This window comes from Streptomyces sp. NPDC007901, from assembly GCF_042959465.1.
Classification (GTDB): domain Bacteria; phylum Actinomycetota; class Actinomycetes; order Streptomycetales; family Streptomycetaceae; genus Streptomyces.
The window spans coordinates 114567-172237 of sequence record NZ_JBIBKW010000020.1 but is presented as its reverse complement, the minus strand read 5'-3'; the positions used below and the strand labels follow the sequence as shown (position 1 = coordinate 172237).

Below are 57671 nucleotides of genomic sequence, written 5' to 3'. Positions count from 1 at the left end.
CCTCGACGCCGCCACCACCCCCTTCGAGGACGCCCTCGGCCCCCACCTCGCCGCCTGCGACCGCGCCCTACGCCGCCTCCCCACCCGGGAGCCCGCATGACCACCACCCCACCGGACCCCTCCGGGGGGCCGGACGTTCCGGGCCGGCGGCCTGCCGCGGAGGGTTCCGGAGGGCCGGGGCTCTCGGGTCGGGCGTCCGTGGCGGAGGGCTCTGGGGGAGCGGGTTTTCCGGGCCGGGTTCCCGCGGTGGAGGGTTCCGGAGGGTCGGGGCTTTCGGGTCGGGTGTCCGTGGCGGAGGGCTCTGGGGGAGCGGGTTTTCCGGGCCGGGTTCCCGCGGTGGAGGGTTCCGGAGGGTCGGGGCTTTCGGGTCGGGCGTCCGTGGCGGAGGGCTCTGGCGGAGCAGGGCTCCCGGGCCCGGCATCCGCCGCGGGGAATTCCGGCGCATCGGAGTTTCAGCCCCAGGGGTCTCTCGTGGAGGCCACCGGGCAGCCGAATCTCCAAGGTCGGCGGTCCGTTGGCGAGGAGACCGGGGAAAGGGCGCGGGCCGTCGCGGCGGCCACCGTCGGCCCGGACGTCCAGGGCCGGGCGCCTGCCGTGGGGGTGGGCGATGCGTCGGAGCTGCCCGGACGGCGGAACGGCAGCGAGGGGGCCGCCATGGGGGTCGCCGCAGGGGCGGAGCCGGCCGGCTGGCAGGACGTCGTGGTGGCGTCGGCCGAGGCTGACCGGGTGCTGGCCGGGCTGGGGCGGCCGGCGGGGCGGGGTGTTGCCGCGCGTGAGGCCGCCGAGGCGGTGAAGGAGGCGGCGCGGGGCGCGCGGGCGCGGTTCCTTGATGTGCATGCCGATGCCGTCTACGACCGGTTGACCGACGGCCGTACCCGGTGGCTCCGCCTCGACGAGCTGGTCGAGGCGGCGGCCGTCGCCTTTCCCGGTCTGGTCCCCGGTGCGGAGCGGATCGCGGAGGAGCGGGCCCGGCCGCAGGCCGACAAGGAGGGCCACGAGATCGACCAGGGCATCCTGCTGCGGGCCGTGCTGCGTTCGCCGCTCGCGGGCCCGCACCTGCTCGACGCGATGCTCCGGCCCACCGCCCGCGCGATCGCGCTGCTGCCGGAGTTCCGGCGCACGGGTGTGCTGGAGACGGAGTCCGTACGGCTCGAACGCCGGGACGGCGTCGCCCGGCTGACGCTCTGCCGCGGCGACCGGCTCAACGCCGAGGACGAGCAGCAGGTCGACGACATGGAGACCGCCGTCGACCTCGCCCTGCTCGACCCCGGCGTCCGGGTCGGCCTGGTGCGCGGCGGCGAGATGACCCACCCCCGCTACCGGGGCCGGCGGATCTTCAGCGCCGGGATCAACCTCAAGAGCCTCAGCTCCGGCGGCATCCCGCTGGTCGGCTTCCTGCTCCGCCGCGAGCTCGGCTACCTCCGCAAACTCGCCCGCGGCCTGTCCCTCGGCGATGCCGCGAGCTGGCACACCCGGTACGCCGACAAGCCGTGGCTGGCCGCGGTCGACGGCTTCGCCATCGGCGGCGGCATGCAGATGCTGTTCGTCTTCGACCACGTGGTGGCCGCCTCGGACGCGTACTTCAGCCTGCCCGCCGCCAAGGAGGGCATCGTCCCGGGCGCCGGCAACTTCCGCCTCGGCCGTTTCACCGGGCCCCGGCTCGCCCGGCAGGTCATCCTCGGCGGCCGCCGGATCAGGGCGGCGGAGCCGGCGGCCCGGCTGCTGGTCGACGAGGTCGCCGAGCCAGAGGAGATGGACGCCGCCGTCGAACGCGGACTGGACCGCCTCGACGGCGAGGCCGTGCTCGCCAACCGCCGGATGCTCAACCTCGCCGACGAACCCGAGGACGCGTTCCGCGCCTACATGGCCGAGTTCGCCCTCCAGCAGGCCCTGCGGATCTACGGCGAGGACGTCATCGGCAAGGTAGGCCGCTTCGCGGCGGGGAGCGGGTGACGGGTGCCGTACGCACGGATCGACGGCAGGGACCTCGCCTACGAGGAGTACGGCGCCGCCGGCGCCCCGGCCGTGATGCTGGTCGCCGGCACCGGCGCCCCCGGCCGGGTGTGGCGTGCCCACCAGGTGCCGGCGCTGCGCCGGGCCGGCCTCCGGGTCGTCACCTTCGACAACCGGGGGCTGGGCCCGGAGCCGCCCGGCTCCTTCACCCTCGCCGACCTGGCCGCCGACGCCGCCGCGCTGATCGAGCACCTCGGCGCGGCGCCGTGCCGGCTGGTCGGGCACTCGCTGGGCGCGATCATCGTGCAGGAGGTCGTCCTGGCCCGGCCCGAACTCGTCGACCGGGCCGTCCTGCTGGCGGGCGGCGGCCGTACGGACGCGCTGATCGCCGCCGCCTCCGCGGCCGACCTCGCGCTCGCCGACAGCGGGATCCGGCTCCCGCCCGCGGTCGCGGCCCACCGGCACGCCCTGCAGAACCTCTCGCCCCGCACCCTCGACGACGACGCGCGGCTCACCGACTGGCTGAGCCTGTTCGAGCTCACCCTCCCCGATCCGGCCGCCGTCCGCGCCCAGCTGGGCCTGGAGCTGATCCCGAACCGGCTGGCCGCCTACCGCCGTATCACCCGGCCCTGCCTGGCCGTCGCCTTCGCCGACGACGTGGTGGTCCGCCCCCGCCTCACCCGCGAACTCGCCGACGCCATCCCCGGCTGCCGGTACACGGAGATCCCCGGCTGCGGCCACTTCGGCTATCTGGAGCGGCCCGACGAGGTGAACGCGGAACTCCTCGGCCATCTCGCCGGCACCCGGGTGTGACGCCGTGCCACGTGACCCGCTACTTTCCGACCAGTCGGTCGGTCGCTCAGGCTGAGGGCTCCGTCAGGGTGCGCTCGCCGCGCCGGAGGATGACCAGGGCCGCCCACGCCATGGCCACCAGCGGGATGACACCCGAGACGATCACCTGGCCCCGGCTGGAGACCAGGCTGTTGGGGGTGCCCAGCAGATAACCGAGGCCGATGCAGGTGCGCGACAGTGCCTGGAAGCAGGCCCAGGCGCTGCCGTGCACCTCGGCCGGCACATGGACGTGCACCGCGTTGCGCAGACCGACGTTGCAGGCGCCGTTGCCGAACCCGGCCAGCAGGAACAGCGGGAAGATCACCCAGACGACCGGGAGCAGACCGGCGAGGATCAGCCCCAGCGAGATGGCGAGGACCCCGCCGATGATCAGCAGGGTGTGCCGGTTCTCCCAGCCCGGGCGGCCCGCGAGCAGCGCGCCGGGGATGGACCCCAGGGCCCAGGTGGCCAGGAAGAGACCGAAGACGGTGTCGTTGCCGTCGGCGACGCCCCGCAGGTAGAAGACGCCCGCGACGCTCTCGATGCTGGTGGCCAGCATCGCCGCCGCCAGCGCCGGCATCAGCGCGCCCACGACCGGCGCGTCCCTGAGCGCCCGGTAGCCGTCCGCGAGCCGGGTCGCGGGACGGCGGCCGATCGCCACGTCCACGGTGCTCGGCACCGCCAGCATGGTGCAGCCCGCGAGGACGAGGAAGGAGACCGCGTCGGTGGCGAGCAGCACGCCGGTGCCCCACAGCGAGTTCAGGAAACCGGCCAGCGGCGGCCCGATCAGCCCGGCCACCGACAGGCCCGCGGTCAGCAGGCTGTTCGCCCGTCCGGTGTGGCTCTCGCCCGCCACGGCGGGCAGCATCTTGAACCCGGCGGCCACCGAGGCCACGCCGGCCAGCGCCGCCAGCGCGATCAGCGCCACCTTCACATGGAATCCGCCGACCGCGGTGGCCGCACCGAGGGACAGCGCCTGGAGCAGCAGGGCCCACAGACACACCACGCGGGCACTGAACCGGTCCACCACCGAACCGATCAGCGGTGCCGCGACCACCGTGGGGACGAGCTGGGCCAGCATCACCTCGGTCACCCCGAAGCGGATGTCGTGGTCCGCCGCGTGCAGCACCAGTCCCAGCGAGGCGAGAGTGTCGCCGAGACTGGAGAAGAGCGTTCCCGCGATGAGGATCTGCGCGGCGACCGGCATGGCGGTGCCCCGGCGCAGCGCGGCGAACGGCGCCCTCCGCGACTTTTGCGTGTCCAATCCTGTCCAATCCGTCCGCTTGCCGGGCCCATTCGACCTGCTCGCGCATCAGATTAGGCCTGCTCGTGAAGTGCTAGAGCGTCCACCGGCCACCGGGAGGAACCGCTTCCCGTCCTTTGCGCGGCCCGCCGGAACCCCGGGCGGGATCCCAATTTCTCAGCCACACGGAGTGCTTCACCGAAAATCCACACATGTTCCACACCAACTCCGGCCGGACCGTTACCGGAAGGGCCGCTTCGCACGGCACTCCGGGAAGATGTGCATCCGGGGCGTTCCGGGCGTCCTTTCCCGAACCCGCGCCGCCGGTGCGGCTGATGGGCGCACGGATGTCCCGCTGGGAGCCGTAAAGCGTGTTTTTCGGCCAATCGCTGGAGTTGCGGCGGTCTCGGCCGGCGAACCGCCCCGGCCCGGCGCGCCGATCCGGAATGAACCTTCCGGGCCGAAGGGGTTATCGGTGCCGGCCGGATGAATGACCGGAAAAGGCCGGGACAACGGCTCGTCCCATTCCCCGACGGGCGGAGAAAAGGGAACGAACCGGTATCTCCGGGAAGTTCGGCCGCCCCGCCCGGCCGAAAACCAAGTGCCCAGCTCCGCGACCCTGCCTACACTCACCGGGTATCACGCACCGTAGCCGCAGAACGCGGTCGCCGTGCTTTGCCGTGACGGGTTCCGACGAATGAGAGGGAGAGGGCCATGCGTGACCGCACCGCTGCCGTCTCTCCCCGTTGCCGCTACGAGGTGATCCTCGTGTCCCCGTTCCTCCGGTGCCCGCTGCGCGGCCGGCACCGGACGCCGTGACACGCGACCGATCCGAGCAACCACCGGCATATACCTAATGTTTGACGTGCCGTCAGTCATGGCTCGGCGACTTCGCCGCACGGGAAATTGCGCTGCCCCTTCCGGGAGTCATTCCGGGAACCCGCATTCGAAAGGCACCGGGTCATGCGCACCGAACTCCACCCGAACTCCGTCAGCCCCCTTGCCGCCGTTCGCAACCTGGGCATCCTCGCCCACGTCGACGCCGGAAAGACCACCGTCACCGAACGCATCCTCTTCGCCACCGGAACCATCCACAAACGCGGCGAGGTCCACGACGGCACCACCGTCACCGATTTCGACCCCCAGGAACGCGATCGCGGCATCACCATCTTCGCCGCGGCCGTCAGCTGCGCCTGGGACGGCCACCGCGTCAACCTCATCGACACCCCCGGCCATGTCGACTTCGCCGACGAGGTCGAACGCTCCCTGCGCGTCCTCGACGGCGCGATCGCCGTCTTCGACGCGGTCGCCGGCGTGGAGCCGCAGAGCGAGTCGGTGTGGCGGCAGGCCGACCGGCACGGCGTCCCCAGGATCGCCTTCGTCAACAAGCTGGACCGCGCGGGCGCCGACCTCGACCGGGCCGTCGCGTCGATCCGCGCCCGGCTGCACCCGGCCCCGCTCGTCGTCCAGCTGCCCATCGGCACCGAGGACGGCTTCACGGGCGTGGTCGACCTCGTCCACATGCGGGCGCTGGTCTGGGCGGACGACGGCGGTACGGCGACGGAGGGGCCCGTCCCCGAGGAACTGCGGGAGACGGCGGCCCGGCGGCGGCGCGCGCTGGAGGAGACGGTGGCCGAACTGCACCCGGCCGCGCTGGAGGAGTTCTGCGCGCCTCCCGGCCGGCTGTCCACCGGCACGCTGGTCACCGCCCTGCGCGAGCTCACCCTGAGCGGCGAGGGCGTCGTCGTCCTGTGCGGCTCGGCCTACCGCAACCGGGGCGTCGAACCGCTCCTGGACGCGGTCGTGGCCTATCTGCCCTCGCCGCTCGACGTCCCGGCGGTACGCGGTACCCACCAGGGTGCCGAGCGGGAACGGCCCGCCGACCCCGAAGGGCCGTTCGCGGCGCTCGCGTTCAAGGTGACCGCGACCGCCACCGGACGCCTCACCCATGTCCGCGTCTACTCCGGCACGATCGAGAAGGGAGACACCGTGATGGACCCGGCCACCCGCCGCACCGAACGCGTCGCCCGCATCCTCCGTGTCATGGCCGACCGGCACCAGCCCCTCGACCGGGCGGTGGCCGGTGACATCGTCGCCGTCGTCGGCCTGAGGTCGGCCCGGCCCGGCGCCACCCTGTGCGACCCGGACGCCCCGCTGCTCCTGGAACCGCCCGGCACCGCGGAACCGGTGGTCTCGGTCGCCGTCGAGGCCCGCCGCCGTACCGACACCGGCCGGCTGGCCCAGGCGCTGGCCCGGCTCGCCGAGGAGGACCCTTCCCTGGCGGTGCGGACCGACGCCGAGACCGGGCAGACCGTGCTGTCCGGGATGGGCGAACTGCACCTGGAGGTCGCGGTGGAGAAGATCCGCCGCGACGGAGGTACCGAGGTCACGGTCGGCCGGCCGCGCGTGGCCCACCGGGAGACCGTGGCCCGCGGGGTCACCGGCCTGGTCCACCGGCACGTCCACCAGACCGGCGGGGCCGGGCAGTTCGCCCATGTCGTCCTGGACGTCGAGCCCCTCGGGCCCGAGGGCGGCTTCGCGTTCCGGTCGACGGTCACCGGCGGCCGGGTGCCGCAGGAGTACGTCCGCGCGGTCGAGGCCGGCTGCCGGGACGCGCTCGCCGAGGGCCCCCTCGGCGGGCACCCGGTGACCGGGCTGCGGGTCACCCTCACCGACGGCTCGACGCATGTGAAGGACTCCTCCGACACGGCGTTCCGCACGGCGGGCCGGCTCGGCCTGAGGGAGGCCCTGCGGGCCTGCGCGATGGTGCTCCTGGAGCCGGTCGCCGAGGTCACGGTCACCGTGCCCGAGGACGCGGTGGGCGGCGTGCTCGGCGACCTGGCCGTCCGGCGCGGCCGGGTCACCGGCTCGGAGACCCGGGCCGGGGCGGCGGTCCTGACGGCCACGGTGCCGCTTGCCGAACTGTTCGGCTACGCGACCCGGCTCCGCAGCCGCACCCAGGGCCGCGGCACCTTCACCACCCGCCCCACCGGCTACGCACCGGCCCCGGCCCCGGCCCCGGCTGCGACGCCCGTCCGGTGAGGTGACCCCAGGTGGGGGTGACCCCAGGTGGGGGTCGGGGACAGGCTCCCGACCCCCACCGCCGCGGGCAACGACCCGTCGAAACACAACCGTTGTGGAACGGCGCCCGGCCCCTCTTCGGCCAGGTCGCGCGGCTTCGGCCCAGGTCACACAGGCGGACGCGGGCGCGCCACCGTCCCGGAACCGGCCGCTCCCCGGCCTGCCTGCGCGGATACCCGTGCCGGATCCCTTGACGAGCCAGCCTTCCGAGGATTAACTCACGTCCTAAATTAAGCCATGAGGGGCTTCGGGAGCCGAACGCGCGAAGCCCTCTCGGGGTTCTCGACTCCCGGAAAGGCACAGCTGGAGCCATGCGCAGCATCCGAGCCGCGGCCGTAGGCGCCGTCACCATGTCTCTCGCCCTCGCGGCCACGGCCTGCGGTGGCGGTTCGTCCACCGGCGGCGGGTCCGACGACTCCCCGAAGACGCTCACCTACTGGGCCTCCAACCAGGGTGCCAGCATCGAGATCGACAAGAAGGTGCTCCAGCCCGAGCTCGACAAGTTCCAGAAGCAGACCGGCATCAAGGTCAAGCTGGAGGTCGTGCCCTGGTCGGACCTGCTCAACCGGATCCTGACCGCCACCACCTCCGGCCAGGGCCCCGACGTGCTGAACATCGGCAACACCTGGAGCGCCTCGCTGCAGGCGACCGGCGCGCTGCTGCCCTGGGACGCCAAGAACTTCGACAAGATCGGCGGCAAGGACCGCTTCGTCGACTCGGCGCTCGGCTCCACCGGCGCCGAGGGCAAGGACCCGGCGGCCGTACCGCTGTACTCGATGGCGTACGCGCTCTACTACAACAAGAAGATCTTCGCCGAGGCCGGCATCTCCCAGCCCCCGGCCACCTGGGCCGAGCTGATCGCCGACGGCAAGAAGATATCCGCCAAGGGCAAGTCGGTGCTCGGCGCCGAGGGCGGCAACGTCTCGGAGAACATCCACCACACCTTCGTCTTCGCCAGGCAGAACGGCGGCGACTTCTTCACCGCCGACGGCAAGCCGGACTTCACCAACGACAAGGTCGTCGCCGGGGTCAAGCAGTACGTCGACCTGATGGCCAAGGACAAGGTCATCCCGACCGGCGACGCCGAGTACGCACAGAACCAGTCGGTCAGCGACTTCGCCAAGGGCAAGCAGGCCATGCTGCTGTGGCAGTCGGCCTCCGCCAACCTCAAGTCGCAGGGCATGAGCGACAGCGACTACGGCATCGCGCCCGTCCCGGTCCAGTCCGGCACCCCCGGCACCGGCGCCCAGGTCAACTCGATGGTGGCCGGCATCAACCTGGCCGTCTTCAAGAACACCAAGAACCTCGACGGCGCCACCAAGTTCGTGAAGTTCATGACCAGTGACGACGAGCAGAAGATCCTCAACACCGCCTACAGCTCCATCCCGCCGGTCAAGGCGGCCCAGGAGGACGCGGCCTTCAACACCCCGGCCAACTCCGTCCTGAAGAACACCCTGGCCACCAGCGCCGCGGCGCTGCCCCAGGTGGCCTCGGAGTCGCAGTTCGAGACGACCGTCGGTACGGCCGTGAAGAACCTGTTCGCCGACGCGGCCGCCGGCCGCACCATCACCACCGACTCCGTCAAGGCCGAGCTGGAGAAGGCCCAGCAGCAGATGCCGGCGGCCTGAACGCGATGACGACCACCACCACCGCTGTGCAAGAACCGGCGCGGGTGAACTCCCCCGGGGCGGCGGGCGGCTCGGGCCGCCGCCCCGGGCGGATCCGCCGCATCGGACTGCCCTACCTGCTGCTCCTGCCCGCCCTGCTCCTCGAACTCCTCGTCCATCTCGTCCCGATGGTCATCGGCGTCGTGATGAGCTTCAAGGAGCTCACCCAGTTCTACATCCGGGACTGGACCACCGCCCCCTGGGCCGGCTTCGGCAACTACAAGATGTCGGTCGACTTCGACGCCCCGGTCGGCAAGGCCCTGCTGCACTCCTTCTTCGTCACCGTCGGCTTCACCCTCCTGTCGGTCGGCCTGTGCTGGCTGATCGGCACCGCCGCCGCGGTGTTCATGCAGGACACCTTCAAGGGCCGGGGCCTGCTGCGGGCCCTGTTCCTGGTGCCGTACGCGCTGCCGGTCTACGCGGCCGTCATCACCTGGGTGTTCATGTTCCAGCACGACAACGGCCTGGTGAACCACGTCCTGCACGACCAGCTGCACCTCACCGACCAGCCGTCCTTCTGGCTGATCGGCGACAACAGCTTCTGGGCGCTGCTCATCGTGTCGGTGTGGAAGGGCTGGCCGTTCGCCTTCCTGATCGTGATGGCCGGACTCCAGAACATCCCGCGCGAGCTGTACGAGGCGGCCGCCCTGGACGGCGCCGGCCTGTGGCAGCAGATCCGCCGGATCACCCTGCCGTCGCTGCGCCCGGTCAACCAGGTGCTGATCCTGGTCCTGTTCCTGTGGACGTTCAACGACTTCAACACACCGTACGTGCTGTTCGGCAAGTCCGCCCCGGAGGCCGCCGACCTCATCTCGGTCCACATCTACCAGGCCTCCTTCGTCACCTGGAACTTCGGCACCGGTTCGGCCATGTCCGTGCTCCTGCTGCTCTTCCTGCTGGTGGTGACCGGCGTGTACCTGGTGTTCACCTCGCGCGGACGGAGGACCTCGGATGTCTAGCTCGCCCATGGCCCCGCCGCGCTCCTTCCTCTGGTCCCGGCGGATCTTCCTCACGCTGCTCACCGGGTTCGTGCTGATCCCTGTGTACGTGATGATCTCCAGCTCCCTGAAGCCCCTCGCGGACGTCACCGGCAAGTTCCGCTGGCTGCCGAGCGGGCTGACCATCCGCCCGTACATCGACATCTGGTCGACGGTCCCGCTGGCCAAGTACTTCGTGAACTCGCTGATCGTGTCGATCGCGGCGACCCTCTGCTCGGTCGTGGTCGCGGTGTTCGCCGCCTACGCGGTCAGCCGCTACGAGTTCCGCGGCAAGCGCGTCTTCACCGTCACCGTGCTGTCCACGCAGATGTTCCCGGGCATCCTCTTCCTGCTCCCGCTGTTCCTCCTGTATGTCAACATCGGCAACGCCACCGGCATCGCCCTGTTCGGCTCGCGGGGCGGCCTGATCCTCACCTACCTGACGTTCTCGCTGCCGTTCTCGATCTGGATGCTGATCGGGTACTTCGACTCGGTCCCGCGGGACCTGGACGAGGCCGCGCTGGTGGACGGCTGCGGACCGCTCGGCGCGCTCTTCCGGATCGTGGTCCCGGCCGCGATCCCCGGCATCGTCGCGGTCGCCGTCTACGCCTTCATGACGGCCTGGGGCGAGGTCCTCTTCGCCTCCGTCATGACCAACGACACCACCCGCACCCTCGCCGTCGGTCTCCAGGGCTACTCCACGCTCAACGACGTGTACTGGAACCAGATCATGGCCGCCTCGCTCGTGGTGAGCGTCCCCGTCGTGGCCGGCTTCCTGCTGCTCCAGCGCTATCTCGTCGCCGGGCTGACCGCCGGCGCCGTCAAGTGAACCCTCCCGGTTCCGAAAGGACTTACGTGACCATCGACCTCGCCGCCCTCCCACACGACTTCCTGTGGGGCACGGCAACCGCGGCGTACCAGATCGAGGGGGCCGTCGCCGAGGACGGCCGCGCACCCTCCATCTGGGACACCTTCTCGCACACCCCGGGGAAGATCGCGGGCGACGACAACGGCGACGTCGCCTGCGACCACTACCACCGCTGGCGCGAGGACATCGGTCTGATGCGGCAACTCGGCGCCAACGCCTACCGGTTGTCGGTCGCCTGGCCGCGGGTGCGGCCCGGTGGCGACGGACCGGTCAACGCCAAGGGCCTGGACTTCTACGACGGGTTGATCGACGCCCTGCTGGACGCCGGCATCACCCCGTCGGTCACCCTGTACCACTGGGACCTGCCGCAGGCGCTCCAGGACCGGGGCGGCTGGCCCGAGCGGGCGACCGCCGAGCGCTTCGCCGCGTACGCCTCCGTCGTCGCCGACCGTCTCGGCGACCGCGTCCACCACTGGACCACCCTCAACGAGCCTTCCTGCTCGGCCTGGATCGGCCACCTGGAGGGCACGATGGCCCCCGGCTGGACCGACCTCACGGCCGCCGTCCGCGCCTCGTACCACCTGCTCCTCGGGCACGGTCTGGCCGCCCAGGCGATCCGCGCCGCCGCGCCCCGCGCCCAGGTCGGCATCGTCAACAACCTCTCCACCGTCTTCGCCGCGACAGACCGCCCGCAGGACGTGGCCGCCGCCCGCCGCCACGACGGACACGTCAATCGCTGGTGGCTGGACCCGGTGCACGGCCGCGGCTTCCCGGCCGACATGGTCGAGACGTACGGCGTCGAACTCCCCGAGCGCCCGGGCGACCTGGAGACCATCGCCACCCCGCTGGACTGGCTCGGCCTGAACTACTACTTCCCGGCGTACATCGAGGACGACCCGAACGGCCCGGCGCCCTACGCCCGTTCGGTCCACCGCCCCGGCGTCCCGCGCACCGGCATGGACTGGGAGATCGACGCGAGCGGCATCGAGACGCTGCTGCTGCGCCTCACGGACGAGTACGGGGCCCGCAAGCTGTACGTCACCGAGAACGGCTCCGCCTACCCGGACGTGGTCCGTCCCGACGGTACGGTCGACGACCCCGAGCGCCAGGAGTACCTGGCCGGCCACCTCGCCGCCTGCGCCTCGGCGGCCCGCAAGGGCGCCCCGCTGGCCGGCTACTTCGCCTGGTCGCTGCTGGACAACTTCGAGTGGGCGTACGGCTACGACAAGCGCTTCGGCCTCGTCCACGTCGACTACGACACCCAGGTCCGCACGATCAAGGGCAGTGGCCGCCGGTACGCGGACATCATCCGCGACCACCGGGGACAGGCCCGCAAGGCGGCCTGACGCCCACCGGGCCGGGCGTACGTCCGGCCCGGTGCGAGCGCCCCGGCACTTCGGGAAGGTCGGCAACGAGTGTCGGCGGGGCCCGCCATGATGAGCGCATGCAAAAGCTCGAAGCGCATGAGATGCCCCTGCACAAGGTCTTCAGCAGCGACTACGACTTCCGCATACCGGACTACCAGCGCCCGTACGCCTGGCAGGAGGAGCAGGCCGTCCAACTGCTGACGGACTTGGCGGAGGCGCTGGAGCGGGGGACCGACGAGCCGTACTTCCTGGGTTCGCTGGTCCTGGTCAAAACGAGCGGAGAACCGAGGTCCGACGTCATCGACGGTCAGCAGCGTCTCACCACGCTGACCATCCTGCTCTCGGTCCTCCGGGACCTGACGACCACTCCCGAGTTGTGTGATGCCCTGCACAAGCTGGTCAACCAGCCCGGCGACCCGATCCTCGGGCTCATGCCCAAGCCAAGACTCAGACCCCGCCCACGTGACGCCGAGTTCTTCCGTAAACACGTCCAGACCAGCGGAGCCATCGAGACGCTCCTCGGCATCGACAGGAACACGCTGCCGACGGACGCGCAGAAAGCGGTGCGGGACAACGCGCTCGCCCTGTACCGAGAACTGGCCCGCTGGTCGGAGGAACGCCGTCTCGGTCTGGTCCGCATGCTCGGCGAACGGACCTTCTTGGTCGTGGTCGCCACCCCCGACCTGGAGAGTGCGCACCGGATCTTCAGCGTGATGAATTCCAGGGGGCTGGACCTGTCGCCCACCGACATCTTCAAGTCGCAGATCATCGGGGCCCTGGAAGACGCGCAGGAGTCGGAGGACTGCGCACGCAGGTGGGAGGATGCCGAAGAGACCCTGGGCCGGGACGACTTCGCGGATCTGTTCCTTCACCTGCGCATGATCTACGAGAAGAAGCGCGCGGAACGGGAACTGCTCAAGGAGTTTCCCACGCAGGTTCTCAACCAGTACCTGCCCGGCAAGGCCGAGGTCTTCGTCAACGACGTGGTCGTACCGTACGCCGAGGCATACGCCCAGATCCGCGACGCGCGGTACGAGGCGTCATTCGGCTCGGAGAAGGTCAACGCCTGGTTCAAGCGCCTCCAGCAGACCGACAACAACGACTGGCGGCCCGCCGCACTGTGGGCCCTGCGCAACCACGAACACGACCCGGTCTGGCTCGACCGCTTCCTCAAGGCCCTGGAGCGCCTGTCCGCGAGCATGTTCATCCGGCGCGTCTACACCACGCCACGCGTGACACGCTATGCCGAGCTCCTCCGCCAACTCGACCAGGGCCAGGGCCTGGACTCTCCCGCGTTCGAGTTGACCGAAACCGAGAAGTCGCAGACGCGCTCCCGACTCGAGGGCGAGCTGTACCTCGTCGCCAAGACCCGCAAGTTCGTCCTGCTCCGTGTGGACGAACTGCTCTCGGAGGCCCATGGCGTGAAGTACGACCTGCCGCTCATCACCGTCGAGCACGTACTGCCGCAGAATCCGAGTGCCGACTCCCGGTGGGTGGATCTGTTCGACAGGGCACAGCGAGAGCACTGGACCCACCGGCTCGGCAACCTGGTTCTGCTCAACCGGGCGAAGAACTCCGCCGCCCAGAACTACGACTTCGCCGCCAAGAAGGCCAGGTACTTCACGGGCCGCGGCGGCTCCGTTCCGTTCGCCCTGACCAGTCAGGTACTTCAGCACGACGACTGGACGCCGGAAGCACTCGCGGCGCAGCAGCGGAGACTTGTCGACCTGCTGGCCACGGAATGGGCTCTGTGACCGCCCTGGAGGCGCGTCCGTCGGGACCGACAGGGATCCAGGTACGCGGTGCGTACGCTGCGTCAGCGTACGAGGGCAATCCGTAGACGGTACGTGGATCTTTCCGTCACTCTGGGTGAGTTGATCGCGGGGAGCGGAGCGCGCACGTACCTGGAGGTGGCCGCGTATGACGAACGGCGTGGACGAGAGCGACGGCGACGATCCGACGGGCTGTGAGGTGGAGCGGGAGCCGGACCCCTCCGACAGCCTGCGGACCTTCGGGGCCGTCGTCCAGGCGCTGCGGGAGCATGCCGGGTACGGCAGGGCCGACTTCGGCGAACCGGTGCGGTTCTCCAAACACACGGTCGCGTCGGTGGAGTTGGGGAGGCGGATGCCGGACCGGGCGTTCGTGGAGCGGGCCGAGGAGGCGCTGGGGAACACCGGGCGTCAAGGAAGGCGGCCCAGTTTCTGACGCGCGGGGAGAGAGGGCTGGCGGTCTGGTTCCGGCAGTGGGCCCGGCTGGAGCGGATCGCGGTGATCCTGTGTACGTACGAGTGCAGGCTGGTGCCGGGGCTGTTGCAGTCGGACCGATACGCGCGGGCCGTGTTCGACGGCACCATCCCGGTGGTCACGGACGAGGGGCTGGAGAACCTGCTCGACGTACGGATGAAGCGGCAGCGCGTGTTGTACGAGCGGCCGACGGTGCCGTTCAGCTTCATCGTCGAGGAGCATGTGTTCCGGCGGCGGTTCGGGGACGCGGAGCAGATGCGCGAGATGTACGACCATGTGCTGGAGCGGGCCGCCCTGTGCAACGTGACGCTTCAGATCGTGCCGTTGGAGGCGGGGCCGCACGCGTGTCTGGACGGGCCGGTCCGGCTTCTGGAGACGCCGGAGGGGCGGCGGTTCGCGTACTCGGAAGGGCAGCAGAACGGGCGGCTGATCAGTGACGTGAAAGAGGTGAGCCTGCTCCAGCAGCGCTATGACACACTGCGCTCGCAGGCCCTCAACCCCAAAGGATCGCAGGGCTTGTTGGAGCGACTGCGAGGAGAACTATGAGCACGACGGAACTCGCCTGGTTCAAGTCGAGCTACAGCGGAAGCCAGGGGGACGACTGCATCGAGGTCGCTGTCACCGAACAGGCCGTCCGCATACGGGACTCCAAGGACGTGTCCCGCCCGCACTTCGCATCAGGGCGGCGACCCCCGACGACCTCGGCGGCGCCCGCGCCGTCATGCTCGACACCGTCTACCGGGACTTCGGTACCGGGTACGTGCCGCGCTGGCACGGGGACATAGTCGACCCCGGCGCGGCCTATCTCGCCTCCCGCCGGCACGCCCTGCTGGTCGCCGTCGACGCGGGTGGGCGGGTCGTCGGGACCGGGGCGCTCGACTCGCGGGGGCCCGCGCATCCGCCCAATCCCCGGGAGCTGGCCCAGCGGTATCCCTCGGGGGAGACCGCCCAGGTGCGGCGGCTGTATGTGCGGCCGGAGTGCCGTCGGCGGGGGATGGCCCGGCAACTGGTGGCCCGGCTGGTCGACTTCGCCGTCGCGGACGGCGGGTACCGGGCCGTGTATCTGCACACCGACCCCGCCGTGCCCGGCGCCGAGGCGTTCTGGCGGTCGCTCGGGAAGGGCGTGCTCGACGAGCGCGAGGAACCGGGCGCAGGGCAGGGGGTCGTGCACTTCGAGCTTCCGCTGGGGCGGGCGGCGACCCGGGCTTGATGATACGCACCGCACGGTCGCCCTCGGCCTCGGCGGTCAGGCTGACGCCGGTCAGGGCGGCCGGGGCGGGCTCGGCCGCGCGGTGCTGCCCCGGCCGACGTCCGGGCCCGTGTCCGCACAGCGGTCTGCTACGGCCGCACGGGAAATCCCCAGCCGTGAGTGAACGGGGCGTCCACACCTCGCGTACCACCCGACCGTGGGAGGATCGCTCACCATGAGTGCGTCACCGGCGGTACGGAGCCTGCGTGCCGCGGTGTTCGCCGCGGTGTGCGTGCTCCTGGCTGCCGCCGGCCACGGCCTGGCGATGGGCGACCTGCCGCCGCTCTGGGCCGACGCGGCCGGGTTCCTGGCCGTGTTCGCCGCGGGGCGGGCCCTCGCGGGACGGGAGCGCGGACTCCCGGAGATCGGCGCGGGCATGCTCCTGACCCAGGCCGGCCTGCACTTCGGCTTCGACGCGGCCCGCCCGGCCGCCCCCGCGCACAGCATGGCGATGGCCGGTATGCACGATGACGCCATGGCCGGCATGGCGCAGCAGCCGCACCTCCTCACCGCGCACGCCACCGCCGCCCATGTCGCCGCCGCGCTCGTCGCCTCCTGGTGGCTGCGGTGCGGCGAGGCCGCGCTCTGGTCGCTGCTGCGCCGCGCGGTCGCGCTCGTGCCGGGCCTGGCGGCCTGGTGGCACGACGCCCCGCTGCCCGCCCCGGCCGACCACCGTCTCCCCGCCCTCGCCCACCCGGTCCGGCCCCGGCTGCTGGCGCTGCGGCACGCCGTGAGCCGACGTGGCCCCCCGATCCCGTATACGGCCTAACAGCAGTAACAGCCTCTAACACACTTCAGCCGTACGGAGATCCGTTCACCCATGTCCACAACCCGCCTTGTCCTGCGCCGCGCCGCCACCGTCACCGCGCTGACCGCCACGTCGGTCCTCGTCGCCGCCGGAGTCGCCGCCGCGCATGTCACCGTCCACCCCGAGAGCTACGCCAAGGGCGCCACCGACGGCGTGCTGACCTTCCGCGTGCCCAACGAGGAGGACACCGCCACCACCACCAAGGTCGAGGTCTACCTGCCCACCGACCACCCGGTCCTGGGCGTGCTCGTCAGCCCGCGGGACGGCTGGACCGCCAAGGTCACCACCAGCAAGCTCAAGACGCCCGTGAAGACCGACGACGGCACCATCACCGACGCCGTCTCCGAGATCACCTGGACCGGCGGCAAGATCGGCGCCGGCCAGTTCGAGGACTTCGACGTCGCCTTCGGCCAGCTGCCCGAGGACACCGACGAACTCGCCTTCAAGACCCTGCAGACGTACTCCGACGGCAAGGTCGTCCGCTGGATCGAGGAGGCCCAGAGCGGTGACGAGGAACCGGAGAACCCGGCGCCGACGCTCAAGCTGACGGCGGCGGGGGACGAGGCCGCCGCGTCCACGGCACCGGCGGCCAAGAGCAGCGCCAAGCCGGCCACCGCGTCCGCCGACTCCAGCGACTCCACCGCCCGGGGCCTCGGCATCGCGGGCCTGATCGTCGGCGCCCTGGGCCTGGCGGCGGCCGCGTTCACCTTCGTACGGACGCGGAGCGCACGGTCGTAGCCCAACCCCTGTAGGCGCATGCCTGTAGGCAAACGACATGGGCAAACGAGAAGGGGCCCGGACCATCCCCCGGTCCGGGCCCCTTCTCGTGCTGTCCTCGGCTACCGGACCGCGAGTTCCAGCAGCTCCCGCTCCAGCGCCGCCACGGACGCGTCGACCTCCTCGGCCTCCTCGGCCGTCACCGTGATCTCGGCCGCCGCCTCCCGCACCGCGACCCGCCCGTTGCGCCACAGCCACACCACGTCCCGCCCGAAGGACCACAGCAGCGAGCCCAGCGCCAGGAGCACCACGCCCAGGTTGGCCGCGTAGGGCAGCAGGTCCGCGCCCGCCAGCAGCAGGCAGATGCCCTGCATCGCGGCGACCGTCTTGCGGGCCATGGAGTGCGGCAGCGGGGCGTTCAACCAGGGCGCGACCCTGGCCGCTGCCACGAACGCGTAGCGCATGCCGCCGATCAGGAGCACCCACGGCCCGAGTTGCGTCGACACGTACACGCTGAGCACCAGGATCAGGAACGCGTCGACCTCCATGTCGAAGCGGGCGCCCAGCGCGGTCGACGTACCGGTCTTGCGGGCCACCTTGCCGTCGACGCCGTCGAGGATGAGGGCGACCGCGGTGAGACCCACCAGCAGGGTGACCGGCGGGGAGCTCTCGAAGGAGTCGGCGACCAGCGCGGTCACCCCGCCGACCAGGATCGCGCGGCCCAGGGTCACCCGGTTGGCGGGGCCGAAGGAGCGCGGCCGGGTGCGGTGCAGGGCCCGGGAGAGTACCGCCCAGGTGGCTATCGCGAACGCGAGACCCGTCAACCAGCCGGCCGGCCCCATGCCGATCGCCGAGCCGAGCAACGCCAGCAACAGGATCTGTACTCCCGCTCCCACAGCGGTCTCCTGCTGGACCAGCCTGGCTTCGTAAGTGTTGTTCAGGGCCACCGCACGTCCTCCGGCCGAGTGACAGAGTCGATCAACGCCGCGTACTGTGCGCGGCCTGTGCACTTCTCGCTGTGCACATCTCCGTACGTGAACCACTTCCCGATCGTTCAGGAGGATGCCGATGAACTCCTCGGCCCGCGCGTTCTGGCTCCGCTCCCCGGGCCACGGAGAGCTGCGTGACGTCACCCTCACGGGGCCCGGCGAGGGCGAGGTGCTGGTGCGTTCGCTGTACTCGGGAGTCAGCCGGGGCACCGAGACACTGGTGTTCCGGGGCGGGGTGCCGGAGAGCCAACACGCCGTGATGCGGGCGCCGTTCCAGGAGGGCGAGTTCCCCGGGCCGGTGAAGTACGGCTACCTCAACGTCGGCGTCGTGGAGCAGGGCCCCGATGGGCTGATCGGCCGTACGGTCTTCTGCCTGTACCCGCATCAGACGCGTTACGTCGTTCCGGTGAGCGCGGTGACGGTGGTACCGGAGCAGGTACCCCCGGCGCGCGCGGTACTCGCGGGCACCGTGGAGACCGCCGTGAACGCCCTCTGGGACGCCGCGCCCCTCGTCGGCGACCGGATCGCGGTGATCGGCGGCGGCATGGTCGGCTGCTCGGTCGCCGCCCTGCTGGCCCGCTTCCCCGGCGTACGGCTCCAGCTGGTCGACGCCGACCCCGCCCGGGCCAGGACCGCCGAGGCCCTCGGCGTGGACTTCGCGGCCCCCGAGGACGCCCTGGACGGCTGTGACCTGGTCGTGCACGCCAGCGCCACCGAACAGGGCCTCACCCGCGCGCTGGAACTCCTCGCGCCGGAGGGCACGGTCCTCGAACTCAGCTGGTACGGCGACCGGCGGATCGCCCTCCCGCTCGGCGAGGCGTTCCACTCCCGGCGGCTCACCGTACGCAGCAGCCAGGTCGGCACCGTCTCCCCGCGCCGGTCCGGCCGCAGCTACGCCGACCGGCTCGCCCTCTCCCTGGACCTGCTGGCCGACCCGGCGCTGGACGCCCTCATCACGGGCGAGAGCGCCTTCGAGGAGCTCCCGGAGCTGCTCCCGAAGCTCGCCTCCGGGGAGATCCCGGCCCTCTGCCACCGGGTGCGCTACGGGGACAACCGCTGACGGAACGTCCGATTGGCCCGCCAAGCGCGCCTGACCTGAGAAAAGAGTGAGAGTGGACTGAACACGGGGAAGCCAAGAGCCGTATTAAGGGCATCCCCCGGCAGGGATCAGCCGGGGGACCAGACGCGCCGCACCTGGAGGGTCGTCCGTTGTTCAGCATCACCGTCCGCGATCACATCATGATCGCCCACAGTTTCCGCGGCGAGGTGTTCGGACCCGCGCAGCGACTGCACGGCGCCACGTTCCTGGTGGACGCCACCTTCCGCCGCGAGCAGCTGGACGACGACAACATCGTCGTCGACATCGGTCTTGCCACCCAGGAACTCGGGGCCGTGGTCAGCGAGCTGAACTACAGAAACCTCGACAACGAGCCGGACTTCGCCGGGATCAACACCTCCACGGAGTTCCTCGCGAAGGTCATCGCGGACCGGCTCGCCGAGCGGATCGAGAAGGGCGCCCTGGGCGAGGGCGCCAGGGGCCTCGCCGGACTGACCGTGACGCTCCACGAGTCGCACGTCGCCTGGGCGAGTTACGAGCGTGCCCTGTGACCGACATGGCCGTCGGCCGCGCCCCGGCCCTCACCTACGTGCCCGCGCCGCGCGCGGCCACCGCCGACATCCAAGCCCCGGCGAACCTCGGGATCCTGCCCATGTCCCTGCGCACCGTGCACTTCGTCATGCCGGGCGGCGTCGACGACCCGGCCCAGCCGAGCGGCGGCAACGCCTACGACCGGCGGGTCTGCCTGGACCTGCCCGGCTTCGGCTGGCAGGTCACCCGGCACGTGGCGGACGGATCCTGGCCGCGCCCCGAGCAGGCCGCCCGGGACGGCCTCGCCCGCACCCTGCGGGAACTGCCCGACGGTGCGGCCGTCCTGCTTGACGGCCTGGTCGCCTGCGGCGTCCCGGAGATCGTCGTCCCCGAGGCGGAACGGCTGCGGCTCGCCGTCCTCGTCCACCTGCCGCTCGGCGACGAGACCGGCCTGGACCGGGCCGTCGCCGCCGACCTGGACGCCCGTGAGCGCGCGGTGCTGCGCGCCGTCCCGGCCGTGATCGCGACCAGCGACTGGGCGGTACGACGGCTGGTCTCGCACCACGGCCTGGCACCCGAACGGGTGCATGTCGCCGCCCCGGGCGCGGACATCGCCCCGCTGGCCGGCGGCACCGACGGGGTCTCGCACCTGGTGTGCGTCGCCGCCGTCACCCCGCGCAAGGGCCAGCACCGGCTGGTCGAGGCCCTCGCCGCGGTCCGCGACCTGCCGTGGACCTGCACCTGCGTCGGCGGGCTCGGCCAGGACCCCGAGTACGTCGCCCACCTGCGGTCGCTGATCGCCGAGCACGGGCTGACCGACCGGCTGCACCTCGCCGGCCCCCGCTCCGGCGCCGCGCTCGACGCCAGCTACGCGGCCGCCGACCTGATGGTCCTCACCTCCTACGCCGAGACCTACGGCATGGCGGTCACCGAGGCCCTCGCCCGGGGCATCCCGGTGCTCGCCACCGACGTCGGCGGACTGCCCGAGGCGGTCGGCCGCGCCCCCGACGGCGGGGTGCCCGGCATCCTGGTCCCGCCGGAGGACCCCGCCGCGCTCGCCGCCGAACTGCGCGGCTGGTTCGGCGAGGCGGACGTACGCCGCCGTCTCAAGGCCGCCGCGCGCGGCCGGCGGGCGGCGCTCGACGGCTGGGCGGCCACCGCCCGCAGCCTGGCCGGAGTCCTGCTGCGACTCCCCGACGAACCCAGGAGGGCGGCATGACCAGCGAGACCACGACCACTACTCCGGTCGGCGCGATCCCCGCGCAGCCGGGGCCGAGGGATGTTACGGATGCAGGAGTGGGACGAGAGAGCGAACAGGTGTCTTCCGAGGTGATCGCCGGGGCCGGTCCCGTCGTGCGTCCGGGCGAGCGGGCCACCGTACGGCTGCGCGAGGCCGGGCCCGAGGAGCCGCCGCGGTACGCGCCCGAGTGGCTGGAGCTGCGGGAGAGCGCGGACGCGGTCGCCCGGGCGCACGACCTGCTGGACCCGCTGCGGATCCGGCTGGCCAACCTGCCCGGCAAGGCGGGCGGTGTCGTCGTGCACGACCTGGGCTGTGGAACGGGCTCGATGGGCCGCTGGCTGGCGCCCCGGCTCGACGGCGCCCAGCACTGGATCCTGCACGACCGCGACCCCTACCTGCTGCACTTCGCCGCCGTCGCCTCGCCCCGGGCCGCCGCCGACGGCAGCCGGGTCACGGTGGAGACCCGGCGCGGTGACGTCGCCCGGCTCACCCCCGACGCGCTCATAGGCGCCTCGCTGGTGACCGCCTCCGCTCTCCTCGACGTCCTCACCCGGGAGGAGGTCGACGTACTCGCCGAGGCCTGTGCCGGGGCCGGCTGCCCCGCGCTGCTGACCCTGTCGGTGGCCGGGCGGGTCGACCTCACCCCGTCCCACCCGCTGGACGCCGAGATCACCGAGGCGTTCAACGCCCACCAGCGGCGCGGCGGAATGCTCGGCCCGGACGCGGTCACGGCCGCCTGCGAGGCGTTCGCCGACCGGGGCGCCACCGTGAAGGTGCACCCCAGCCCCTGGCGGCTCGGCCCCGACGAGAAGGCGCTCACCGAGCAGTGGCTGCGCGGCTGGGTCGGCGCCGCCGTCGAGCAGCGCCCCGAACTGGCCGAGCGCGCCGAGGCCTACCTGGCCGAGCGGCTCGCCGCCAACGCGGCCGGTGAACTGCGGGTCCTCCTGCACCACAGCGACCTGCTGGCGCTGGCCCGGCCGACCGGAGGCACCTCGTGAGCACCCCCACCCTGGTCCGGGAGAGCGCGCCTGTCGCCCCGGTGAGCGTGGGCCGGCGCCTCACCTTCCGTGCCGTCCGACCCCACCTGGGCACGGTCGCCGGCGCCGCCATCATCGGCGTGCTGCTGTGGCGGCTCGGCACCGGCGTCTTCCTCGACGGACTGCGCCGGATCGACACGCCGACGCTGCTGATCGGCCTGGTGATCGGCGCGGTCACCACCGTACTGAGCGCCTGGCGCTGGCAGTTGGTGGCCCGCAGCCTCGGTCTTCGGCTGCCGCTCGGGCCCGCCGTCGGCGACTACTACCGGGCGCTGTTCCTCAACGCGGCCCTGCCCGGCGGGGTGCTCGGCGATGTGCACCGGGCGGTGCGGCACGGGCAGAGCGAGGGCGACATCGGGCGCGGGGTCCGCGCGGTCGTCCTCGAACGGACCGCCGGGCAGATCGCGTTGACGGTGTTCGGGGCGGGCGCGCTGCTGATCCTGCCCTCGCCGGTCCGCGCCGACGTGCGCAGCTTCGCCCCGCTGGCGGCGGCCGGGGTCGCGGGCGCGATCGCGATCGTGGTCGCCCTCCGGATGAACAAGGCCCCGGGCAGGCGCGGCGGCGCCCTGCGCTCGACGCTCGCCGAGGCCCGCCGGGCGCTGCTGTCCCGGCAGAACGGTCCGGGCGTCGCGCTGTCCTCGGTGGTCGTCCTCGCCGGGCACGTCGGGATGTTCGTGGTGTCCGCGCGGGTCGCCGGTTCCGCCGCCTCGGTGGCGGCGGTGACGCCGATCGCGGTGCTGGCGCTGGTCGCCATGGGCGTGCCGCTGAACGTCGGCGGCTGGGGGCCTCGGGAGGGCGTCACCGCCTGGGCGTTCGCCGCGGCGGGCCTCGGCGCCAACACCGGGCTCGCCACCGCCGTCGTCTACGGCGTGCTCAGCTTCGTGGCGGCGCTGCCCGGTCTGGTGGTCCTGGTCGTCCGCTGGTACGCCGGGCTGCGCTACTCCCGCCCGGCGGTGAGCAGTTCGAAAACCGCCCCGAAGGAATCCGCCAGGCTCGCCAGCAGTTCCTTCCCCTTTTCCGCCGACCCCAGGGAAGGACGGCCGATCACGCCCGAGTCGGTATAGGCGGACATTCCCAGGGTGAGGAGATGACGACGGTCGTCAGCGGTGAAATCGACGGACTCGTAACCAGGGCGGACCATTTCGGGATGAGCGTGCAGCAGAATGGAGGTCTCGATTTCCCCGGCATGCATGTCGGTGAGCGCCGAGGTCTCCACCCCGGCCTTTTCCAGCGCCGTCGCCCAGTCCTCCGCGGCCGGGTACAGCGCCATCCGCTCGCCCCGCGCGGACGCCTCCTGCACGACGTTGCCCAGCACGTAGTTGCCGCCGTGGCCGTTGACCACGACCAGTGCCTCGACGCCGGAGCGGCGCAGCGAGGCGGCGATGTCGTTCACCACCGCGTGCAGGGTCACCGCGGAGATGCTGACGGTCCCCGGCCAGGCGGCGTGCTCGTGCGAGCAGGAGACCGTCACCGGAGGAAGGAGGTGCACCGGGAACGTGGCGGCGATCTCCCGGGCGACGGCACAGGCGACGAGGGTGTCGGTGGCCAGCGGAAGGTACGGGCCGTGCTGTTCGAAGCTCCCCACGGGAAGGACGGCGACCTGTGTTGAAACGCCCGCCCCCCTGGTCCGTACCTCTTCCGTAGTGTCCGCCGGCAACAGACCGTATGCCGCCGTACGCGCGCCCGAACCACTCATCTTTCACGGCCTTTCGTCTCTGCTTAGGAATCAGATCATGACAGAAAACATCGGCGTACTCGGCAAGAAGTCCCCACGGCGTTCGGGCGTGGAACGCGTCGTGAATGCACCGCTGCCCACCGTCTACGGGAAATTCCAGGCGATCGGCTACCTGGACCACGACCGCGGTGACGAGCAAGTCGCCCTGGTCTACGGGGACATCGACAGCGACCGAGTGCTGACCCGGCTGCACTCGGAATGCCTGACCGGGGACGCGTTCGGCTCCCAGCACTGCGAGTGCGGCGACCAGCTGGCCGCGGCGCTGCGCGCGGTCGTCGCCGAAGGCAGCGGCATCGTCGTCTACTTGCGGGGGCACGAGGGCCGCGGCATCGGTCTGCTGGCCAAGCTGCGCGCGATGGCCCTGCAGGCGGAGGGCCTGGACACCGTCGAGGCCAACCTCGCGCTCGGCCTGCCCGTCGACGCCCGCGACTACGGTGTCGCCGCCGGCATCCTGAGCGACCTCGGGGTGCGTTCGGTACGCCTGATGTCCAACAACCCGCGCAAGCGCGAGTCCCTGGAACGGCACGGCGTCGAGGTAGCCGAAACGGTCCCGCTGCTGATCGAGCCGTGCGAGAACAACATCACGTACCTGCGCACCAAGCGGGAGCGCCTGGACCATGTGCTGCCCCACCTGGACGCGGTCGCGCACTGGTCCTGAGGTACCCGGTGGCCTCCCGGGGAAGGATCGGGGGAGACCGACAGGAGGTACACGCGTGAATCTTCGGGCCCAGGCAGTGATCGTCGGCGGCGGGGTGATGGGCACCAGCATCGCCTACCACCTCGCGAGCGCGGGCGTCCGTGACGTCGTCCTCGTCGAACGCGACGAGCTGGCCGCCGGATCCACCTCGAAGGCCGCGGGCGGAGTGCGCGCCCAGTTCTCCGACGAGCTCAACGTCCAGCTGGGCGCGCGCAGCTTAGAGGCCTTCGCCCGCTTCGGGGAGGAGATCGGGTACGACATCGGGCTGCGCCGGGTCGGCTACCTCTTCCTCCTCTCCACCCCCGAGGAGGTCGCCTCCTTCGAGGCGAGCGTCCGGCTCCAGAACCACCTCGGCGTGCCCAGCCGGATGCTCACCCCGAAGGAGGCGGCCCGGCTCTCCCCGCTGATCAGCACGGACGGGCTGCTGGCCGCCGCGTACTCCCCGGACGACGGCCACTGCACTCCCGAGTCCGTCGTGCACGGCTACGCGGCCGCGGCCCGTGCCCACGGCGCCCGCGTGCTGCGCCACACCGAGGTCACCGGCATCGAACGGGACGGCAACTATGTCACCGCCGTCCACACCACCCTCGGCCGGATCGCCACCGACACGGTGGTCTGCGCGGCCGGGCCCTGGTCGAGGGCGGTCGGCGCGATGGCCGGCGTCGACTTACCGGTGCAGCCCCTGCGCCGCCAGATCGCGGTCACCGAACCGGTCCCGGGACTGCCGCCGACGCTCCCGATGACGATCGACTTCAGCACCAGCCTGTACTTCCACGCCGAGGGCCCCGGACTGCTGCTCGGCATGTCCGACCCCGACGAGCGGCCGGGCTTCGCCACCGACGCCCACGACCGCTGGATCCCGCGCCTGTACGAGACGATGCGGCGGCGCGCCCCGGCCCTGCTCGACCTGCGCCGCACCGGCGGCTGGGCGGGCCTGTACGAGAACACCCCGGACCACAACGCCCTGATCGGCGAGGCCCCTTCGGTCTCCCGGTTCCTGTACGCCACCGGGTTCTCCGGTCACGGCTTCCTCCAGGGCCCGGCGGTCGGCGAGGTGATCCGCGACCTGTATCTGGGCCGGGCACCCTTCCTGGACGTCCGCCCGCTCAGCGCCGACCGGTTCGCGGCCGACGCCCCCCGCCCGGAGGCCAACCTGGTCTGACCCGGGCTCGCTCAGTCCTGGATCGTCTCGTGGACGAGCCGGCGCAGCTCCGGGAAGATCTTCAGGCTCCTGGGGCGCACCTGGGTGTGGAACTGCACGGTCAGGTCGTGGGCGGGATCGACCCAGAAGGCGGTGGTGGCGGCCCCGGTCCAGCCGTAGGCGCCGGGGCTGCTGGGCGAGAGGGTGCGGGCGGGGTCGATCACCACCGAGACGCCCAGGCCGAAACCGAGGCCGTCGTTGCCGGGCTCCTGGTGGACGGGGGCGCCGAAGGCACGCAGGTCGGCGCCGCCGGGCAGGTGGTTGCCGGAGAGCAGGCCGACCGAGGCGGGGGAGAGGAGGCGGACGCCGTCCAGCTCGCCGCCCCGGCGCAGCATCTCCATGAACCGGTGGTAGTCGTACGCGGTCGCCGCCAGGCCGCCGCTGCCGGACAGGAAGCGGGGGCGGCCCCGCAGCGGCAGCCCGGGGATGGCCTCGATGCCGCCGCCGTCCGTCTCGCCGTACAACTCGGAGAGCCGGTCGGCCTGCTCGGGCACGATGTGCAGGCCCGCGTCCGGCATGCCGAGCGGGCGGAAGATCCGGTCCGCGAAGAACTCGTCGAGCCTCTGCCCGGAGACCACCTCGACGACCCGGCTGAGCACGTTGAAGCCCACCGAGTAGTTCCACTGGGTGCCCGGCTCGAACTGGAGCGGCATCCGGGCGTACACCGCCATCGTCTCCGCGAGGTTCGCGCCCGCCGGTACCGAGAACTCCAGGCCCGCCTCGCGGTAGAGGGCGTCCACGGGGTGCGTGTGGTAGAAGGCGAAGGTCAACCCGGCGGTGTGGGTGAGGAGATGGCGGATCAGGATCGGTCCGTCGGCCGGCCGGGTCACCGTGCCCTCGCCCGAACCCGACACGTACACCCGGGGTTCGGCGAACTCGGGAAGGAAGCGGTCGACCGGATCGTCCAGCGACAGCAGGCCCTCCTCCCTCAGCAGCAGGATCGCGACCGCCGTGACCGGCTTGGTCATGGAGTAGACCCGCCAGATGGTGTCCGGTTCGACCGGCAGTCCCGCCGCGCGGTCGCGGTGGCCCTGCGTGGTGAGGTGGGCGACCCGGCCGCCGCGCGCCACGGCCACCAGGTAGCCGGGCAGGCGTCCTTCGTCGACGAAGTGGGCGAAGTGCTGGTCGAGGCGGTCCAGCGCCTTCACGTCCAGCCCGACCTCACTGGGGTCGACTTCCTGTCGCAGCTGTGCCATCGCTCTCCTCCGGTCGCGTCGTCCGCGGTGCGGTCCGACCTCGGATCTCATCGTTGCGCAGGAAGGGGGGAATGGTCCCGCTCATCCGCGTGTGGTGTGACGGACGCTATAGGAGATGCGCCGGGGAGCGGACGGACGACCGCCACGCCGAGCGCGGCCAGGAACCCCAGGACGAGCAGCGGTTCCGTGGCTCCGGAGGGCAGCAGGGCGCCCGCCACGGCCACCCCGAGCACCGGCCCGATGTTGAGCGCGGTCTGCTGCGACCCGCCCGCCACCCCGGCCGCCCCGGCGTCCGCCTGCCGTACGACGACCTGGGTCGCCGCCACCATCACCGTGCCGAACCCGGCGCCCAGCGCCGCGAAACCGCCGTACAGCGCGGGCGCGGCCGAGGGCCGGGTCAGCAGCAGGACACCGAGGACGAGCAGGGCCATGGCCGTCGCGGTGGTGCGCCGCGCGCCGTACCGGCGCAGGAGTACGGGGCACAGGGCGGCGGACGCCACCATCAGCACCGCCAGCGGCAGACTGCGCAGGGCGCTGGCGAACGGGTCGAGACCGAGGGTGCGCTGGAGGGCGTAGACGGCGACGAACAGCGTGCCGAACAGCGCCGCCGACGCGGTGACCAGGACGCCGAGGGCCGCCCCGACCGCCGGGGCGCCGATCACCCCGGGCGGCAGCAGCGGGCTCGCCGTCCGCCGCTCGTGCCGGACGAACACGGCCCCGGTGACCACGGCCACCCCGAGACTCGCCGCCGTACCGGTGACCAGTCCGTGCACCAGAGCGGCCAGGGTCACCGCGAGCAGCAGCGCGCCCGGCCCGTCCAGCGGGGTCCGCACCGCCGGTCGTGGCTCCCGCCCGGCCAGCGCGAGCATCCCGAAGGCCGCCGTCGGCAGCACATGGAGGAAGAACACCGCCCGCCAGCCCAGCCCCGTCACCAGCGCCCCGCCGACCAACGGCCCCGCGGCGGCGGCCAGTCCGACGGCGGCCGTGCGCACTGCGAGGGGCCTGGCCAGCCGGTCCGGTGGATATGCGGTGCGCAGCATGCCGAGCGTCGCGGGCTGCAGCAGCGCCCCGAACACGCCCTGGGCCACCCGCAGTCCGATCACCCAGCCGATCCCCGGCGCACAGCCGATACCGGCCGAGGCGGCGCCGAAGCCGAGCATGCCGAGCCCGAACATCCGCCGCTGCCCGTACCGGTCGGCGAGCCGCCCGGCGAAGACCAGCAGGCTCGCCACCGCGATGAGATAGGCGGTGCTGGTCCACTGCACCTCGGCGAAGGAGGCGTGCAACTCCCGTTGCAGCGTGGGCTGTGCGACCGTGAGCACGGTGCCGTCCAGCGCGACCACCACGGCGCCGGCGACACTGCTCGCCAGCGTCAGCCGCCGGTTCACCGGCCGGCCTCCGGCCCGAGGTGCGCGTCCAGCGCGGAGCGCAGCAGGGGCCCGAAGTCGTCTGCGCCGGTGGCGAGTTGCAGGCTGCCCCAACTCCACAGCTGGGCGATGCCGTGCAGGTTCGCCCACAGGGCGCCCGCGACGAGCCGTGCGTCCGCGCCGGGCCGGGCCCGGCCGACCAGGTCGGCGAGCAGCCCGAACAGCGGCAGGCTGGTCTCCCGCAGCCCTAGGTGGCCGCTCTCCAGCAGGTCGTGACGGAACATCAGCTCGTACATGCCCGGACTGTCCCGCGCGAACTCCAGGTACACCCGGGCCAGCGCGGCGACTTGTGCGCCTGGTGCCGACGCACCGTCGCCCAGCGCCGCCTCTCCGCGCGCGGCCAGTTCGGTGAAGCCCCGGCGTGCGATGGCCGAGAGCAGTCCGAGATGCGTGGGGAAGTAGCGGCGGGGTGCCCCGTGCGAGACCCCGGCCCGGCGGGCGATCTCCCGCAGGGTCAGCGCCTGGGCGCCCTCGGCGGCCACCAACTCCACGCCGACGTCGACCAGCCGGTCGCGCAGGCTCGTGTCGGACTCTGTCATAGACACTGTCTACCAGGCCACCGTAGACAGTGTCTACCGCCTCGGTCCGGAAGGGCAGGAAGGGAATGCCGGACGGCAGCGGCGGGGTTGTCCCCTGTATGACCCAGGACGCTCTTCTGAAGCTGCTCTCCGAAGGCCACGCCGGGGTGCTGGTCACCCTCAAGAGCGACGGCCGCCCCCAGCTGTCCAATGTCAGCCACGCGTACTACCCCGACGAACGGACCGTGCGGGTCTCGATCACGGACGACCGCGCGAAGACCCGCAACCTGCGCCGCGACCCCCGCGCCTCCTACCACGTCACCAGTCCCGACCGCTGGGCCTACACGGTCGCCGAGGGCACCGCCGAGCTGTCACCGGTCGCCCGGGACCCGTACGACGAGACCGTCGAGGAACTCGTCCGCCTCTACCGTGACGTCCAGGGCGAGCACCCCGACTGGGACGACTACCGCGCCGCGATGGTCCGCGACCGCCGGCTCGTGCTGCGGCTGCGCGTGGACCGGGCGTACGGCATTCCGCGCGCGTAGGCCCGAGGCGTCGGGGTGCGCGGGGGCGGCGTCAGTAGATGCTCCACTTCTGGTTGCCCCCGCCGGAGCAGCCCCACAGCTGCAGCCGCGCGCCGTTGTCGCTCCGCACGTCGGTGACGTCGACGCATTTGTCGGCCTGGACGTTGACCAGGTCGTTCGCCGCGGTGAGCCGGAACCGCTGGGCCCCGGAGCCGTCGCAGCCGGCGAGGCGGATCGCCGCGCCGTCGTCCCGCGAGCCCCCGGCGACGGTCATGCACGTGCCGAGGCTGCGGACGGTGCCGTCGGCGAAGAACGTCCACTTCTGCCAGTCGACCCCGCCGCAGTCCCAGATCTGCAGGGGGGTCTGGTCCGCGGTGCTGCCGTCCGTCACGTCGATGCAGCGGCCGGATCCCGCGCCGCGGAGCCGGACGTTCGCGACGGTGACCGAGGGGGTGTCGGGCGCGGCGGATGCGGTGGGCGTGGCCGTGGTGCCCTTCTTGCCGCCGCTCTTCTTGGTGCCGCCGGACTTCCTGGAGGGCGTCGGCGACGGGACGGGCGAGGGCGTCCGCTCCTGGGGCACGCCCTTCACGGACGCCTGCGGGGTCGCTCCGCCGGAGGAGTCGGGGGCGTGACCGTTCTTCCCGTCGCCGAGGAGGGAGCCCGCCGCGGATCCCGACGCGTCGGTGTGGTCCGTGCCGCCGTCGCCGCCGTTGAGGAGGAACGGGGTGCCGATCAGCAGGGCGGCCACGAGGCCGGCACCGGCCAGTACCGCCGGACGGGGACGCCGGGAGCGACGCGGAGGCGTGGCGGTGGTGACCACCGGGTCGTCCGGACGCCCCGGACCGGGACGCGGGCCGGCGCTGCCCGCGCTGTTCGCCATGTCCGCCGGGTCCGGTGCCTCGGTGGTGAGGGCCGCGAACTCCGCCGCGGCGGCGGACATGGGCGGTATGGACGCGTACTCGGGACCGGGTTCGGGGGCGGCTCCGTCGGGGGCCGCCCCCGGTCTCGGCGCGGGGGACGAGGCGCCCGCCTCGGCGATCGCCGACGGGCCTCTTTCACGGCGGGGCAGGGGTCTGCGCGGAGATGTGGTGGCGGGCGGCTCCGGCGAGGCGGCGACGTCTTTCGCTGTCGGATCGTCGGGGGAGGCGGTCATGTCATCCTCGCGGTGAGAAGTCGGGGGGAGCGTAACCGGTTTCTGTCGGTGGACGTGACTCCGCACGACGACGGTTCCCGGCCCCTGCGCGGTGCACGGCAAGCGCTCCCGCGTCCGGATCTCCCCCGGTGAATTTCGCCATTGAACGGGGCGGGGCGGGGCGGTGGCAACGCGGCGCACCGCGAAGCCCGTTGCCCGGCACCGCCGCTGTGCGGAGGCGACCTAGGCCCTGCGGTCCAGGGCGATCGGCCGATGGCCGAGGGAGGTGCGGATACCTAGGCTGCTGAGGAGGAAACGGCAGCTCAGGAAGAGGTCACGATGCCCGTCAACGGCCGTAGTCACATCCGGATCGCCCGCCCGTCCCGGGACCTCGCGGCGGCCGAGCGCTTCTGGGTGGAGGGCCTCGGGCTGGGTGTGGTGTGGCGGGCCGAGGGCGGGCCGGAACCCGGGGAGCACGACCTGCTGATGGTGGGCTGGCCGGACGCCGGCTGGCATCTGGAGCTGGTCCACGAGCCCGCCCGGCCCGTCGACCCCCGGCCCACCGAGGAGGACCTGCTGGTCGTCTACGTCGACGAACCGGTGCCGGAGGAACTGGTCGCCCGGCTGGAGGAGCACGGCGGCAAGCGGGTGCCCTCGCCCAACCCGTACTGGAACCAGTGGGGTGTCACGGTCGAGGACCCCGACGGGTACCGGCTGGTGCTCTGCGAGCGGGGCTGGTCCAACGCGTGACGGCGGGTGACGGCGGGTGCTTGCCGACGGCCCGCTCCGCGACTAGCCTCCGCGCGTGATCAATGGGGCACATGTGGTGATCTACACGCGCGACGCCGAGGCGGACCGCGCCTTCCTCCGGGACGTCCTGGGCTGGCCGCACGTCGACGTGGGGCACGGCTGGCTGATCTTCCGGCTGCCGCCGGCCGAGGTGGCCTGCCATCCGGCCGACGGCGGACCGTCCCACGAACTGATGCTGATGTGCGACGACCTGGACTCCACGGTCACCGAACTCACGGCCAAGGGCGTGGAGTTCAGCCGACCCGTCCAGGTCGCGGCCTGGGGCCGGGTGACGGCCTTCCGGTTGCCGGGCGGAGGCGAGGTCGCCTTGTACGAGCCCCGTCACGAGCGCGCCTAGTACCGGCCTCCTCCCGCACCCAGGTCTCCAGGCAGTGCGTGAACTCGGCTGCCTTGTCCGGCCAGTTGAAGTGGGTGAGAGCCGCCTCGCGGCCGCGCTGGGCCGCGGTGTGACGCAGGATCGCGTCGGCGCCCAGCCGCCGTATCGCCGCCGCCGCGGCGCGCGGATCCTCGTACGGGACGACGAGACCGCAGCCGTGTCGCTCGACCATCTCGGCCGCCAGCGGGGTGGGGGTGGTGATCACGGGAACCCCGTGCGCCATGTACTCGACGACCTTGGTGGGCCGCGAATGGCGGTAGTTGGGCTGGTCGTGGAGGAGGGAGAGGCCGGCCAGGGCGCCGGAGAGCAGGGCGAGGGCCCGGTCGTTGGGCAGGAAGCCGTGCCAGCGCAGCACCCCGTCCCGGTCGGCCGCCGTGAGCGCCTCCCGGACGTCGGGGTCGGCCGCGCCGGCCACGTCGACCCGCAGGCCGGGGCCCAGTTGCCGGGCCGTCTCGATCAGGTCCAGCGCGCCGCGGGCCCGGGACAGGTGGCCGACGTAGACGACGTGCCCGGTGCCCGGCGGTTCGGGGGCGTGGACGGGCGCGGTGGTGAAGTTCGGTACCACCGGGTGGCTGCGGCGGAACCGCCGCTGGTAGGCGTCCTCGGCGAGGAGCAGCCGCAGATGGCGTTCCGCGAGCCGCTCGGCCGCCCGCACGCCCAGCCGCAGCGGCGGCCGCAGCGGTTTCGGCACCCAGCGCTTCATGGCGAGCGCCGCCGCGGTGTCCTCGTGGACGTCCCAGACGACCACCGGACCGGCCCCGGACCGCCGCCAGCGGCGCAGGGTGCCCGGGAGCGCCAGCAGCAGTTCCGGGTCGTGGAGGAGGACCAGGTCGGCCTCGTGGCCGCGCGCGGCCAGCAGGGCACGGGCGGCGCCCACGGCCGCCCGGCGGTCGCGGCCGGCCGCCCGGGGCAGGTCGATGCCTTCGAGATCCGCCCGGGGCCGCACCTCGCGGGCCGAGAACGGTGCCGCGTACACGACGTGGTGACCGCGTTCCCGCAGCGCGCCGATCTGCCGGTGCAGGATGCGCGCGTCCTCGGGGTGGTGGACGACGGTGACGACGAGTATCCGCATCTGAGCGCCTTTCGACTCCGCGGCTCGGAGTCCTCGGACTCCGGGCCGCGGAAGGGGAGTTGCCGCAGGGGTCGCCTAGAGCACCTCGACACCGGGCCGGAAGATCCGCCCCCGGGTGTCGAAGAGCAGGCGGGCCTCGTCGCCGAGGGCAGGGAGGTCGTACACGGAGTGGTCCTGGAGCAGGATCGTCAGGTCGTGCGAGCGCACGGCGGCCGCCACGTCGGTGACGCGCGGCACGGCCTCCCCGTCCACGAACCAGGCCGGTACGAAGGGGTCGTGGAAGGCGATCTCCGCCTCCCGCTCCCGCAGCAGCCGGGCCACCGGCACCGCGGGCGCCTCCCGCTGGTCGGCGACGTCCGGCTTGTAGGTGACGCCGAGCAGGAGCACCCGGGAGCCGTGCAGGGCGCGGCCCTCGTGGTTGAGCAGGTCCTGGGCGCGCCGGACGACGTACTCCGGCATGTGTGCGTTGATCTCCCGGGCGAGTTCCACGAACCGGAACTCGTAGCCGATCGAACGCACCTTGTACGACAGGTAGTTGGGGTCGATGGGGATGCAGTGGCCGCCCACCCCGGCGCTCGGCCGGAAGGCCTGGAAACCGAACGGCTTGGTCCCCGCGCAGCGGATCGCGTCCCAGACGTCCACCTTCAACTCGCGGCAGAGAATGGCCAGTTCGTTGACCAGTGCGATGTTGACGTGCCGGTAGGTGTTCTCCAGGAGCTTGGCCATCTCGGCTTCCCGGGTGCCCTTGGCCTGCACGACGGTGTCGACGAGCTTGCCGTAGAAGGCGGCCGCCTTCACCGAGCACGCCGGGGTGAGGCCGCCGACCACCTTCGGTGTCTCGCGCAGCCCGTGCGTGGTGTTGCCCGGGTCGATGCGCTCCGGTGAGAAGGCCAGCGCGAAGTCCTCGCCGGCCCGCAGCCCGGACTCCTCCAGGAGCGGCTTGACGACCTCCTCGGTGGTGCCCGGATAGGTCGTCGACTCCAGGACGACGAGCCGTCCCCGGCGCAGCCGGCCCGCCACCGCGCTCGCGGCCGAGGTCACCGCGCGCAGATCGGGCCCGCCGTCCTCGCTGAGCGGGGTCGGCACACAGATCACGATCGTCTGCGCCCGGGCCAGACACGCGTCGTCCGTGTACGCGGTGAACCCGGCCTGCCGCATCCGGGCGACGTCCTCGTCGGAGACGTCGTCGACATGGGAGTGGCCGGCGTTGAGGCCCTCGACGACCCGTGGGTCCAGATCGAGGCCCGCTACTCTCAGGCCGACCAGCGACGCCTCCCGCGCGAGCGGAAGCCCGACGTAGCCGAGCCCGATGACGGCCAGTTCGAAGCCGTCGGTCTGTTCCTCGTCCCCGAGCGATGCGCTCAATTCCCCGAGCGGTACGGCCTTTTCAGCCTGCATAGGGATTCACTCCGCCCTCAAGCGAGGGGCCTCAGACACATCCAAGAGTGCGATACGCCTCTCGGGTCGTGGCAGCGACCCTCTTCCAGGTGCGTTCACGCGCCACCAGCGCGCGGGCCGCAGCTCCCCATTCATGCCGCCGTTTTCGACTGTAGAGCAATACTTCGAGACCTTCTGCCCAAGCATGCGGAGATTCAGGCGAGATTAGCTGGCCGTTAACCCCTGGTTCGACCAGCTCTCGCAGGGCTGTGAGATCACTGGCCGCCACGGGAAGACCGCTCGCCATCGCTTCGACGGGCTTGAGTGGGGTGACCAGATGGCAGACCCGTTCATCGGTGCGCGGCACCGCGAAGACATCCAGAACGGCGTGGTAGGAGCGCACTTGGCGGTGCGGCACCCGGCCGGTGAACAGGGCGGTGCCGTCGTCGAGTCCGAGCCGCCGGGCGAGCGCCTGGAGCGCCACCCGTTCGGGTCCGTCGCCGACGATCAGCAGCCGCAGCGGGACGCCCCGGCGGCGCAGCTCGGCACCCGCATGGAGCAATGTGCCGATTCCCTCGTGTGGAGTAAGGCTGCTCACGGTGCCCACCACGAAGTCGTCGGCCGCGATGCCGAGCCGGGTGCGCAGTTCCGCCCCGTCCGGCGGCGGCGCGAGGAAGGCCTCGTCCACCGCGTTGGGCACGATCAGCACCCGCTCCTCGGGCACCCCGCGGCCCACGATCTCGGCCTTCATCGCCGAGCCCAGCGTCAGCACCAGATCGGCCTCGCGCATGCAGTGCGTCTCCAGGGCGCGCCGGGCCCGGTACGTCCCGTCCCGCGGACTCCGGCCCGGCGCCTGGGTCAGCCAGGTCTCCTCCAGGAAGCCCCGCACCTCGTAGACCACGGGCAGCCCGTAGGTCTCGCGCAGGGCCAGCGCCACCCGCCCGTTGCCGTGGTCGGTGGCCGCGTGCAGCACGGCCGGCCGCAGCCGCTCGACCAGGCGCCCGGCCAGCTCGGCGTTGCGGGCGAGGACCGCGCCCTGCCCGTACGGGAGTCCGAGCGGCAGCAGCCGGTGCTGCGGCACCCCGTTGACGAACTGCAGCGGGCGGGCGTCAAGGACGCCCTGCGCCACCGGGAACCCGATCCGGGTCACCACGTGCGCGTCGAGCCCGGCCGCCCGCTGGGCCTCGGCGAGGGCCTGGGTGCGCACGGTGTAGCCGGCGTGCTTGAACGGCAGCCCGTTGGTGACCAGATGGAGCACCCGGCCGGGCTCGGGCCGCACCGCGCGCCCGGCGGGCGCCGCCACCCGAGCGGCGGACGGGTCGGCGGTGGGACCGGCCGTACGGGCCCGGGCGGCCAGCCGCCGCTCGACCGGCCTCAGCCCGCGCCGCACCCGCCCCGGCAGCAGCCGGACGCCGAGCAGCGCGGCCCGGGCGGGGTCGTGCCGCAACTCGCCCCATGCGACGGATGCGGCCAAGCTGAGTGCACGGGGGATTCGACGCGGCGTGTGCCGGGACGGACGTCGGGCCATGTCGCCAAGGTAGGCCGACAGAGCGGAGAACGTACGACATGAACGGCCGCGTACTCCATGTCGTAGGGACCAGGCCGAACTTCGTGAAGGCCGCGCCCGTCGTCGCCGCCCTGCGCGCGAGCGGGCACGACCAGGTCCTGGTGCACACCGGTCAGCACTACGACGAACGGATGTCGCACATCTTCTTCCGGGAGCTGGGCCTGCCCGCCCCGGACACCGACCTCGGCGTCGGTTCCGGCAGCCACGCCCGGCAGACCGCCGACCTGCTGGTGGCCCTGGAGAGCGAGCTGCTCGCCCGCGCCCCGGCCCTGGTCGTCGTCTACGGCGACGTGAACTCGACCCTGGCCGCGGCCCTGGTCGCCGCCAAGCTCGGCATCCCGGTCGCCCATGTCGAGGCGGGCCTGCGCAGCTTCGACATGGGGATGCCGGAGGAGGTCAACCGGCGCCTGGTCGACCAGCTCGCCGAGCTGCTCTTCGCGACCAGCCCGGAGGCCGTCGGACACCTCGCCCGCGAGGGCGTCGACCCGGGCCGGGTGCACCTCGTCGGCAACCCCATGATCGACACCCTGCTCACCCATCTGGACCATTTCGACCCGGCCGCCGCCCGCTCCGCCCACGCACTGCCCGAGCGGTACGGCGTGGTCACCCTGCACCGCCCGGCCAACGTCGACGACCCCGAGGCCGCCGCCGCAGCCGCCCGCGCCCTCACCGAGGCCGCGACCCACCTCGACCTCGCGGTGCCGCTGCACCCGCGCGGCCGGGAGGCCCTGCGCAAGGCCGGCCTCGCCGACGCCCCCGGCATCCACCTGCTCGAACCGCTCGGCTATGTCGAGTTCATGGGCCTGGTCCGCGGGGCCGCCGCCGTGATCACCGACTCCGGTGGCGTCCAGGAGGAGACCACCGTGCTGGGCATCCCCTGCCTGACCCTGCGCACCACCACCGAACGCCCGGCCACCGTCACCCACGGCACCAACCGCCTGGTCCGGCACGGCGAACTCGTACCCGCCCTGCGCAAGGTCCTGGACGGGCAGGCCCCGGCCGCCCCGGAAGGGCCGCCGCTGTGGGACGGCAAGGCGGGCCCCCGGATCGCCCGCGTCCTCACCGAGTGGCTGGAGCGCCATGACTGAAGCCACCCGCACCTACACCGACACCACCCGCACCAACACCGACGCCCCCCTCACCTACACCGACGCCCCCCTCACCTACTGGGACACCCGGCACCGCGAACGCGACGACCTCGCCTCCGGCGGCCACATCGGCCTGGACCGGCCCGGCAACGAGATCTTCTACGCCGTCCGGCTCGGCCAGCTGCTCACCCTGATCGGCGACCTGTCCAGCCCGGCCTCCCCGCTCTTCGTCCTCGACGCGGGCTGCGGCAAGGGGCACTTCGCCCGCGCCCTGGCCCGCTGCGGCCACCACGTGGACGCCTTCGACGCCAGCGAGGCGGCCGTCGCCCACGCCCGCGAGGAGGGCGGCGGACCCCGCTACGCCTGCGCCGCCCTCGACGAGTGGCGCAGCCCCTGGCTCTACGACGTGGTGATGTGCGTGGACGTCCTCTTCCACGTCCTGGACGACGCCGAGTGGGCGGCCGGCCTGCGCAACCTCGCCTCCCTCGTCCGGATCACCGGCCGGCTGATCGTCACCGACGAGAACATCCCCGAGCCCGTCCCGCGCGGCGACTACATCCTGCACCGCCCGATCGCCGCCTACCGCGAGGAACTCGAGCCCCTGGGCCTGAGCCACACCCTCTTCCGGCCCTACGGCTTCCGTGAGAACCGGGTCGGCTTCCATGTCTTCACAAGGACCCGCTGATGCGCCTGACCGATCTGCTCCACCCGCACCTGGACGAGGTCACCTCCGTCGTGGACGCGACGAGCGGCGGCCTGAGTCTGGACCCCTACCTCCACCTGCCGCCCGGCGTCGACCTGACCCGCCACGAACAGCCCGTCGGCGAGGGGGAGCTGATGCTCCTCTGCTACGGCCCCGACCCCGCCCTGCACGGCGACGAGGCGGACTGCCTCACCGCACTGGAACGGATGCGGCCCGGCGCCCGCGGCCTGATCGTCTTCGGCCACCCGGGGACCGACCTGCCCTACCACCGCCTCCTCGACGCCCTGGTCGCCCACCGCTGCCAGGTGCTGCACGCCGCCTCGCTCGGCTACACCCATCTGCATGCCGGCGCGGTCTTCGCGTGCACCGAGGAACTCCTGCCGCCGCACGACTGGTTCGGCCGGCCGCTGCCGGCCGACGGATTCGCCACGGCCCTCCGGATCGCCGACGAGTACGTCCTGGCCGACTTCGTCTCCCGCTCCCAGCGCGCCCGCCTGATCGACCTGGAGCGGGCGGCCGAGGAGAGTGCCCGCGCCCTGGAGAACACCCGCGAGGACGGCCTCGCCGAGCGCCTGGCCGCGGCCGTCCGCGACAAGGACCAGCTGACGGCCGCCCTGCGCGGGGCCCGGGAGCGGGTCGGCGTCCTGGAGTCGCGGGTGGCCATGCTGGAGGGCTCCACCTCGCTGCGGGTCGGCAAGGCGCTGGTGTCGGCGGCCCGCTCGCCCAAGCGGCGCGCCGCCCGGCTGCCGGGGGAGTTGTACGGGCTGTGGCGGCAGCGCAAGGCCAAGGGCCGGCCCGCCGGCTCCGGGACCCCGGCCGCCGCACCGGAGACACTGCTCGACGACCGCTTCTACCTCTCCCACCGGGCGCTGTCCGTGGCGCCCCGCGACCGGCTGGTGATCACCGGCGTGCTCACCGACCGCACCGCCGCCGACTTCGCGGCGGACGCGGTGGTCAGCCGGGTGCTGCCGCACGACGGCCGGCTGCTGGTCGAACGCACCGACCCGGACGTCTTCCTCGTCCAGCTCAGCGCCTGCACCGGCGAGGCCGGACCCTGGACGCTCACCGGCACCGGACTCGCCCCCGACCTCGACCGCCGGCTGGCCGAACTGGTCGGCCAGGCCCGCGGGCTGGGCCGTACGGCGGTGCTGTGGCGGGACGGCCCGGCGTCGTCCGCGCCCGGCCTGTCCCAGCTGCCCTGGGACGCCGTCCTCGACGGCGACACCGGTACGGCGCTCGCCCGGCTCGACCCCGTCACCGACGGCCGGGACCGGCTCCGGGACGTCTTCCAGCAGGACAGCACCCGGGTCCGGCTGGCCCGGCTCGCCGAACTGGCCGGTGCAGCCGACCCGTTGGACGAGCGCCGGGTCGCCGTCCGCGCCGCGCCCCGGGACGCCACCGACGTCGCCCGGCTCGTCGCCCAGGTGCTCGGCCAGCTGCACCGGCCGGCCGAGGTGGTCGTCGCCGACCCGGCGGGCCTCGCCCTCGACGAACTCACCGCCGCCTCGGTCACCGTCCACTCCGGACCGGCCACCGCCCCCTGGGTCGCCGACTGGACGGACCTGACCGAGGACCGCCCGGACACCCTGCTGCTCGACCTGCTCTGCGCGCAGGAGTTCTCCGGTGCCGACGCGGTGGGCCACACCCCGGCCGCCGACGACTACGCCTTCGTACCGACCCTGCGGCCGCTGCTCGTGCGCCGGTCGCTCCTGGACTCCGGCACCCCGCCGGACGCCTGGTCGCGTGCGGGGCACCGCCTGTTCGCCGTGCGTGGAAAGGAGCCGTCATGACCCGCACCCTCCGGGCGCTCGTCTACGGCGACGTGGACCTCAACCTCATCGACGGCTCCGCCGTCTGGGCCCAGTCGACGGTCCAGGCGCTGTCCCGCGCGGGCTGCCGGACCCGCCTCGTCCTCAAGGCCCCGGTGGAGACCGGCCGGCTGACCGACCCGCTGGCCGGCCTGCCCGGCGTCACCGTGGTGCGCCCCTACGAGGAACACCTCGTCCCCGGCCAGGGCAACCACCCCCTGTCCCCCTTCCAGGCCGCGCAGTTGCTCGCCCGCCTCGACGAGGAGGAGCCCTGCGACCTGCTGGTGCTGCGCGGCCGCAGACTGGTGAAGCAGATCGTCGGCGAGGGCGCCTTCCACGGCCGCATCTGGGCCTACCTCACCGACATCCCGCAGTCCCCGGCCGAGATGACCGAGGAGGCCCGCGTCGACCTGGCCCGCATCGCCACCGCCTCCCGGCAACTCCTGTGCCAGACCGAGGAGTTGCGCTGCTTCCTGGAGGCCTGGGTGCCGGAGGCCTGCGGCCGGGCCGTGCTCAGCCCGCCCGCCGTACCCGAACCGGGCTTCCCGATTCCCGGGCGCGACGGCGTGCACGATCCGGTACGCCTCGTCTACACCGGCAAGTTCGCGCCCCGCTGGAACACCCTGCCCATGACCCGGCTGCCCGCCCGGCTCGCCGAACGCGGCATCCGGGCCGAACTCCACGCCGTCGGCGACAAGATCCACAAGGATGCCGGGCACCCCGGTTTCGACACCGCCATGGCCGAGGCGCTGCGCACCACCCCCGAGGTCGTCCACCACGGCGGCGTGCCCCGCGAGGAGGCCATGCGGATCGCCGCCGACTGCGACCTCGGCCTCGGCTGGCGCGACCCCTCCCTCGACGCCAGCCTCGAACTCTCCACCAAGGTCCTGGAGTTCGGCTCCCTCGGGCTGCCCGTCGTACTCAACCGCACCCCCGCGCACGAGGCGCTGCTCGGCCCCGACTACCCGCTGTTCGTCCCCGGCGACGCCGCCCTCGCGGACGCGGTGGACGCCGTCGCCCTCGCCGTCCGTGACACCGGGGCCCGGCAGCTCGCCGCCGCGCGGTGCACGGAGGCGGCCCGGCAGTACACGATGGAGGCCGCGGCGGCCCGCTGGCGCGGCCACCTGGAGCAGGCGTTCCCGTCCGCACCCGCGGCCGTCGCCACCCGCGCCCGCCCGCTGCGGATCGGCGTGGCCGGCCACGACCTGAAGTTCCTCACCCGGCTGCTCGACCACTTCCGCGCCCTGCCCGGCCTGGAGGTGCGCGTCGACGCCTGGCCCGCGCTGGCCCGGCACGATCCGGCCGCCAGCCGGGAACTCGCCGACTGGGCCGACGTGGTGGTCGTCGAGTGGTGCGGCCCGGCGGCGATCTGGTACAGCCGCCACAAGCGGCGCGGCAGCCGGCTCGTGGTCCGTCTGCACCGCTTCGAACTCGACGCCGGATACCCCCGGCAGGTCGACATCGACGCCGTCGACCGGGTGGTGTGCGTCAGCCCGTACTACGCCCGCGCCACCGAGGAACGCACCGGCTGGCCCGCCGCGAAGATCACCACGATCGGCAACTGGGTCGACGTCGAGCAGCTCGACCGCCCCAAGGCGCCCGGCGCCCGCCACCGCCTCGGCATGATCGGCATCGCGCCCAGCCGCAAACGCCTCGACCTCGGCCTCGACGTCCTCGAAGCGCTCCGCGCCCACGACCGGCGCTGGCACCTCTCGGTCAAGTCCAAGCCGCCGTGGGAGTACTGGTGGATCTGGAACAAGCCCGAGGAACGCGCCCACTACGACGCGATCCTGCGCCGGATGCAGAACTCCCCGCTGCTCGAAGGGGCCGTCGTCTTCGACCAGTTCGGCCCTGACGTGCCCAACTGGCTGCGCCGGATCGGGCATGTCCTGTCCACCAGCGACGACGAGAGCTTCCACCTCGCCCCGGCCGAGGGCATGGCCTCCGGTGCCGTCCCCGCGCTGCTGCCCTGGCCGGGCGCCGACGAGATCTACGACCGGCGGTGGATCCACGACACCCCGCAGGCGATGGCGGAGTCGATCGCCGGGCTCGCGGAGCAGGAGGACTGGCGCTCGGCCGGGGAGGTGGCCCGGGGCCAGGTCCGGGAGGGGTTCTCGCTGGAGCGGGTGGCGAAGGACTGGACGGAGCTGCTGGTCTCCGGCTGACCCGGCTGACGCGTACGGCCCCCGGAGCCTCGCTCCGGGGGCCGTACGCACGGCTCAGGCCGTCACCGTCTCCGGCCGTGCCGCCTGCGCCCCGGCCCGCTCGCCGAGCAGCTCGGTCGGCACCGTGTGGGTCTCACGCGCCGACAGCGCGGCGATCACCGGCGGCACGCACAGCGCGGCCGTGAACAGGGCCACCGCCGACCAGTCGTCGCCGCCCGGACCCGCGATCTCCGCCGCGAAGGTCACCGCGAACCCGGCCACCGCGAACCCGATCTGGGTACCGATCGCCATGCCCGACAGCCGCACCCGGGTCGAGAACATCTCGCCGTAGAAGGACGGCCACACCCCGTTCGCCGCGCTGTAGACGACACCGAACGCGACGACCCCGAGCAGCATGATCAGCGGGTAGGAGCCGGTGGAGATCGCCCACAGGTAGCCGAACATCGCCACCGCGCTGCCCACCGCCCCGATCAGGTACACCGGCCGCCGGCCGATCCGGTCCGACAGCGTCGCCCACGCCGGGATCGCGCCCAGCGCCACCAGGTTCGCCAGCGCGCCCACCCACAGCATCGAGGTCTTGGACATCCCGACCGAGTCGCTCGTCGCGTAGGCCAGCGCCCACACCGTGAAGATCGTGCTCACCGAGGCGATCAGCGCGCCCCCGATCACCCGCAGCACATCCGCCCAGTGATGCCGCACCAGCGTGACCAGCGGCAGCCGTACGACCCCCTCGGTCGCCGCCTGCCGGGCGAAGGCCGGGGTCTCCTCCAGCCGGCGCCGGATCATCCAGCCGGCCACGGCCACCACGACACTCAACCAGAACGGCACCCGCCAGCCCCAGGACAGCAGCTGGTCCTCGGGGAGCTGGGCGACCGCGAGGAAGACGAGGGTGGCGATCAGCTGCCCGCCCTGGGTGCCGCCGAGGGTGAAGCTGGTGAAGAAGCCACGCCGCTTCGGCGGCGCGTGTTCCAGCGTCATGGAACTGGCGCTGGCCTGCTCGCCGGCGGCCGAGATGCCCTGCAGCACCCGGCACAGCACCAGCAGCACCGGAGCGAGCCCGCCCACCTGGGCACGGGTCGGCAGACAGCCGATCAGGAACGTCGACAGGCCCATCAGCAGCAGCGTGAAGACCATGATCTTCTTACGGCCGGCCCGGTCGCCGAAGTGCCCCAGGAACAGCGCGCCGACCGGCCGGGCCGCGTACGCGACACCGAAGGTGGCCAGGGACAGCAGGGTCGCGGTGGCCGGGTCCGAATCGTCGAAGAAGACCTTCGGGAAGATCAGCGCGGCCGCGCTGCCGTAGATGAAGAAGTCGTAGTACTCCAGGGCGCTGCCGATCCAGGCGGCCAGAGCCGCCTTCTTCGGCTGGCCGCCGGGTGGTGCGGCGCCGGCGGCGGGCTGAGCGGGGACGGACACGGCGGTGCTCCTTCGGGGAACTCCAACGTAAGCGGAGTGAGCGGCGGGGGAGAAGGCCGGATCCCAGGGATGACGGGGTCGGCGGACCAGGGGCCGGATGCTAATTAACCCACTGGGTAGTTAGTCGCGATGGGTACGGATGTTGCGCTCGCGTTTCCCCGCTGTCAAGAGGTCGTGCCGGATGTCCCGGTACGACGGTCAGTCCGCCGCGCGCTCCGCGGTGAGGTAGGCGATCACCATGTCGCCGAGCATCGTCCGGTAGTGCGCGCGCTGCGCCGGATCCACCAGGTCACGGCCGAAGAGGGCGCCGAAGGTGGCCCGGTTCGCCACCCGGAAGAAGCAGAACGAGCTGATCATCGCGTGCAGGTCGACGGCGTCGACGTCGGCCGTGAACAGCCCGGACTCCTGCCCCTGGGCGAGGATCCGGCGGATCACCTCCAGGGCCGGCGAGCCGATCCTGCCGAGCTTCTCGGAGGCGGCGATGTGCTCGGCGCCGTGGATGTTCTCGATGCTGACCAGGCGGATGAAGTCCGGGTGCTGCTCGTGGTGGTCGAAGGTCAGCTCGGCGAGCCTGCGGATCGCCGCGACCGGGTCCAGATGCTCGACGTCCAGCTGCTGCTCGGCCTCGCGGATCACGCCGTACGCCCGCTCCAGGACCGCCGTGAACAGCTGCTCCTTGCCGCCGAAGTAGTAGTAGATCATCCGCTTCGTGGTGCGGGTGCGGGCCGCGATCTCGTCGACGCGGGCACCGTCGTATCCGGCCCGGGCGAACTCCTGCGTGGCCACGTCGAGGATCTCGGCCTGGGTGCGGGCGGCGTCACGGATCCGCCCGTTGGTGGCTGCCGGTTCGTCGACGCTGGTCATCGGGTTCCTATCGGGTGCCTTGGCGGGGGTGGCCGGTGCGGAGATTGTAGAAGCCCGGACCGGAGGCGTTGCCGGAGAGGTCTTCCCCTGCGGTGGCCTCCGGTGTTATAGCTAACGTACTAGTTCGTACATTAGCTATGCCGCTCGGGAGGGCCACGTGGCCAAGGACTCGTATCTCGTCGGACTGATCGGCTCCGGCATCGGTCCGTCGCTCAGCCCGGCCCTGCACGAGCGCGAGGCCGGCCGGCAGGGGCTGCGGTACCTGTACCGGCTGATCGACATCGATGTGCTGGGGGCTCCGCCGGAGGCCGTGGGGGAGCTGGTGCGGGGTGCGCGCGACCTCGGCTTCGACGGGCTGAACATCACGCATCCCTGCAAGCAGCTGGTCATCGAGCACCTGGACGCGCTCGCCCCGCAGGCCGAGGCGCTCGGCGCGGTCAACACGGTGGTGTTCGAGGCCGACGGGCGGGCGGTCGGCCACAACACGGACGTGACCGGGTTCGCGGCGTCCTTCGCGCGCGGGCTGCCGGACGCCTCGCTGGAGCGGGTGGTGCAGATCGGCGCCGGGGGCGCGGGGGCCGCGGTGGCGCACGCGACGCTCACGCTGGGGGCCGAGCGGGTCACCGTGGTGGATGCGCTCGCCGACCGGGCCGTCGATCTCGCGGGCTCCCTGAACCGGCACTTCGGCGCGGGGCGCGCGGTCGCCGCGACGCCGGACCGGTTGCCGGAGGCGCTGGCGGGCGCCGACGGGCTCGTGCATGCGACGCCGACGGGGATGGCGGCGCATCCTGGGCTGCCGTTGCCTGCGGAGTTGCTGCGTGCCGAGTTGTGGGTGGCCGAGGTGGTGTACCGGCCGTTGGAGACGGAACTGGTGCGGACCGCACGGGCGTTGGGATGTGCGGTGCTGGACGGGGGCGGGATGGCGGTGTTCCAGGCGGCGGATGCGTTTCGGTTGTTCACGGGGCGGGAGCCGGATGCGGTTCGGATGCTGGCCGACATCGCGGAGTTGGCCGGGTTCGTGGGGCGCAACGTCGTGTGAACACTGCGGGCCGGTGGGGGCTGGTCGCGCTCACGCGGCGGCAGCCGCACATCGATACGGCCCCGCGCCCCTAAGAGCAGGGGATTGCAGTGAACGTGAGGAAAAAGGTCATGCGTACTTCTATTGCCACCGTTTCGCTCAGTGGGTCGCTCACCGAGAAGCTGACCGCCGCCTCCCGGGCCGGGTTCGACGGGGTCGAGATCTTTGAGAACGATCTGCTGGCCAGTCCGCTGTCGCCCCGGGAGATCCGGGACCGTTGTGCCGATCTCGGGCTCGCGATCGACCTCTATCAGCCCATGCGGGACATCGAGGCCGTGCCGGAGGACGAGTTCGGCCGCAATCTGCGGCGCGCGCGGCACAAGTTCGAGCTGATGCGGGAGCTGGGTGCCGACACCGTGCTCGTCTGTTCGTCCGTCTCCCCGCTCGCGGTGGACGACGACGATCTCGCTGCCGCTCAGCTGGCTCAACTGGCCGATTTGGCAGCTGACTTCGGTATCCGAGTCGCGTACGAGGCGCTCGCGTGGGGGCGGCACGTCAGTACGTACGACCATGCCTGGCGGATTGTCGAGGCGGCCGGGCATCCCGCGCTCGGGACGTGTCTCGACAGCTTCCACATCCTCTCGCGGGGGTCCGATCCGAAGGGCATCGAGGAGATACCCGGCGAGAAGATCTTCTTCCTGCAGTTGGCCGACGCCCCGCTGCTGGCCATGGACGTGCTCCAGTGGAGCCGGCACTACCGGTGCTTCCCGGGGCAGGGCGGGTTCGATGTCGCCGGGCTGGTGCGGCAGGTGCTGCGGGCCGGGTACGAGGGGCCGCTCTCCCTCGAAGTCTTCAACGACGTGTTCCGGCAGGCCGAGGCCGGGCCGACCGCCGTGGACGCGCAGCGTTCGTTGCTGGTGCTCCAAGAGGCCGTCGGGGCAGGGGAGTTGCCCGCGCCAGTGGTGCCGACGGGGGTCGCGTTCGCCGAACTGGTCACCCCGGACGGGGAACCCGTGTCGGTGCTGCTCGGTGCGCTCGGCTTCGCCCGGACCGCGCGTCATCGGAGCAAGCCCGTGGACCTGTGGGAGCGGGGCGAGGCCCGGATCCTGGTCAACACCGGTCCCGCGGCCCGCCGTGACGGGACGCAGCTCGCCGCGATCGGTCTGGAGTCACCGGACCCACGGGCCGCCGCCCGCCGTGCCGAGGCGCTGCTCGCTCCCGTACTGCCCCGCCGCCGGGCCCCCGAGGACGCCCCGCTCGACGCGGTCGCCGCGCCCGACGGCACGGAACTGTTCTTCTGCGCGACCGGCCGTGCCCCCGGACTCCCCGACTGGCGGGCCGACTTCACGGACGTACCGCACACCCCGCCAGCCGCCCCGGCGCGCATCGACCACCTCGCGCTCACCCAGCCCTGGCACCAGTACGACGAGGCGACCCTCTTCCATCGCAGCGTGCTCGGTCTGCACGCGCAGGAGAGTGTGGACGTCGCCGACCCCTACGGGCTGCTGCGTTCCCGGGCCGTCACCAACGCCGACGGCAGCGTCCGGATCGCCCTGGGCGTCGGCGCGGCCCCGGCCGACGACACCCTGCACGCCCAGCACATCGCCCTGGCCGTCGACGACGTGGTGGCCGCGGCCCGCGCCTTCCGGGCGGCCGGCGGCGGCCTGCTGCCGATCCCCGGGAACTACCACGACGACCTGGCCGCCCGGTTCGACTTCCCCGAGGGCGAGTTGGAGACGTACCGCGAACTCGGCATCCTCTACGACCGGGACGCGGGCGGTGTCTTCCGGCACTGCTACACGCGGACCGTCGGACGGGTGTTCTTCGAACTGGTCGAACGCGAACCCGGATACCGCGGGTACGGCGCCCAGAACGCCCCGGTGCGGCTCGCGGCCCAGCACACCCGGCGGTGAGACACAGGTAGGATTCAGGATTCTTACAGCTTCCACGACCGATACTCACGAAAATCCCGAATGTTCCTTGACATTCCGGGCGTGACGTTCGCCGAGATCCAGTCGTCCTACAGGCCGTAGCAGTCCAGGGCGTTCTGGATCCCTGGATACCGGGAGTCCTGGAGGCCGTCCGCGATGCCGAGCCCTGTCAGTGCCGAGCCGCTCGTCCGAGTCGAGGGGCCGCCACCTCCGCCGGCCCTGGCGCGCAGCCGTACCCAGCGCTACGAGATCCCGATCCTCGCCGGCATCGCCACCGTCGCCGCGCTGCTCTTCTTCTGGGGCATCTGGCACAGCGCGTACCACTCGTTCTACGCGAGCGCGGTCCGCAGCATGACCGACAACCCGGTCGCGTTCCTCTACGGCTCCTTCGACCCGGGCAACTCCATCACCCTGGACAAGCTGCCCGGCTTCCTGTGGCCGCAGGCCCTGTCGGCGCTGGTCCTCGGCTTCCACCCGTGGTCCCTGGTGGTCCCGCAGGCCCTGGAGGGAGTGGCCTCGGTGGTCCTGCTGCATGTGGTGGTACGACGCTGGGCCGGCGTACCGGCCGGGCTGCTGGCCGCCGCCTTCCTCACGCTCACCCCGGTGACCGTGGGCCTGGGCCGTTCGGTCACCGAGGACGCCCCGTTCGTCCTGCTGTTGCTGCTGGCCGCCGAGGCCACCCAGCGGGCCACCGCCCGCGCCCGGCTGCGCACCCTCGTGCTGGCCGGCGTCTGGGTCGGGGTGGCCTTCCAGTGCAAGATGCTGGAGGCCTGGGCGGTGCTGCCCGCGCTGGCCGTGACCTACCTGGTGGCCGCGCCGACCACGCTGCGCCGCCGGATCCGGGACCTCGCCGTGTCCGGCGCGGTCATGCTGGTCGTGTCGCTGTCCTGGATGCTGGCCGCCGGCCTCACCCCCGCCGCCGCCCGCCCCTACCTCGACGGCACCACCGACAACTCGCCGTTCGCCCTGGTCGTCGGCTACAACTTCCTGACCCGCTTCCAGTCGCTGGGCGTCGACGCGGCCGGCACCGGCAGCATCGTCGCCGACCGGGCGCACAGCCGGGCGTCGGTGGGGATGGGGGACAGCGTCTGGAAGATGTTCAGCCCCGGACTCGCCAGCCAGACGGGCTGGCTGTACCCGCTGGCGGCGCTGGGCCTGGCCGCCGGGCTGTACGGCCTGTGGCGCCGCCGCCCGCCGCGCACCGACGCCTTCCTCGCCGGGTACCTGCTGTGGGGCGTCTGGCTGGTGACGTTCTTCCTGGTCTTCAGCTTCGGCAGCGTGACCGGACACACCTACTACATGGGCGTGGTGGCGGTCGGCCTGTCGGCCCTGGCCGCCGTGGCCGTGACCCGGGTGCGGCGCCGGGGCGTGCTGTGCGCGGTCCTCGCCGTCAACGTCGGCTGGTGCGCGGCCCTCACCCTGTACTACCCGCGCTTCTTCACCTGGTCCGTCGCCGTCGCCGCGGTCCTCGCCCTGCCGGCCCTGGTCCTCTTCGCCGTCGGCGGATCGCGTCCGCGCCGGGCCGCCCTGGCCGTCGCCGTCGCCGCGGTCCTGGTCGTCCCCACGGTCTGGTCCGCGTCCGCGACCTCCCTGCGCTACAACCAGCCCGGCGGCTTCGGCCGGATCGGCCCCGGCAGCATCGCCACCCGCAACGGCGCCCTGGCCCTGGACCCGGCCCAGCGGCGCGTCCTCGCCTACCTCACCGCCCACCGCGACGGCGCCCGCTACCTGGCCGCCGTGCCCCGCTGGCAGATGGCGGCGCCGTACATCCTCTCCGACAACGCCTCCATCCTCCCGCTCGGCGGCTTCACCGCCCATGTGCCGTACCCCGCGCCCGGCACCTTCCACCGCCTGATCGACACCGGCCGGCTCCGCTACGTCCTCCTGGGCCACGCCGACCTCACCCACCGCGCCCGGGGCGCCAAGACCCCCGGCCGGGTCCTGATGCGCTGGGTCATCGGCCACTGCGCGCCGGTGCGCGTCTCGATCTACACGCTGTACCGGTGCGGGCCGGGCCACGGGCGGTGACGAGCGCGGAAGGGCCCCGGACCGTGAGCGGTCCGGGGCCCTTCGCAGCGGTCCCGGCTCAGCCGAGGTTCGAGAACACGAAGGAGAACTCGGCCGGTCCGGCGTGGAGTTGGTACTGCGGCAGGACACCCGGGCCGCAGGACTGCGAGCCGATGCCGTGCAGGCCGTGGTCGAGGTTGACCCACACGGTCTCACCGGGGGTGAGGTCGGTGCGGTGGGCGGCCGCGTCCAGTTGCTCGGTGGTCCAGCGGCGGGCCGTGAACCAGAACTCCGGGTCGCCCTCGATCCGCAGACCGCCGAGCTCCGCCCAACGGACGTCCGCGCGGGCGCCGTTCTCCTGCGGACGGACGTAGGGCGTCTGGAGGTCGTCGACCGTCGACTCCCAACGGCCGAGCAGGGAGGCCGACCTGGTGTCGGGGTACGCCTCCTCGGGGCCGCCGCCGAACCAGCGCACCCGGTCGGCGGCCGACAGCCCGAAGCGGATGCCGAGCCGGGGCAGCGGCACCGTCCAGTCGCCGTCCGGGGACACGGAGACGGTGAGGCGGAGGCGGTCGCCGTCGGTGGTCCAGCGGTAGACCGTCGGCAGGCCGAACTCCCAGGCCGCGGGGGCGACCCGGGTGCGCACGGTCAGCGCGTCACCGTCGAGTTCGACCGCGTCCAGGCGGTGCCGCATCCGGTGCAGACCGAACTTGCGCCACAGTGCGCCGTAGCGGATGTCGCTCTGCCAGGCGGCGCCGTCGTCGTTGTCGGTCGTCGCCCGCCAGACGTCCAGGCGCAGTCCGGTCACGTCCACCGCGCCGATGCTCCGCAGCGCGCCGCTGCGGGCGTCGAAGGCGGCCGGCCCGAGGCGGATCAGGTCCTCGCCGGACACCGGCCCGCCGGCCACCGCGAAGGGCGGCGACTGCCGGGCCGACACGGGCACCTGGCCCCAGGCCACGACATGGTCCCGGGGTCCCCACGCGGTGTCGGCCGCCAGCAGCGCCCGTACCGTCCACCCCGTCTCGCCGCCGCCCGTGGTGACGGGCGGCTCCGGCAGCTTGACGTCCGCCGACTCGCCGGGGGCCAGGGCCGGTACGGCCAGGCTGCCCGACTCCACGCTCTCGCCGTCGACCTGGTACGACCACTCGAAGGCCAGCGCCGACAGGTCGGCGAAGTCCTGCTTGTTGGTGATCCGGACCGCGGGTCCTTCGCCCTCGACGGCGACTGGCTCGATCACCTTCTTGAACTCCACCAGGCCGGGGGAGGGCCGCCGGTCCGGGAAGACCAGGCCGTCGCAGACGAAGTTCCCGTCGTGCAGTTCCTCGCCGAAGTCGCCGCCGTACGCGAAGCCGTACCGCTCGTCCTTGACGCCGTGGTCGATCCACTCCCAGATGAAGCCGCCCTGGAGCCGGTCGTACGACTCGAAGATCCGCTGGTAGTCGGCGAGGCCGCCGGGGCCGTTGCCCATGGCGTGGCCGTACTCGCAGAGGATGAAGGGGAGTTGACGGCGCCTGTGGGTGCCGCCGTCCAGGTCCCGGCCGATCCGCTCGACCTCGGCGTGGTCGGCGTACATCCGTGAGTAGACATCGGTGTCACGGCAGTCGATGTCACCCTCGTAGTGCACGAGGCGGGAGGTGTCCCGGCCGTGGATCCACTCGGCCATCGCGGTCAGGCCCCGGCCGGTGCCGGCCTCGTTGCCGAGGGACCAGATGACGACAGACGGGTGGTTCTTGTCGCGTTCGACCATCCGGGCGGCCCGGTCGAGCAGGGCCGGGGTCCAGCGGTCGTCGTCGACGGGGTTGTCCCGCCAGGCCTGCTCGGTGAAGCCGTGGGTCTCCAGGTCGCACTCGTCGATCACCCACAGGCCGTACTCGTCGCACAGGTCGAGGAAGGCCGGATGCGGCGGGTAGTGGGAGGTGCGGACGGCGTTGATGTTGTGCCGTTTCATCAGCAGCACGTCCGCCCGCATGGTCTCCCGGTCGAGGGCGCGGCCCTTCTCGGGGTGCCACTCGTGCCGGTTGACGCCCTTGAACAGGACGGCCTTCCCGTTGACCTTGATCAGCCCGTCGGCCAGCTCCACCGTCCGGAACCCGATCCGCAGGGGCACCCGCTCGCCCTCGGTGGCCAGGACACCGTCGTACAGCCTCGGGGTCTCGGCCGTCCACGCCTGGACCGGGACGGTCACGGGCTCGCCGGTGGCGATGTCGACGCCCAGGTCCGGCACGGTGACCCGGCCGTCCACGTCGGAGTCGACGCGCAGGGTGCCCGCGCCGGTGGTGTGGTCGTAGGAGGCGTGCACGAAGAAGTCGAGGGCCGCGCCCGCCGGGCGGTGCAGCAGGGTCACGTCACGGAAGATGCCGGGCAGCCACCACTGGTCCTGGTCCTCCAGGTAGGAGCCGGCCGACCACTGGTGGACCCGGACGGCGAGGACGTTCCCGGCCGGCTTCAGCAGGTGGCCGACCGCGAACTCGTGCGGCAGCCGGGAGCCCTTGAACTCGCCGATGTCCGTGCCGTTCAGCCAGACCCGGGCGCAGGACTCGACCCCGTCGAAGCGCAGCACCGCCCCGCCGTCCGTGACGTCCCACTCCTCGGGCAGGTCGAAGAACCGCAGATGGTCCCCGGTGGGGTTCTCGGTCGGGACCCTCGGCGGGTCGACCGGGAACGGGTACAGGTGGTTGGTGTAGATCGGCGCGCCCTGGCCCTGGAGCACCCAGTGGCCCGGGACCGAGACCTCCGCCCAGCCGCCGGCGTCGTACCCCGGCTCGGCGAACGCGTCGTCCTGCGCGTCCGCCGTCGGCGACAGCCGGAAACGCCAGCTGCCGTTCAGCGACAGTGACCTGGCGTCCGAGGCCGGATACCAGGCGCGGGGCGGCAGCGCGCCCGAGCCCGGGGAGACGTCCTCGACGTAGTCGGTGGCCGTGGAGTTGCGGAAAGACATCGGTCTCCAGGTCGTGAGAGTGCGGCTCAGCCCTTGATGCCGGTCTGCGCGATCCCCTGCACCAGCCAGCGCTGAAGGAAGAGGAACACGAACACCAGGGGCAGGATGGAGATGGCGGTGGCCATGAAGATCAGGTGGAAGTTGACGGTCTGGTTGGTCATGAAGGAGGAGAGCGCGATCTGCACGGTCCAGGAGCTCGGGTCCTGGCCGATGACGAGCGGCCACAGGAAGGAGTTCCAGGCGCTGATGAAGGTGATCGTGGCAATCGCCGCGAAGAAGTTCAGCGAGTTGGGGACGACGATCCGCCAGTACGCGCCCCAGTAGCCGAGCCCGTCCACGCGGGCCGCCTCCTCCAGCTCCCTCGGGAATCCGAGGAAGTACTGCCGGAAAAGGAAGCAGGTGAAACCACTGAACAGGCCAGGGATGATCAGACCGCGGTAGGTGTCCACCCAGCCGAGGGACGAGACCAGCACGAAGCTGGGCACGAAGGTGACGGCCGTCGGCACCATCAGCGTCGCCAGGACGACGTAGAAGACCTTGTTGGCGTGCTTGTACGGGATGCGGGCCAGGCCATAGCCGGCCAGCGAGCACACCAGGAGCGTGCCGACCGTGGTCAGGACGGCGACGACCAGCGAGTTCACCATGGAACGGCCGAACTCGACCGTGGGGTCGTCGAACAGCTCGGAGATGTTGCCCCACTGGAAGGAGGGCAGCAGCTTCCAGTTCTCGCCAGTGATCTCCAGGTCCGTGGAGAGGGCGTTCCGGAAGATCAAGTAGAAGGGGATCAGGAAGAGCAGGGCGGCGACACCGACGGCGACGTACAGCCCCGTGTTGCCGAGGACGCCCCCGTCCTTCCTGCGTCGCTTGCCTGCCTGCGGTGCGGTGGTGGTCACTTGGACTCGTCCCCCCTTCCGAATCCCATGAACTTGCCCTGGACCAGGGTGACGAGGCAGATGAGCAGCGACAGGATGACCGCGCCCGCGCTGCCCGCGCCGTAGTCCTGGCTGGTGCCGAGGGCCGTCTTGTAGAGCTCCATGAGTGGTGTCTGGGCCCAGGTCGCCTTCTGCCCGACGATGTTGAAGAACTCGTCGAACGCTTGGTACGCGGCGATGAGCAGCAGCAGGATCACCGCGGTCGAGGTCGCGCGCAGCTGGGGCAGCGTGATGTACCGGAAGGTCTGCCACCCCCGCTTGGCGCCGTCGATGGCGGCGGCTTCGTACAGCTCGGCCGGGATGTTCTGCAGCGCCGCCAGGAAAAGGATCATGTAGAAGCCCGACTGGATCCACAGGCGCAGAGTCACGATGACCAGCCAGTACCAGGGCGGGGTGGGGTTGGACATCCAGGCGATGGTGTCGGCGCCGAACCAGCCGATGACCGTGTTCGCGAGTCCGAAGCGGACACCGCTGAAGATGGACATCTTCCAGATCAAGGCGGCCGCCACGTACGAGACAGCGGTCGGCAGGAAGAACACCGACCGGAAGAACGCCCGCATGAACCGCAGCTGGTTCACGAGCAGCGCCAGCCCGAGCGACAGCGCCCAGGTGGTCGGCACGATGAACGCGGCGAACACGGTGAACGTCAGCAGTGAGTCGGGGAAACCGCTGTTGGTCAGGATCTGCTTGTAGTTGTCGAAGCCGATGAAATGGCTCGGGGTGACGGTGTAGCGGGCGTCGAAGAAGCTGAGCCAGATGCTCCAGCCGATCGGCACGACGACGAAGATTGCCAGGCCGATGAGGAAGGGCCCGGTGAAGAGCCAGAAGTTCACGGTCGGGTTGCCCCGCAGGCGCCGCCGCGGCCGGGCCTGGGAGGCCTTGGCCGGGGCGGGCCGGGCGACCCCGCGTGTGGTGGTGGTCGACATGTCGTGGTCTTCCCGGGGCCTATCCGAAGAGCTTCTTGAGCTCGACGTTGACCTTCTTGTCGCAGGTGTCGAGCGCCGCCTCCGGGTCGCCGTTCTTGCGGACGGAGGACGCGATCACGTCAGCGAACGCAGTCTGCATCGTCTGGTCGTAGGCGATGTTGTCGAAGTGGCCGTAGTCGGTGAAGAGCTTCACGCCCTCGGCGGCCAGGCCGGACTTGAGCTTGGTCGCCTCGCTGGCGATCGAGGTGCGCGGCGGGATGTGGAAGCCGTACGAGGTGGCCCAGTCCTCCTGGTACTTCTTCTGGTCGATCCACAGCCACTTGACGTACTCCTTGGCCGCGTCGACGTTCTTGCCCTTGGCGTTGACGAAGATCGACCAGCCGCCGTTGTAGACGGACAGCTTGCCGGCGCTGCCGATCTTCGGGAACGGGAAGATGCCGAGGTCGTCGCCGAGGGCCTGCTGCATGGCCGGCATGGACCACATGCCGCCCCACTGGATGGCGCACAGGCCCTGGTTGAGCGAGGACGGGTCCCAGAAGTCGGTCGGGGCGTCGAGCAGCACGTTGCCGCTGGTGAACAGCTTCCGGAGCGTCTTCAGACCCCCGACGACGCCGTCCGTGTGGTAGGCGATCTCGTTCTTGTCGTTGATGGTGTCGGCGCCGGCGGACCAGATGATGGGGTTCTGGATCGCGCTGAAGTCGTTGCCGAGGAAGACGCCCTTGACCTTGCTGGTGGTCAGCTTGGCGGCGGCCTCCACCAATTCGTCAAGCGTGGTGGGCACCTCGACCTTCGCCTTCTCCAGCATCGACTTGCGGTAGTAGAAGAACTGCGGGTCGTCGATCATCCGGATCCCGTAGATCTTCCCGTCGACCGTGTGGGAGTTGATGTCGTTCGGGTTGAAGTCGTCCTTGACCGGGTCGATGAGGTCGCTCAAGTCCGCCACCTGGCCGCTCTTGACGAGCTGGAGTTGCGGGTGGAACTCGAAGACGTCGGGCGCCTTCTTGGTGAGCAGGGCTGCGAAGAGCGCGGACTCGAAGTTGTTGCCGGTGATCCAGTTGGTGCTCACGTCGGCCTTCTTGTACGCCGCCGCGTACCGCTTGAGGGCCTGCTCGGTGCCCGCCTCGCCGTAGGCGTGGAAGTACTGGGTGAGCTGGGTGCCCGAACCGCTGCCGCCGCCCCGCCCGTTGTTGCTGCCGCACGCGGCCAGCGTGCCGGCGGCGGCCATGCCCGCGGCCGCCCGGAAGAGGGACCGGCGGGACCAGTTGTTGTTGCTGAGTGCCGACATGCTGACGTCCTTGTCTGTCGAGTGCGGCTGCGGCTCCGCGGCCGTGGTGAGGCCCTGAAAACCTCGTGAGCCAGATGGCTGAAATTGCTTCGCGGAGCGGGACGTTAACCTTCGGCTAACACTTCGGCAAGAGGTTGGACGAAGTCTGCGCGAAACGTTGTACCCGGTTCGGAATGGCGAACAGGTGCGAAAGCACGGCGAGTTGAGGGCCGCCGGGTCAGGGAGTGGCCGGCGGCCCTCGGATCGTGGGAGACGGGGTTCGTTACTGCCTGGTCCAGGCCTCGTTGGTGCCGCTGTTGCAGCTGTAGAGGATCACCTTGCTGCCGTCGGCGGTGGCCTGCCCGCTCACGTCCAGGCACTTGCCGGACGCCTCGCTGAGGATCTGGCCGTTGGCGTTCAGCAGCCAGCGCTGGCTCGCGTCACCGGTGGGTTCGGCGGTGGCGGTCAGGGCCGAACCGGAGGCCGTCAGATAGCCGTTCGCGCCCTTCAGGGTGCCCTTCGCGTCGTACGACCAGGACTGGTCCTCGGCGCCCGTGCAGGTGGCGATGGCGGCCCCGGAGGCGTCGGCGGTCAGGCACTTGCCGGACTGATTGCCCGCCAGGGCGCCGGTCACGGCCGCACTGCCGTGTCCTTTCCCGTCGAGGACGTACGTCGTGATCGAGCGGGCGGCGAGGGTCGCGGAGACCGTCCCCGCGCTCACCGACGGCTTCGCCACCCTGGCCCAGTCCTCGGTGGCCGACGTCCGCACGGCCCGGGCGGCCCGTACCGGCGTCCCGCTGTTGAAGTGCAGGCTGAGCGGGGTGTCGGTGGTGTTGTGGTTGTTGACCACGACGACCCATGTGCCGTTCCGGTCGTAGGCCGACACCTCGACCCCGGCCGGCGCCCCGGTCACGTTGTGCGCGACCGAGCCCGGGGTGACGAACTTGCTGTACTGGCCGAGCGCGTAGTACCGCTTGGTGAAGTAGAGCGTCTGGTTGCCGTTCGTCGCGTAGTCGGGGTCGTAGTAGATCAGGCCGTCGTTCCAGCCCTCGTCGTTCCTGGCGGTCGGGTCGCTGCCGTACCCGCTGGCCAGCGCCACCCACCACTGGAAGGCCGAGTCGTGGGCGCTGGCGAAGTCCTTGTAGATGATCCTCGACAGCAGCAGGGCGTTGTCGATGGTCGGGTCGTACTCCTGGTTCCAGCCCGTCGAACCCTTGCCGAAGCAGCAGATCTCCGAGGCCCAGGACGTCTTGCCGGCCGTCTTCGCGGTCTCGTAGACATTGCCCAGCTGGCCGTCGCTGGGGTTGTTGTACGTGTGGTGGGCCAGCTTGGACACGTACCGCGCGGTGTCCGGCTGGGAGAGCCACTGCGGGACCTCGGTGGTGAACTGGGCGGTGCTGCTGGACTCGTCGGCGATGATCCCGGTCCGCTGGTGCCGGGCCCGCTGCTCGGCGCCGAGCGCCCGCACGATGTCGTCGCGCTGGTCGACGGTGACCTTCATGCCCTCCTGGCCGCATGAACCGAAGTCGTTGTCGGGCTCGTTGAAGGGGCTGATGTAGTCCAGCTTCACGCCCTGCCGGGCGAAGTGGTCGGTGACGTCGGCGACGTACTTCGCGTAGTCGCCCTCGTTCTCCGTCTTCAGCTGGCCGCCGCAGCTCTGCCCGTTGGTGGTCCACCGCGCGGGCGCGCTGTTGACGAAGCCGATCAGGTCCTGGACGCCGTACTGCGCGGCGTACGTGAGGAAGGTCCGGCCGCCCTTGTCCTTGCTCCAGTCGTAGGAGCCGTCGGCGTTCAGGAAGTCCTCGGCGGCCCGGGCCGGGGTGGTGACCGCGGCCCCGCCGCCGCCGATGTTGTAGCGGTACGAGCTGAGATCCAGGCCCTGCTTCGAGAACAGCAGCTTCGCCACCCGGGCCTGGACCTCGGGGGCGAAGTGCTGCAGGTCGTTGACCCACCAGGCGCCCGAGGCGCCGATGTCGTCGATGGTCTGGGCGGCGTGCGGAGAGACCTCGGCGGGCGCGGTGGCGGTGTCGGCGGTCCCGGCGGCGTTCGCGGGCGGGGAGCTGATCAGGGCCCCGGTCACGGCCAGTGCGGCCGCGGCGGTGGCGAGGACGGATCTTCTGGTGCGGGTCAAAACGGGCATCCCTTCCGTCGTCATGAAGGCGGTGCGGTACGGCTCCTTGCGAGGGTGGTGCGTCTGGCGGTCCGCTGCCCCACGGACTGCAGGGCGCCCTCCAGCGCGAACGTGGCCGCGCCCAGGCACACCGGGTCGGTGGGCACGGGGGAGAGGACGATCTCGGTGGCGGCGAACGGCCGCCGCAGCGCGTGCCGTCGCACGGCCTCGCGTACTTCGTCGAGCAGCGGGGCGCCCAGCTTCTTGGCGACCCAGCTGCTGAGGACCACCACTTCGGGGTTGTAGAGGTTCACCAGGTCCGCGATGCCCGCGCCCAGGTAACGGGCCGTGTCGCGGACGACCTTGACCGCCACCGGGTCACCGGCCGCGACCCCGTGGGTCAGGGCGTCGATGGTCGCCGTCTGGTCCTCGGGGTGCAACAGGGTGCTGCGCGGGCTCAGTTCGCGCAGGTTGAGCATGATGCCGGGCGCGCCGACATAGGTCTCCACACAGCCGTGGTTGCCGCAGTGGCACAGCCGGCCGTCCAGCACCAGCGTCGTATGACCCCACTCGCCCGCGCTGTTGCTGACCCCCCGGTACAGGCCGCCGCCGAGCACCAGCCCGGCGCCGACGCCCGTGCCGAGGTTCACCACCACGGCGTCCTCGCGCCCGCGCGCCGCCCCGAACCAGAGCTCGGCCACCGCGCTGGCCCGCAGCGGATTGTCCAGGTAGAGGGGGTAGGCGATGTGCTCGGAGAGCAGGTCGAGCAGCGGCACGTCGTGCCAGTCCCAGTTGGGCGCGTACTCGGCGATCCCGGTGTCCCGGTCCACCTGTCCCGGCACGCTCACCCCGACCCCGAGCACCCGCGCGCCCTCCACGCCCGCCTGCGCCACCACCGAGCCGACGGCCGTGGCGACATGCCCCACCGCCTGCTCGGGCCTGCTCTCGCCGGGGCGCATGTCCTCCACCGCCCGGGCCAGCACGTTCAGCCCCAGGTCGAACAGCTCCACC

47 protein-coding genes and 2 pseudogenes (2 of these 49 cut by a window edge) are annotated in these 57671 nt (G+C 72.0%); 31 read left to right on the top strand and 18 right to left on the bottom strand.

From position 1 onward, the window contains the following. The 3 genes from dpgB to ACFZDK_RS43380 all read left to right on the top strand — a co-directional run. Positions 1-100: the 3' portion of an enoyl-CoA-hydratase DpgB gene (gene dpgB, locus ACFZDK_RS43390; RefSeq protein ID WP_390981319.1), read on the top strand. 566 nt of this gene lie to the left of the window's left edge; 100 of the gene's 666 nt are visible here — the last part of the coding sequence; its start codon lies off the left edge, out of view; the stop codon is at positions 98-100. A gap of 554 nt (positions 101-654) precedes the next feature. Further along, positions 655-1953 carry a (3,5-dihydroxyphenyl)acetyl-CoA 1,2-dioxygenase DpgC gene (dpgC, locus tag ACFZDK_RS43385; RefSeq protein ID WP_390981368.1) on the top strand — a complete coding sequence of 433 codons (1299 nt, stop codon included), beginning with the start codon at positions 655-657 and terminating at the stop codon, positions 1951-1953. A 3-nt stretch (positions 1954-1956) separates the two neighbouring features. After that, positions 1957-2766, top strand: coding sequence for an alpha/beta fold hydrolase (locus ACFZDK_RS43380; RefSeq protein ID WP_390981317.1), 810 nt, complete (start codon positions 1957-1959; stop codon positions 2764-2766). A gap of 46 nt (positions 2767-2812) precedes the next feature. Here ACFZDK_RS43380 and ACFZDK_RS43375 read toward each other — a convergent pair whose 3' ends face one another. Next, a complete protein-coding gene (locus tag ACFZDK_RS43375) occupies positions 2813-4048 on the bottom strand; it encodes an MFS transporter (RefSeq protein ID WP_390981315.1) in 1236 nt (411 codons plus the stop codon). A gap of 942 nt (positions 4049-4990) precedes the next feature. Between ACFZDK_RS43375 and fusA the strand changes: the two genes are divergently transcribed. The 11 genes and pseudogenes from fusA to ACFZDK_RS43320 all read left to right on the top strand — a co-directional run bounded on the left by fusA (position 4991) and on the right by ACFZDK_RS43320 (position 17025). Beyond that, on the top strand, positions 4991-7069 hold the full coding sequence (fusA, locus tag ACFZDK_RS43370) for an elongation factor G (RefSeq protein WP_390981313.1): 2079 nt from the start codon (positions 4991-4993) through the stop codon (positions 7067-7069). A 350-nt stretch (positions 7070-7419) separates the two neighbouring features. After that, entirely contained in the window at positions 7420-8736 is a 1317-nt protein-coding gene (locus ACFZDK_RS43365; RefSeq protein WP_390981311.1) for an extracellular solute-binding protein, read from the top strand. A 5-nt stretch (positions 8737-8741) separates the two neighbouring features. Next, entirely contained in the window at positions 8742-9734 is a 993-nt protein-coding gene (locus ACFZDK_RS43360; RefSeq protein ID WP_390981309.1) for an ABC transporter permease subunit, read from the top strand. Between the two features lie 7 nt (positions 9735-9741). Continuing rightward, positions 9742-10581 (top strand): ABC transporter permease subunit, encoded by an 840-nt coding sequence (locus tag ACFZDK_RS43355; protein ID WP_390981366.1) that lies wholly within the window; start codon positions 9742-9744, stop codon positions 10579-10581. 26 nt (positions 10582-10607) lie between these two features. Beyond that, positions 10608-11966 carry a GH1 family beta-glucosidase gene (locus ACFZDK_RS43350; RefSeq protein ID WP_390981307.1) on the top strand — a complete coding sequence of 453 codons (1359 nt, stop codon included), beginning with the start codon at positions 10608-10610 and terminating at the stop codon, positions 11964-11966. 98 nt (positions 11967-12064) lie between these two features. Further along, positions 12065-13741 carry a DUF262 domain-containing protein gene (locus ACFZDK_RS43345; protein ID WP_390981305.1) on the top strand — a complete coding sequence of 559 codons (1677 nt, stop codon included), beginning with the start codon at positions 12065-12067 and terminating at the stop codon, positions 13739-13741. Between the two features lie 166 nt (positions 13742-13907). Further along, a pseudogene (locus tag ACFZDK_RS43340) lies at positions 13908-14776 on the top strand (Scr1 family TA system antitoxin-like transcriptional regulator). Next, positions 14773-15015, top strand: a complete 243-nt coding sequence (locus ACFZDK_RS43335; protein WP_390981303.1) for a DUF397 domain-containing protein — start codon at positions 14773-14775, stop codon at positions 15013-15015. Before ACFZDK_RS43340 ends, ACFZDK_RS43335 begins: the two are co-directional and overlap by 4 nt. Then, complete coding sequence (locus ACFZDK_RS43330; RefSeq protein ID WP_390981301.1) at positions 14952-15440, top strand: GNAT family N-acetyltransferase; 489 nt, start codon at positions 14952-14954, stop codon at positions 15438-15440. Before ACFZDK_RS43335 ends, ACFZDK_RS43330 begins: the two co-directional genes overlap by 64 nt. A 214-nt stretch (positions 15441-15654) precedes the next feature. Beyond that, complete coding sequence (locus ACFZDK_RS43325; protein WP_390981299.1) at positions 15655-16248, top strand: hypothetical protein; 594 nt, start codon at positions 15655-15657, stop codon at positions 16246-16248. 51 nt (positions 16249-16299) lie between these two features. After that, complete coding sequence (locus ACFZDK_RS43320; RefSeq protein WP_390981297.1) at positions 16300-17025, top strand: DUF1775 domain-containing protein; 726 nt, start codon at positions 16300-16302, stop codon at positions 17023-17025. 101 nt (positions 17026-17126) lie between these two features. Here the strand turns inward: ACFZDK_RS43320 and ACFZDK_RS43315 are convergent, their stop codons facing one another. Then, entirely contained in the window at positions 17127-17951 is an 825-nt protein-coding gene (locus tag ACFZDK_RS43315) for a CDP-alcohol phosphatidyltransferase family protein (RefSeq protein WP_390981295.1), read from the bottom strand. 121 nt (positions 17952-18072) lie between these two features. Here ACFZDK_RS43315 and ACFZDK_RS43310 point away from each other — a divergent pair, with 121 nt between their 5' ends. The 5 genes and pseudogenes from ACFZDK_RS43310 to ACFZDK_RS43290 all read left to right on the top strand — a co-directional run. Continuing rightward, the gene (locus ACFZDK_RS43310; protein WP_390981293.1) at positions 18073-19053 is read left to right on the top strand and encodes a zinc-binding alcohol dehydrogenase; all 981 of its coding nucleotides are present in this window, start codon (positions 18073-18075) and stop codon (positions 19051-19053) included. A 149-nt stretch (positions 19054-19202) separates the two neighbouring features. Beyond that, complete coding sequence (locus ACFZDK_RS43305) at positions 19203-19601, top strand: 6-carboxytetrahydropterin synthase (protein WP_093497951.1); 399 nt, start codon at positions 19203-19205, stop codon at positions 19599-19601. A 5-nt stretch (positions 19602-19606) separates the two neighbouring features. Further along, positions 19607-20800, top strand: a complete 1194-nt coding sequence (locus tag ACFZDK_RS43300) for a glycosyltransferase (protein ID WP_390981363.1) — start codon at positions 19607-19609, stop codon at positions 20798-20800. Beyond that, on the top strand, positions 20797-21819 hold the full coding sequence (locus tag ACFZDK_RS43295) for a trans-aconitate methyltransferase (protein WP_390981291.1): 1023 nt from the start codon (positions 20797-20799) through the stop codon (positions 21817-21819). The genes ACFZDK_RS43300 and ACFZDK_RS43295 overlap by 4 nt, the downstream gene beginning before the upstream one ends. After that, positions 21816-22697 (top strand): annotated as a pseudogene (locus tag ACFZDK_RS43290) (YbhN family protein); the annotation flags it as partial. The gene ACFZDK_RS43295 and the pseudogene ACFZDK_RS43290, both read left to right, overlap by 4 nt. Positions 22698-22795: 98 nt before the next feature. Here the strand turns inward: ACFZDK_RS43290 and ACFZDK_RS43285 are convergent. Beyond that, positions 22796-23554 (bottom strand): creatininase family protein, encoded by a 759-nt coding sequence (locus tag ACFZDK_RS43285; protein ID WP_390981289.1) that lies wholly within the window; start codon positions 23552-23554, stop codon positions 22796-22798. 37 nt (positions 23555-23591) lie between these two features. Between ACFZDK_RS43285 and ribA the strand changes: the two genes are divergently transcribed. Both ribA and ACFZDK_RS43275 read left to right on the top strand, forming a co-directional pair. Next, positions 23592-24251 (top strand): GTP cyclohydrolase II, encoded by a 660-nt coding sequence (gene ribA, locus ACFZDK_RS43280; protein ID WP_390981287.1) that lies wholly within the window; start codon positions 23592-23594, stop codon positions 24249-24251. 55 nt (positions 24252-24306) lie between these two features. Then, the gene (locus ACFZDK_RS43275) at positions 24307-25452 is read left to right on the top strand and encodes an FAD-dependent oxidoreductase (RefSeq protein WP_390981284.1); all 1146 of its coding nucleotides are present in this window, start codon (positions 24307-24309) and stop codon (positions 25450-25452) included. Positions 25453-25463: 11 nt separating this feature from the next. Here the strand turns inward: ACFZDK_RS43275 and ACFZDK_RS43270 are convergent, their stop codons facing one another. From ACFZDK_RS43270 to ACFZDK_RS43260, 3 genes are read right to left on the bottom strand one after another with little or no spacing between them, the layout of a single operon-like run. After that, complete coding sequence (locus ACFZDK_RS43270) at positions 25464-26687, bottom strand: serine hydrolase (RefSeq protein WP_390981282.1); 1224 nt, start codon at positions 26685-26687, stop codon at positions 25464-25466. 47 nt (positions 26688-26734) lie between these two features. Continuing rightward, positions 26735-28075 (bottom strand): MFS transporter, encoded by a 1341-nt coding sequence (locus tag ACFZDK_RS43265; protein ID WP_390981280.1) that lies wholly within the window; start codon positions 28073-28075, stop codon positions 26735-26737. Next, positions 28072-28653, bottom strand: a complete 582-nt coding sequence (locus tag ACFZDK_RS43260) for a WHG domain-containing protein (RefSeq protein ID WP_390981278.1) — start codon at positions 28651-28653, stop codon at positions 28072-28074. Before ACFZDK_RS43260 ends, ACFZDK_RS43265 begins: the two co-directional genes overlap by 4 nt. A 98-nt stretch (positions 28654-28751) precedes the next feature. Here ACFZDK_RS43260 and ACFZDK_RS43255 point away from each other — a divergent pair, with 98 nt between their 5' ends. Beyond that, complete coding sequence (locus tag ACFZDK_RS43255) at positions 28752-29177, top strand: TIGR03618 family F420-dependent PPOX class oxidoreductase (protein ID WP_390981276.1); 426 nt, start codon at positions 28752-28754, stop codon at positions 29175-29177. A gap of 31 nt (positions 29178-29208) precedes the next feature. On the opposite strand, the gene ACFZDK_RS43250 is transcribed toward ACFZDK_RS43255, so the two are convergent. Then, positions 29209-30309, bottom strand: coding sequence for a ricin-type beta-trefoil lectin domain protein (locus ACFZDK_RS43250; RefSeq protein ID WP_390981274.1), 1101 nt, complete (start codon positions 30307-30309; stop codon positions 29209-29211). Positions 30310-30627: 318 nt separating this feature from the next. Here ACFZDK_RS43250 and ACFZDK_RS43245 point away from each other — a divergent pair, with 318 nt between their 5' ends. Next, positions 30628-31038: a VOC family protein gene (locus ACFZDK_RS43245; RefSeq protein ID WP_390981272.1), complete on the top strand. Its 411-nt coding sequence runs from the start codon at positions 30628-30630 to the stop codon at positions 31036-31038. Between the two features lie 55 nt (positions 31039-31093). Beyond that, positions 31094-31435, top strand: coding sequence for a VOC family protein (locus ACFZDK_RS43240; protein ID WP_390981270.1), 342 nt, complete (start codon positions 31094-31096; stop codon positions 31433-31435). On the opposite strand, the gene ACFZDK_RS43235 is transcribed toward ACFZDK_RS43240, so the two are convergent. The 3 genes from ACFZDK_RS43235 to ACFZDK_RS43225 all read right to left on the bottom strand — a co-directional run bounded on the left by ACFZDK_RS43235 (position 31332) and on the right by ACFZDK_RS43225 (position 35397). Continuing rightward, positions 31332-32546, bottom strand: a complete 1215-nt coding sequence (locus ACFZDK_RS43235) for a glycosyltransferase (protein WP_390981268.1) — start codon at positions 32544-32546, stop codon at positions 31332-31334. The genes ACFZDK_RS43240 and ACFZDK_RS43235 overlap by 104 nt on opposite strands. A 75-nt stretch (positions 32547-32621) precedes the next feature. After that, positions 32622-33944 carry a nucleotide sugar dehydrogenase gene (locus ACFZDK_RS43230; protein ID WP_390981266.1) on the bottom strand — a complete coding sequence of 441 codons (1323 nt, stop codon included), beginning with the start codon at positions 33942-33944 and terminating at the stop codon, positions 32622-32624. Between the two features lie 31 nt (positions 33945-33975). Continuing rightward, positions 33976-35397 (bottom strand): glycosyltransferase, encoded by a 1422-nt coding sequence (locus tag ACFZDK_RS43225; RefSeq protein WP_390981264.1) that lies wholly within the window; start codon positions 35395-35397, stop codon positions 33976-33978. Between the two features lie 92 nt (positions 35398-35489). Here ACFZDK_RS43225 and wecB point away from each other — a divergent pair, with 92 nt between their 5' ends. From wecB to ACFZDK_RS43205, 4 genes are read left to right on the top strand one after another with little or no spacing between them, the layout of a single operon-like run. Further along, positions 35490-36578, top strand: coding sequence for a non-hydrolyzing UDP-N-acetylglucosamine 2-epimerase (gene wecB, locus ACFZDK_RS43220; RefSeq protein ID WP_390981262.1), 1089 nt, complete (start codon positions 35490-35492; stop codon positions 36576-36578). Continuing rightward, positions 36571-37263: a methyltransferase domain-containing protein gene (locus ACFZDK_RS43215; RefSeq protein ID WP_390981260.1), complete on the top strand. Its 693-nt coding sequence runs from the start codon at positions 36571-36573 to the stop codon at positions 37261-37263. Before wecB ends, ACFZDK_RS43215 begins: the two co-directional genes overlap by 8 nt. After that, a complete protein-coding gene (locus tag ACFZDK_RS43210) occupies positions 37263-39071 on the top strand; it encodes a hypothetical protein (RefSeq protein ID WP_390981258.1) in 1809 nt (602 codons plus the stop codon). The genes ACFZDK_RS43215 and ACFZDK_RS43210 overlap by 1 nt, the downstream gene beginning before the upstream one ends. After that, entirely contained in the window at positions 39068-41254 is a 2187-nt protein-coding gene (locus ACFZDK_RS43205) for a glycosyltransferase (protein ID WP_390981256.1), read from the top strand. The genes ACFZDK_RS43210 and ACFZDK_RS43205 overlap by 4 nt, the downstream gene beginning before the upstream one ends. A 54-nt stretch (positions 41255-41308) precedes the next feature. On the opposite strand, the gene ACFZDK_RS43200 is transcribed toward ACFZDK_RS43205, so the two are convergent. After that, positions 41309-42670: an MFS transporter gene (locus tag ACFZDK_RS43200; protein WP_390981254.1), complete on the bottom strand. Its 1362-nt coding sequence runs from the start codon at positions 42668-42670 to the stop codon at positions 41309-41311. Positions 42671-42868: 198 nt separating this feature from the next. Continuing rightward, on the bottom strand, positions 42869-43534 hold the full coding sequence (locus tag ACFZDK_RS43195) for a TetR family transcriptional regulator (RefSeq protein WP_390981252.1): 666 nt from the start codon (positions 43532-43534) through the stop codon (positions 42869-42871). A gap of 157 nt (positions 43535-43691) precedes the next feature. On the opposite strand from ACFZDK_RS43195, the gene ACFZDK_RS43190 reads away from it, so the two are divergent. The 3 genes from ACFZDK_RS43190 to ACFZDK_RS43180 all read left to right on the top strand — a co-directional run bounded on the left by ACFZDK_RS43190 (position 43692) and on the right by ACFZDK_RS43180 (position 48511). Then, positions 43692-44573, top strand: coding sequence for a shikimate dehydrogenase (locus tag ACFZDK_RS43190; protein WP_390981250.1), 882 nt, complete (start codon positions 43692-43694; stop codon positions 44571-44573). 110 nt (positions 44574-44683) lie between these two features. Then, on the top strand, positions 44684-46465 hold the full coding sequence (locus tag ACFZDK_RS43185; protein WP_390981248.1) for a TIM barrel protein: 1782 nt from the start codon (positions 44684-44686) through the stop codon (positions 46463-46465). Positions 46466-46639: 174 nt separating this feature from the next. Next, positions 46640-48511, top strand: a complete 1872-nt coding sequence (locus ACFZDK_RS43180; protein WP_390981246.1) for a glycosyltransferase family 39 protein — start codon at positions 46640-46642, stop codon at positions 48509-48511. Between the two features lie 58 nt (positions 48512-48569). On the opposite strand, the gene ACFZDK_RS43175 is transcribed toward ACFZDK_RS43180, so the two are convergent. From ACFZDK_RS43175 to ACFZDK_RS43150, 6 genes are all read right to left on the bottom strand, one after another. Then, positions 48570-51428: a glycoside hydrolase family 2 TIM barrel-domain containing protein gene (locus ACFZDK_RS43175; protein ID WP_390981244.1), complete on the bottom strand. Its 2859-nt coding sequence runs from the start codon at positions 51426-51428 to the stop codon at positions 48570-48572. Positions 51429-51454: 26 nt separating this feature from the next. After that, positions 51455-52321 (bottom strand): ABC transporter permease subunit, encoded by an 867-nt coding sequence (locus ACFZDK_RS43170; RefSeq protein ID WP_390981242.1) that lies wholly within the window; start codon positions 52319-52321, stop codon positions 51455-51457. Continuing rightward, a complete protein-coding gene (locus ACFZDK_RS43165; protein ID WP_390981240.1) occupies positions 52318-53286 on the bottom strand; it encodes an ABC transporter permease subunit in 969 nt (322 codons plus the stop codon). Before ACFZDK_RS43165 ends, ACFZDK_RS43170 begins: the two co-directional genes overlap by 4 nt. 19 nt (positions 53287-53305) lie before the next feature. Then, positions 53306-54571 (bottom strand): extracellular solute-binding protein, encoded by a 1266-nt coding sequence (locus ACFZDK_RS43160; RefSeq protein WP_390981238.1) that lies wholly within the window; start codon positions 54569-54571, stop codon positions 53306-53308. A gap of 262 nt (positions 54572-54833) precedes the next feature. Continuing rightward, positions 54834-56705, bottom strand: a complete 1872-nt coding sequence (locus ACFZDK_RS43155; RefSeq protein ID WP_390981236.1) for a glycoside hydrolase — start codon at positions 56703-56705, stop codon at positions 54834-54836. Next, a protein-coding gene (locus ACFZDK_RS43150) for an ROK family protein (RefSeq protein ID WP_390981234.1) crosses the window boundary here: on the bottom strand, positions 56702-57671 show its 3' portion. 275 nt of this gene lie beyond the right edge of the window; the window shows 970 of its 1245 coding nt (coding positions 276-1245); its start codon lies off the right edge, out of view — the gene reads right to left on this strand; the stop codon is at positions 56702-56704. The genes ACFZDK_RS43155 and ACFZDK_RS43150 overlap by 4 nt, the downstream gene beginning before the upstream one ends.

What these genes read in the sequence shown, in the direction of transcription:
- ACFZDK_RS43250 (WP_390981274.1), bottom strand. Translation starts at nt 30,309, where the DNA reads ATGACCGCCTCCCCCGACGATCCGACAGCGAAAGACGTCGCCGCCTCG.
- ACFZDK_RS43355 (WP_390981366.1), top strand. Translation starts at nt 9,742, where the DNA reads ATGGCCCCGCCGCGCTCCTTCCTCTGGTCCCGGCGGATCTTCCTCACG.
- ACFZDK_RS43360 (WP_390981309.1), top strand. Translation starts at nt 8,742, where the DNA reads ATGACGACCACCACCACCGCTGTGCAAGAACCGGCGCGGGTGAACTCC.
- ACFZDK_RS43345 (WP_390981305.1), top strand. Translation starts at nt 12,065, where the DNA reads ATGCAAAAGCTCGAAGCGCATGAGATGCCCCTGCACAAGGTCTTCAGC.
- ACFZDK_RS43175 (WP_390981244.1), bottom strand. Translation starts at nt 51,428, where the DNA reads ATGTCTTTCCGCAACTCCACGGCCACCGACTACGTCGAGGACGTCTCC.
- ACFZDK_RS43335 (WP_390981303.1), top strand. Translation starts at nt 14,773, where the DNA reads ATGAGCACGACGGAACTCGCCTGGTTCAAGTCGAGCTACAGCGGAAGC.
- wecB (WP_390981262.1), top strand. Translation starts at nt 35,490, where the DNA reads ATGAACGGCCGCGTACTCCATGTCGTAGGGACCAGGCCGAACTTCGTG.
- ACFZDK_RS43255 (WP_390981276.1), top strand. Translation starts at nt 28,752, where the DNA reads ATGACCCAGGACGCTCTTCTGAAGCTGCTCTCCGAAGGCCACGCCGGG.
- ACFZDK_RS43155 (WP_390981236.1), bottom strand. Translation starts at nt 56,705, where the DNA reads ATGACGACGGAAGGGATGCCCGTTTTGACCCGCACCAGAAGATCCGTC.
- ACFZDK_RS43215 (WP_390981260.1), top strand. Translation starts at nt 36,571, where the DNA reads ATGACTGAAGCCACCCGCACCTACACCGACACCACCCGCACCAACACC.
- ACFZDK_RS43325 (WP_390981299.1), top strand. Translation starts at nt 15,655, where the DNA reads ATGAGTGCGTCACCGGCGGTACGGAGCCTGCGTGCCGCGGTGTTCGCC.
- ACFZDK_RS43365 (WP_390981311.1), top strand. Translation starts at nt 7,420, where the DNA reads ATGCGCAGCATCCGAGCCGCGGCCGTAGGCGCCGTCACCATGTCTCTC.
- ACFZDK_RS43270 (WP_390981282.1), bottom strand. Translation starts at nt 26,687, where the DNA reads ATGGCACAGCTGCGACAGGAAGTCGACCCCAGTGAGGTCGGGCTGGAC.
- dpgC (WP_390981368.1), top strand. Translation starts at nt 655, where the DNA reads ATGGGGGTCGCCGCAGGGGCGGAGCCGGCCGGCTGGCAGGACGTCGTG.
- ACFZDK_RS43165 (WP_390981240.1), bottom strand. Translation starts at nt 53,286, where the DNA reads ATGTCGACCACCACCACACGCGGGGTCGCCCGGCCCGCCCCGGCCAAG.
- ACFZDK_RS43320 (WP_390981297.1), top strand. Translation starts at nt 16,300, where the DNA reads ATGTCCACAACCCGCCTTGTCCTGCGCCGCGCCGCCACCGTCACCGCG.
- ACFZDK_RS43180 (WP_390981246.1), top strand. Translation starts at nt 46,640, where the DNA reads ATGCCGAGCCCTGTCAGTGCCGAGCCGCTCGTCCGAGTCGAGGGGCCG.
- ACFZDK_RS43210 (WP_390981258.1), top strand. Translation starts at nt 37,263, where the DNA reads ATGCGCCTGACCGATCTGCTCCACCCGCACCTGGACGAGGTCACCTCC.
- ACFZDK_RS43330 (WP_390981301.1), top strand. Translation starts at nt 14,952, where the DNA reads ATGCTCGACACCGTCTACCGGGACTTCGGTACCGGGTACGTGCCGCGC.
- ribA (WP_390981287.1), top strand. Translation starts at nt 23,592, where the DNA reads ATGACAGAAAACATCGGCGTACTCGGCAAGAAGTCCCCACGGCGTTCG.
- ACFZDK_RS43195 (WP_390981252.1), bottom strand. Translation starts at nt 43,534, where the DNA reads ATGACCAGCGTCGACGAACCGGCAGCCACCAACGGGCGGATCCGTGAC.
- fusA (WP_390981313.1), top strand. Translation starts at nt 4,991, where the DNA reads ATGCGCACCGAACTCCACCCGAACTCCGTCAGCCCCCTTGCCGCCGTT.
- ACFZDK_RS43235 (WP_390981268.1), bottom strand. Translation starts at nt 32,546, where the DNA reads ATGCGGATACTCGTCGTCACCGTCGTCCACCACCCCGAGGACGCGCGC.
- ACFZDK_RS43230 (WP_390981266.1), bottom strand. Translation starts at nt 33,944, where the DNA reads ATGCAGGCTGAAAAGGCCGTACCGCTCGGGGAATTGAGCGCATCGCTC.
- ACFZDK_RS43300 (WP_390981363.1), top strand. Translation starts at nt 19,607, where the DNA reads ATGGCCGTCGGCCGCGCCCCGGCCCTCACCTACGTGCCCGCGCCGCGC.
- ACFZDK_RS43205 (WP_390981256.1), top strand. Translation starts at nt 39,068, where the DNA reads ATGACCCGCACCCTCCGGGCGCTCGTCTACGGCGACGTGGACCTCAAC.
- ACFZDK_RS43310 (WP_390981293.1), top strand. Translation starts at nt 18,073, where the DNA reads ATGAACTCCTCGGCCCGCGCGTTCTGGCTCCGCTCCCCGGGCCACGGA.
- ACFZDK_RS43185 (WP_390981248.1), top strand. Translation starts at nt 44,684, where the DNA reads ATGCGTACTTCTATTGCCACCGTTTCGCTCAGTGGGTCGCTCACCGAG.
- ACFZDK_RS43260 (WP_390981278.1), bottom strand. Translation starts at nt 28,653, where the DNA reads ATGACAGAGTCCGACACGAGCCTGCGCGACCGGCTGGTCGACGTCGGC.
- ACFZDK_RS43285 (WP_390981289.1), bottom strand. Translation starts at nt 23,554, where the DNA reads ATGAGTGGTTCGGGCGCGCGTACGGCGGCATACGGTCTGTTGCCGGCG.
- ACFZDK_RS43245 (WP_390981272.1), top strand. Translation starts at nt 30,628, where the DNA reads ATGCCCGTCAACGGCCGTAGTCACATCCGGATCGCCCGCCCGTCCCGG.
- ACFZDK_RS43160 (WP_390981238.1), bottom strand. Translation starts at nt 54,571, where the DNA reads ATGTCGGCACTCAGCAACAACAACTGGTCCCGCCGGTCCCTCTTCCGG.
- ACFZDK_RS43295 (WP_390981291.1), top strand. Translation starts at nt 20,797, where the DNA reads ATGACCAGCGAGACCACGACCACTACTCCGGTCGGCGCGATCCCCGCG.